Raw genomic sequence first — 54,703 nt, 5'->3', positions numbered from 1 at the left:
GTGTTACCGACACCCCTTCCTCGCGGTAGATGCGATAGAGCTTCTTGTGGTTCATGATCATGCCCTTGCGCTCCAACAGGATGCCGATCCGGCCCCTTTCGGGACATCACTTCGTGATGCCCTGCCGGGCAGCGGGATAGCCGAACCGACGTCGCTTGCCAGCGATCTGCTACATCTCCTTGCGGATCTCAGCGCTGTCGGGCGGGCGGTCTCGCCGGACAGCCTTGGGATCAACACCGACCAGCCGACAGGCCCGGCGCTGCGAGATGTCATGATCCCGCATCACCCGGAGCGCCGCGTCTCGCCGCTTGGTCGTTCGCCATTTTGCTCGAACCAATGGCGCATCAATGGCTCACCGTCAGCTCTTTCCCAGCAGGTCCTTCAGCACGACATTGTCCAGCATGGTATCAGCCAGCAGGCGCTTGAGCTTGGCGTTCTCATCCTCAAGCGCCTTCAGCCTGGCCGCCTCGGATACCTCCATGCCGCCGTATTTGGACTTCAGCTTGTAGAACGTCGCTGTGCCGAGGCCATGCCTGCGGCACACCTCAGCGGTCGACATTCCGTTCGGCACTACGATTGATCCACTGGATCAATCGCTTAACGCTTGAACCCTGTACCTTGATCATCCCGATCATCCGCGCCTCGGTGAAACGGCTCTTTCGCATCTGTCTGCTCCTTCAGAGGTGGCGCAGACCCTACATCACGGTGAGCGATTTCGCGGGGGGCAGGTGAGTAAGGGAAAAGCATTTTCCGTTGTTCTTGCGGGTGCAGTTGAACGCGCGGTTCGAATTCAGGAGGTCCGGAAACGTACTACCTGGTCCAATAGTCTCTGAGCAGCGGATCCTCAATATCCTGAATTCAAGGAGTGCGACGTGTTGTGGGTCTTCCCAACGAAGCTCCGCAAATTCGATATGACCCATAGACACGTCGCCCACGTTCGTCCCCTACTGCGAAACCCTCTTGCACCATAAGGCACTTCATCTGGCGGCGCTGGTCTCGTATGACATCGCGCAGTGCGGATGCCCTGACTTGAAACGGACCTGTCCATGTCCATCGCGAAAGATGCCCACCTCATTGGTGTCGATGGCGGCGGAAGCGGCTGCCGGGTATCGATCCGCGCGGCCAGCGGTGCCGAAATCGGGTCCGCAGAAGCCGGACCGGCGAACGCGACGACCGATCTTTTTCAATCCATCGCGAATGTCCTGTCCGCACTCCACGCCGCGTGCGCCATGGCGGGCCTGTCCGGCGAAGACCTTCGACGCTCGCATGTCCATGCGGGACTTGCGGGAGTGGTCTCGCCCGGCGTCGCGACCGCCGTCGCCCGCGGAATGATGAAGGACACGACTTTCGCGAGCTGCTCTGTCTCGGACGACCGCGAGATTCAGGCGCTTGGCGCGCTGGGAGGCAGCGACGGCTACCTGCTGGCGATCGGCACCGGCTCGATCGTGGCGCGGCTAAGGGATGGCCGACTGACGGGGCTGGGCGGCTGGGGCTTCGTTTTGTCCGATCAGGGCTCGGGCGGCGATCTGGGACGCCGGGCCCTGTCGCGCACGCTGCAGGCCCATGACGGGCTTGTCGAGCGGACGGCGCTGAGCGATGAACTGCTCGCCCGCTTCGATGGGCCCGCTGGCATCGCCGCTTGGGCGGCCCGCGCGACCCCCGCCGACTTTGCCAAGCTGGCCCCCGACATTACGCGTGCGGCGGGCAAGGCAGACCCGATGGCGTTAGATCTGATGATCGACGGCGCGGCCTATTTCGATCGTGCCCTTCGGGTCCTAGGCTTCACGCGCGGAGATCGGCTGTGTCTGACGGGCGGGCTTGGGCCGAACTACGAAAGCTGGCTTGTATCAGCCGCCGGGGCCGAGCTGACCCGCCCCCGCGGATCGGCGCTGGATGGCGCGATCCTGCTTGCGGCGAGACGGGGACGGTCGGGACGGTGAGCTTGCTTGCCCATATTGCGTCGGCCGTCCACGACGGCACGCGCCTTCACCAAGACGCCGCGCTGATCGTCGAGGACGGCGTCTGCGCGGGGATCGTGGCGGCCGCCGACATCCCCAAGGGCGCCCTGCGCGTGGTGAGCGATGGCATCATCTGTCCGGGCTTTGTCGATCTTCAGGTCAATGGCGGCGGCGGCCTGATGTTCAACGAGCGCCCGGATCCGGACGGGTTGCGGCAAATCGCACGCGCGCACGCGCGGCTCGGCACCAGTGCTTTCCTGCCGACGCTGATCACCGATACGCCCCAAAAGACAAGGGCCGCCGTCGCGGCCGTTCGCAGCTTGATCGCGGCTGGCGATACCATCGTTGCCGGACTGCACCTTGAAGGGCCGCACCTGTCGGTCGCCAGGAAGGGCGCGCATGATCCGACGTTGGTCCGCCAGATGGAGCTCGAGGATCTGACATATCTCTGCGAAGCGTCAGGGACTCTTCCCGCGCTGATGGTGACGCTGGCCCCGGAAAACGTCACGAACGAACAAATCGCCACGCTGAGCGGTGCTGGTGTCATCGTCTCGTTAGGCCACACCGATGCCGATTACGAAACCTGCATGACGGCCTTTCGCGCGGGCGCGCGCGGCGTCACGCACTTGTTCAACGCGATGAGCCCGCTCGGCCACCGGGCGCCCGGACTGGTCGGCGCAGCGCTGGATGCGCCGGGCGTGATGATGGGCCTGATCGCCGACGGCATCCATGTCCATCCCGCCGCGATGCGGGCCGCTTTAGCGGCGCGCGGTGACGGGCTCTTCCTGGTCAGTGACGCCATGGCGATCGCCGGAACCGACCTGAAAAGCTTCGCTTTGAACGGCCGCATCGTTACCCGTTCAAACGGTCGGCTCGCCCTGCCGGATGGCACGCTTGCCGGCGCGGACCTGATCATGCCCGACGCTATCGCGACCTGCATCCGCGACCTTGCCCTGACCTCGGAACAGGCAATCGTCATGGCTACATCGAGACCGGCAGAGTTGATGGGGTTCGCGACGGCGGGAAGACTGGTTGTGGGCGCACCCCTGCGTGCCGTCGTACTGCGGCATGATTTGGGATTTGCGACCGTGCTCGACGATGTCTCGCGCGAGGGATCGCCTGACTGACGCCCTATGGTCTGGGAAAAGTGCTGTGATCATAGTTGCCCGGACCTCCGGAAGCCCGACTCTGCGTAGCCGCGCCGCACGACGGTAGCGACGCTTGCGAGCAGCAGCAGCGGCGCAAAGGGCATGTCCAGATCCTTCGACACCGCGACAAGGGCAGGCGCTATATAGCCCAGCACGAGGCCCGCGCGCTCAAAGGGCAAGAAGCCGGTAGCGCGGGCCCGCTGCCAGACGATCAACAGTCCCGGCAGGGTGAAGACCCAATCGTAAGTGTAGCTGTGCGGCGTGACCAGAAGCGTACCCACGAAGATTACTGCAAGAACGAAGCGCGCGGCGGCTCGCAGCATGATCAGATGAACGATGATAGCGATTATGGTCAGGGCGCAGACAAGGTGAACGCTCAGCGCCACGCTTTCGGATATGCCCAACAGCAAAAGGCCCGCATAGGGGGACGCCATCCATGACAGCGCCAGATTCGAATTGGCCAGGTTGGTGTAGGCCTCCAACAGCGCCGAGGCGAAGAACGCCCGCCAGGCGCCCGTCCCGAAAATCGCCGCCGACAGACCGATCACAACGGCCAGGCTGACAAACCCGGCGACGATGGTGACCCATCGACGTCCCGCCAGCAGCAAGACCGGCCAGAGCAGGCAGAGATGCGGCTTTATGGACAGAAGGCCCAGCCAGGCGCCCGCCCGGGCTTGCCGCTTGGCCAGGCATCGACAGGCCAGCACCGCAAGGGCCGTCGTCAGGAAAGCGTTTTGCCCGTGGGCGACGTTGATCCAGACCGCGGGCGCGGCGAGCAAGATCACCAGATCGTCGAAATCCGCCAGCAAGGGCCGGATCGCGATCAGAAGCAGGACGAAGGTCACGCCCAGGAAGGTGATCTGGGCGACAGCGTAGGGCAGGGCGGGCAGCCAGAAGGTCAGCAGCAGGTAGCTCGGCGGATAGTAGAAGGGCGCCAGGCGCTCGGTCCGGGGAAAGGTTGCGCGCTGCCGGTCCAGAAGACTGGGACCATCGAATGCCGCTTCGAGATTACCGTCCAGCGCCAATTGGGCGGCGGCATAGAAGGTAAGGAAATCGGTCGGGCCGCCGAGCAGAAGTTCGATTAGTATCGGAACGATCAGCAGCACGACCACGACCGCGACGAAGAGCCAAAGCCAGATCCGCGACTTCCGCGAGAGAGGCTCGGGCCGCAGGTCGCCAGCTGCACCGGGCAGGTCGGTGGGATCCCGGGCCGTCATCGCGCCGCGTGATTCGTTGGGCCGACGTGCATCGCCCGGGGCGCTTCCACGCTTTCTTTGCGTCTTTGTCATAAGGTGTCTAACCGTCCCGCGGCCGTTTGGGACAGACTGTGCCCAAAGCCCCTATCACTCCACCACAACCATACGCGGCCCCGGTCCACGCAGCCACAATCTGTTGCGCGCGTATCAACATCTGCGGCACCGGCGCGCGCCCGTGCCGGAGGCCGCGCAAGGCGTCGGGCCAAGGCTGCGCCGCGCTAGGCGTCGGCCATTCCGCTCGGGGTCAGGCCGTGGGCCCCGGATCCGGTGAGCCCCGCCAGATCTTCGCTGGCGGCGCGTTCGAACCGGGTTGCCCCCTGTCGTCGCGCCAGGTCAGCCGCGTCCTGCAACAGCTCGGCCACCGTCGAGTCCGACGCGCCCATGGCGTGCAGGCAGGCGGCCCGATGGCGTCGCACCTCCGACAACAGGTAAAGATGGCGCGAGCGCTCGATCTCGGCCTCGCAGTCATCGACCAGCGCCAGGGCCTCGTCCAACCGGCCCGCGTCACGCAGCAGCGTGGCCCGCAGCAGCATCGCGCTGGGCACCCAAAGCGGGTATTGCCCGCCTTCGCCCTGCGCCTCGGCCATCTTGGTCAGCCCGTCCTCCAGCGCGCCGCGCCGCGCCTTCAGCCACCCATCCCACAGATCGGCGTAGAGCGGTGCAAGCTCGCCGCGTTCCACCACCTCGCGCAACTCCTCCAGCAGCGGCGGAACGGCGTCGAAATCGCCCATCTCGATCCGCGCGATGCACAGATGCACCAGCACCTGAAACAGCGTCGCCGAATTGTCGAGCGCGCGGGCGCGTTCCAGCGCGCGGACATGGTTCAGCTCGACCCGCTCGGGGCGGTCGCGCAGGGCCATCAGGATGGTCTGCTGCGCGAGCGTCGCGGCCAGCACGTCGAACGGATGGCCCGGCAGGATCGAATCGTGCGCGTCGGGCGCGTAGCCGTCCAGCACGCGGTCGAAATGGGCCTCGGCCGCGTCCAGCTCGCCTTCGAGCATGGCGACGTAGCCCAGGATCCGCTCGGGCATCCTGTAGGCGTTCGGCAGGCGCGAATTCTCGGTCGCGCGCTTCATCTGCAGCGCCGTGGTGCGGGCCGAGACCATGTCGGCGCGCACCAGCGCCGACATGCACCTGCTCCAGAGCAGCTGCAAAGCGGCCTCGCCGGGTTCGGACATCTCGAAGAGGCCCGCCAGCCGCGCCAGGTTCTGCTCGACCTGGTCCGACGCGAACCCCGTGGTGGCCGTCAGCGGCATGTTCAGACGGATGCGCAGCGCGGCTTCCTGTTGGTCGCGCGCGGCCGTGGCGGGCTGGCGTCCGATCAGCTCGAGCGCGGTCCGGAAATACGAAATCGCCGACGCCATGGCACCTTGCGCGATGCTCTGCTCGGCGGCGCGTTCCCAGTATTGCAGCGCGGTCTCCAGATCGCCGGCTTCGGAATAGTGATAGGCCAGCGTTTCGGGCTGCGCCTCGGTCAGCGCCTGGAACCGCGTCTCGATCGTCTCGGCCACCCGGCGGTGCAGCGCGATCCGCCGCGAGCGCAGCAGCGAGCCATAGGCCGTGTCGCGCAGCAGCGCGTGGCGGAACGCGTGATCCGACTGGCGCCCCTTCTCGATCAGGTTCGCGCCTTCGAGCTCGGCCAGGCCGGCCCGCACCTGGTCTTCCGATAGATCGGCGCAGGCGATCAGCAGGTCGGTGGAAAAGCGCCGCCCGATCAGCGCACCGATCTGGGCCACCGGCTTGCCCGCGTCCAGCCGGTCCAGGCGCGCCATCAGGGTGTCCTGCAGCGTGAAGGGCACGGCGCTTGCGTCGCCGTCGGGCTGTTCCAGCACCGCTTGCGTCAGTTCCTCGGTGAAGAACGGCACCCCGCCCGAGCGCTCGGCGATGGTCCGGCGCACGTCGTCGGGCAGGGCGTCGGCACCGGCCTGGGCGGCGATCAGCGCGTCGGTGGCGTCGGACGGCAACGGTCCCAGGGCGATTTTGCGCAGCGCGGGCGCCGCGGGCAGCCGACCCGCGTCGGGCCTTGCGGTCGCCACCAGCAGCAGCGGATGCTCTTTCGCGCGCTCGGCCAAGCGGTCCAGCACGTCCAGGGTCGCCGCGTCGGCCCATTGGATGTCCTCGACCGTCAGCAGGCGCGCGCGCTGGGCCGATGCTTCCAGAAGCGCGACGACCGCGTCGATGGTGGCGGCGTGGCGGTCCGCCGGATCCATGTCGGGCGCGTGCGGCCCGGCGCTCAGGCCCAACGCGCCGACCAGGTACGGCAGGCTTTCTGGCGTGGTGCCCGGAAGCTCGCCAAGCGCCGCGGCGGGATCGGCGGCGGACTCGACGCCGAACTCGGCGCTCAGCCATTCCGTCACCGGGTGCAGCGCTGCACCGTGACGATAGGGTGAGCAGTGCAGATCCACGATATCGCCATCCCGTTGCGCCGCGCCGCGCAGCTCGGCCAGAAGGCGGGACTTGCCGATCCCTGGCTCGCCCTGCACCACGACGGCGCCGCCCTGGCCGTGCAGCCCGTCCTGCCACAGCGACAGCAGTTCGGCCTGCTCGCGGTGCCGCCCGATCATCGCCCCGCGCGAGGGCAGCGCTTCGGTGCCTTCCGGATCAAGATGGGCCTCGCGGGTGACCTGCCAGATCGTTTCTTCGTCGGAAAAGCCCTTCACCGCCTGTCGGCCCAGGGGATGCAGCTCGAACGTGCCGCGCAAAAGCCGCCGTGTGGCATCCGATACGACCACCCCGCCCGGCGGGGCCAGGTTCTGCAGCCGTGCCGCAAGCGACAGCGTTGCGCCGGTCGCCAACTCGTCGTTGGCCACGAAGCCCGGGCGGGTTTCCTCGATCACGGTCAGGCCGCTGGCGATGCCGACGCGCACCTCGACGGGGCCGACCACGGAAGACAGGCTGCGCGCCCGCGTGATGATCTCGAGCCCGGCGCGCACGGCGCGGATCGCGGCGTCTTCCAGCGCGCGCGGGTAGCCGAAATGCGCCATCAGACCGTCACCCATGCGGTGCGCCACGAACCCGCTTTCGGTCTCGATCGCGGTGATGCAGGCCTGGCGGTAGGCGCGCAGGTGGGAACGCAGATCCTCGGGGTCCAGCCGCGACGCGATCTCGGTCGAGCCGACCATGTCGCAGAACAGAACCGTCAGGTTGCGCCGCTCGCCCACGACGTTGTCGGGCTGCGAAAGCTCGCTCTGCGCGGCCTTCATCAGGCGCCGCCGGGGACCCAGTCGCAGACCCAGACCTTCCAGGTCCGAATCCGACAGGATCGCAAGATCGTCCAGCGTCACTTGCTCGGCGGCAAGCACGTCGAAATACTCGGACAGATCGAGGGCATCCAGAAATGCCCGCAGTCGCTGTTCGGACATCTATGCTTCCCCCTTGGCACGGATTTTACCCGAGCGGGTGACCCCTTGACAAGATTGCTAAATTTTCCCCAACGGGTAAAGTCCCGCCGACGCACCGCGGCGAGCGGTCGCATCGGCCCCGAGCCCGGTGCGCGCTAGCGGCCGCTGAGCGCGCGCGTCTGCTCGATCAGCGCATCCAGCGCGGCCGTGTCGGTGGCGAAAAGCCGGGCCTCCTGCCGGGCCTGCCGGGCGATGTCGTCCAGCTTCGCCTCGGACGCGGGCAGGGCCTTCAGGAAGGCCGCCTTGGCGATTTCGAGGTCGGCATCGGTGGGGTCGGGCCGACAGAAGGCCGCGGACACGGTGTCGTCCGCGATGGCAAGCGATGCGGGCAGCGTCAGGATGCCGTCGCGCAGGTCTTCCTTGCCACCCCCGCCCAGTGCCGGCAGGCCACGCACGTCGGCCACGTCGTCGCAGCCGTGATAGAGCCGCCCCAGCAGCCCGCCATAGGTCCTGAGCTTGCCGGACCGGTCGCCCAGGCAGGCGCAGATCTCGAACATCGAGCCGGTATCCTCGCCCGCGATATGCCACCAATCCTCGTATCCCAACGGCTGTCGGCGCAACCGCCATTGCAGGCACTCGGCCACGCCCAGCCGCTTCAGAAGCTCCGAAAACAGCGAAATCCCCTGCAGGTCGTCGCCCAGCTGCAGGTAGCCCTCCGCCACGATGTAGCCCGACGTCATCAGCGCCGACAGCTCGCCGAACTTGGTGTGCATCGTCGCGCGGCCGCGCCTCTCGGGCGAGCGGTCGACGATATCGTCGATCACCAGCGACACGTTGTGGAAAAGCTCGATCACCAGCGCCGACTGGATCACCCGCTCCGGGATCGGTGCGGCGCCATACATCGCGCGGTGGCAGGCGAAGATGGTCAGCGGGCGGAAATACTTCGACCCGCTCATGAACTGCCACTCCAGCGCCTCGCGCATCTCGTCGTCGCAGCCCGCGACCCAGGCGGCGATGCGCTCGCGCAGTTCGGACATCTCGGCCGAAAAACCCAGCGCGTCGATGACCGATGCGCTGGTGCTGTCCAGGCTGGCCGTGTCGTTCACAGCTTGGCTTCCGCGCGGCGCTGGAAATCCTCGGCCGAGACCGGATCCGCGACGCCCTGTGCCACCGCTTCGCCCAGCTGCGCCAGCTCGTGGTCCAGCCGCCGCGCTTCCAGCATCGCGGTCTCGCCCACTTCGCGCAGGAAGCGCCGCAGGCTTTCGACCTCGGCCCGGGCCCTGTCGGGCGGCAGATCCTGGCCCGACAGATGGGCAGGGATGGCCTCGATCAGCGCCGATTGGTGCCGCGCGAAAAGCTCGGTCAGGCGCTGGGAATAGCGCAGCGCGCTGCCGGACGCGATCGAGCCTGCCTCGATCAAAGCGGCGGTCGAGCCGATCCGCGCCCCGTCCGCCGCCCCCGGTCCGCCCCCGGCGATCTGGGACATGATCCGCGCGTAGCCTTCCAGAAGGCCTGCCAGCGATCCGGCCAGCCCGCCGGTGCCGTCCTGTCGGCCTTCTTCCGCTGCAGGTCCGGATGAATCGGGGCCAGTGCTTGTCATTGCAGGGTCCTTTCGGTCGTTCAGGGGGCGCGGCGCTGCGTCCCGGCGGCGTCGAGGGTGTTCAGAAGCGTCATGCCGAAGAGCGACGCGTAGCCGCGCATCATCTGCAGCTGGCGGCGCTGGGCGTGGTAGGCGATCCACATGGCCCGCTCGGTCGCCGCACTGCGCGCGGTGTCGGGCGCGCGCAGGGCCTGCGCGAGCGCCTGCGCCACTTCGGCGCTTTCGCCCGCGGTGGCGCGCAGCGCCTGGCCGCTCACATCGGCACAGCTTGCAACCAGCGCCCCGTAACCGCGAGCCGCGGTGATCGCCATGCGTGTGGGATGCAAAGTCATGGACAGGCCCCGGCCCCCGCGTGTTAACCATTTGTATCGGCACCCTGACCCGCAAACGGTGGAAACGCAATGTATTTGGATGGAGAAGTCCCTTATCCGGTAGCGCCAAGTCCCCGGCCACACGTCATAATTGTGGGCGCGGGGGTCGCGGGCCTGTCGGCGGCGCACCGTCTTCTGGAACGCGGCCACGACGTGACCCTGCTGGAAGCGAACTCATATGTCGGCGGCAAGCTCGGCACCCATACGGACTGGGACGACCAGCGCCACAACAAGCACGGCTTTGAGGTCGATGCCCCTCTGACCGAAGATCCGGGCCCGTTCGGGCGCCGCCTCTGCGACACCTGCACCGACCCCTGCTGCCAGGACAAGCGGTTCGACGACCGCCACGAGCACTGCTACCACATGTACCTGAACTGGTATCACAACTTCTGGGGCCTGATGCGCGACATCGGCGCCGTCGACCGGTTCGTGCCGATCAGCGATATCTGCCACCAGCCCGCCGACCCCGACGCCCAGGCTTACCGGGTGGTCAATCCCGGATCGCCCTGGACCGCGCTCAGCAACCTCGGATGCGGCGTGAACACGCCCGTCGACATGTTCCTGCACGGCCAATCCATGCTGGATCTTCTGGCGTTGCCCGAACGCGCGGACCGGCGGCTCGACAAGATGAGCGTCGAGGCTTTCCTGCTCGACCATGGCTACACCACGCCCGCGTCGCGCAAATCCAGCCACCGCGTGCTGGCGAAGGCATTCGCCGCCTCGACGTCGATGGCGTCCGCGTCGACCTACCGGTCTTTCGTCAAATACGGCGCGCGGCTGCCCGATCCCACCATGTGGCTGCTGGACGGCGACACGTCCGAGGCGATCTTCACCCCGTGGCTGAAGACCCTCGCGGGTCTGGTCGGGCAGTTCGATGTCGAAGGCGAGATCTTTCGCGACCGGCCCGTCTTCAGCGACGCGATTGCGCATTTCGAGACGCTGGAGCGCAGCGCGGCCGAACGCGACGCGCTGCCCAGCCTGAAGATCATCCCGCTGTGCGAGCTGACGGGGATCGAGATCGACTTCGAGACCGGCGAATTCATGCTGCGCGTCGACAAGCTGGACCGCTCGCCCGGGCCGCAGCCCGGGTACGACCAAAAGCGCGATTTCTATCAGGGCGGGCTATGGCGCTTCGGCGGGCAGATCATCCTGACGGTGCCGCCGCGCCAGCTGGCCACCCTGGCCTATACCCGCGCGGGCTATGAAAAGGCCGACGCCCGGACCTGCCTGGCCGCGGCCGATCCGCACCTGGCCAATGCCACGCGGCTGCACAGCGCGCCGATCATGACGCTCGACGTGGTGTTTCGCGGCCCACTCGAGCGTCCGTTGCCGCGCGGAATCGTCAACCTGCTGAACTCGAAATACGAGATGAGCCTGTACGACAACACGCAGATGTGGCGCTCGGAGGCGGGAGAGGAGCCGCGCGAGCACATGATCAGCGTGTGTGCGTCGGACGCGCAGACGCTGATGCCCTATGTCGACAAGCCCGGCGGCATGAAGGTCATCATCGAGGAATTGCTGGCCGAGATGCGCCGCTACGTGCGCTTCGACCCCGAGGCCGACATCCTGCATTGCCGCACCCACCTGCAGACCAACGCGGGCGAAGAGCTGTTCATCAACGCGGTCGATACCTGGAATTCACGGCCCCGCACCACGACCGAGATCCCCGGCCTGACCATCGCGGGCGATTTCGTGCAAACGCCCATCGACGTGGTCACGATCGAGGCCGCGGCCATGAGCGGGCTGATGGCGGCCGAGGCCGTGCGGCGCAAGACCGGCGCGGGGCGGCCCGTGGACATCGTGGTGCCCGACACCGTGCCGTCGGCGATGATGTCGGCCGCGGCCACGGCGATGCGGCCCTTCGCCTATGCCGCCCGCGCGGCGTCCGGCGTCGACCAGGGCTGGCGTCAGGCCTTCGACGAGGTGTTTCCGGCGCCGTCGGACGACTGAGCGCCGATCCGCACCGGCTCGGCCAGCGTGCAGGTCAGCCGTTCGGTCCAACCGTTGGCCGCGGGTCGCCTGCGATCCAGACCCAGCCCGCGCAGCGTGTCGCACAGGCACGCCATCCCCCCGCGGCAGAGGCATCCCGCCTGCAGCCCCGCCGCGCGGTCGGCGGGCAGGGTCAGCCGCACGTCGCCGCGGACCTGGACGCCCTCGCCGGTGCCGCTGCGCATCAGCACGGATCGTGCCGGTGCGACCGCCGCCGCCGGGGGGCCGTGCGGGGCGACCATCGAATGGATCAGCCCCGGCACCCGGTCGCTGCGCCCGCGCCCCAGCCGCGGGAAGGCCAGCTGCAACGTGCCGCTGGACCGAACCGCGCGCGATTGCAGCGCGCCCTGTCCGAACCGGACCCGGTCGGCCCCATAGGCCACCTGGAAGCGCGAGCGCGGTTCGGCGCTGGCATTGTCGTGCAGATCCTTGCGGATGCCCCAGATCTGCCGCGCCGCGCCCAACGAATAGGGATGCGTCACGATCAGCCGCAGGAACAGCTGTCCGGGACCGGGGAAGCGGGCGGCGCGCGGCGACACGGTCAGGCTCAGCCCGATTTCCTGCACGACCCCGAAATCCGAGGCGCGGTAATCCGATGCCACCAGCGACACCAGCACCCCGCCATCGCCCACCGCTACCGGCGCGAAGGCATCCAGCACCTCGGGCGGCTGGTGGCCGGTCTCGCAGGCCTCCGCCAGCAGGCGCCGGGCTGCGTCCAGCGGCACGAACCACGCGGCCCAGGCCTGCGACGCGTCCAGAACCCGCGCGGGCAACAGGAAGGGCGCGCCGGTCGTCGGCGCGAACTCGGGCACCGGCGCATCCACGTCGACGCCCGAGCGCGCGGTCAGCTCGCGCCACTGCGCCTCGGCCAGATTGGGGTCGACATCGACCCGGGTGATCGTCGCCACCGGATCGGTGCCCGCCAGGGCGCGCGCCAGGCGGTCCTGGGACGGGGCCTGCGCCTCGTCGAAATGCGCGGCGGCCGTGGCGGCTGCCGACGACGGCACGGCCAGCATGTCGACCGCCAGTTGCCCGGCCTCGCGCGCGGCCATCCGGGCCAGCGCCCTGGGGCTTTCCGCACCCAGGATGCCCCTGGCCACAGCGTCGGCCAGGCGCACACCGGCGGTGCCCGACAAGGCCAGGGGGCGCTTCACCATCTCGCAACCGAAGCCCGCCCAGGCGCAGTAAAGCCGCCAGGCATCGTCGGCGGTGATGTGGGGCTGCTGCAACGGGTGGCCTGGCTCGGTGCTCATGGGTCGTCTCCCTCTCTCTGGGGCGCGCACCGTGGCTCCGGGTCGCGCGCGTCAATCCCGCAGCGGCGCGTCGGTCAGCGCCTCGCGGTTGCGGCGCATCAGCAGGGTTTTCGTGGCGTCCGCGAACCCCGCGATGACCGCAAGCTTGATCTCGCTTCGCTTGCGAAGAAGCGCCTGCAGGCGCCGCGCGTCGAACGCCAGCACCCGGCAAGGCTCGTTCGTGATGACGGTCGCTGTCGCGGGCAGACCTGTCAACAGGGTCAATTCACCGATCAGGCAATCGTCGCAGGTGCCGACCTGCTTGCCGCCCATCACCACCCGCGCCGTGCCGCGGGCCAGGTAGTAGAATTGCGGAACCCGTTCGCCTTCGCGGGTCAGGACCTCGTCGGCGCCGATATCGCGCCACGTTCCCAGCTTCAGAAGCGGGCGCACATGCTCGGGCCGCAGATCGGGCAGGTGGGCCTTGATGAAGGCGCGTTCTTCGGGGGTCGAGCGCAACATCATCGCGTTCACCGCGATGCGCGAGATGCCGAGCACGCTGATCGCGATATAGAAGACCTGCATGAAGAAGACCGCCGGGTTGGGCGGGGCGACCGCGCTGATGGCAACGCAGCTGGCGGCGACAAGGACCAGCGACGCATAGGCGTAGCTCTGGCCGCGCAGGAATCCCATCTGCATCAGCCCGTAGGCGCTGATGTAGATCACCGCGCCGATCACGCCGATCGTTGGCGCAAGACCGGATATCGAAGGATCGGGGCCAAGGATCATGGCGCTTTTCTAGGGGGTTAGACACCGCGCGTGCAAGCCGCTTGTCGGATGCGCGACGCTCGACAAGGCCCGCGCACCTGCGTAGGCAGGACGTGTCCTCGAGCAGTGCCGACGCCCGGGACCAGTGCGTTTCGTGATGGGGCTTGCAGATGACCGAGATCGACGGACCCGGCCCGGATGCACAGCACGCCTCGGCGTGCCGCGACCGCCTTCTGACGCGCCTCGGCGACGACGCGACACCGGTGAAGCTGTCGGCCGGCGAAATCCTGTTCGAGCAGGGCGACCCCGCCGACGCGATCTTCGCCCTGCAGGACGGTCTTCTGGATATCAGCGCGCTGGCCGAAGACGGGCGCAAGCTGGTGCTGAACGTTCTGTCGCCCGGCGCGGTGTTCGGCGAAGTGGCCGTCTTCGAGCGGGGCACGCGCAGCGCGACCGTCTCGGCGCGCCAGCCCAGCCGCCTTGTCCGTGTCGGGCGCGACGTGCTGCTGTCGCGGATGCGTTCGGATCCCGACCTGGCGCTTGCCATGGTGCAACTGGCGGTCAGCAGGCTCAGCTGGGTCAGCTCCCAGCTCGAGCTTCAGGCGTTTCAACCGCTGCCCATAAGACTGGCCCGCCGCATCGCCTGGCTTCTGACCAGCGTCGGCGACGGCACCGTTCTGCCCATGTCCCAGGCCGAGCTGGCCGACCACGTGGGCGCCACGCGCGAGGCCGTGTCGAAGGTGCTGACCGGGTGGCGGCGCGACGGCATCGTCAAGCTGGGGCGCGGCAAGCTGGTCGTCCAGGACCCCGATGCGCTGCAGGACATCTATCTCGACGTCTCGCTCTAGCGGCGTCTCCTCTGCGCCGCCGCGGCAGAGAAAAGCATAAAACCTTCCGTTACGTGATCCAGTTCACAGACCGCGGCCGCCCCGTGATGCATGCTTACGGCATTAAAGATATCGCCCGTTTCGGGCAACGCGACGAACGAGTGGGGAAATCGCCATGCACGGCACGGGCGTAGACAGGACCGAGAATAGGACTGATCGCCCGACTGGTTTCCGCAGGTGCGTGGTGATGAGGGGCCATATTTCGGCCTTGGTTTTAGCGAGTTGGGATGTCTTTTTTTCCGGCACTCAATTTTCAACCGATGTTCTGAGCGGACCCCAATTCCAACGGGGTTTCGCTTCGGAGTAACCGCTTTCATGACGAAAACATTTTTAGCCACGGTCGCGTCCCCCGAGTAATCGGACCAGGACGCGGCCGTTTATTACACGGATCGCGCGGCCCGCTCCGCGCGATCCCGCCCTTGGCCGCCAGATCCGACACGGGATCATCGGCCGACGGGCGGCACGGATCACCTTGGGGGAGGGCGTGATGCTGAGATCGTGGAAAGAGCGCGCGTGCCAGACCGGATGTTTCGAAGTCATCGGCATCGCCCTGGTCGCCCCGGTCTATACCGCGATCTTCGGGGCAAGCCTGGGCCACGGCGTCCAGGTCATCGCGCTCTTGTCGGTGGTCATCGTGCTCTGGTCGCCGCTGCACAACACGCTGTTCGATCTTGCCGACTGGCGCATGACGGGCCGGACCGCGTGCCAAAGGCCGAAATCCCTGCGGCTGGTCCACGCCATGTCGCACGAGGCCAGCGCCGTGCTTCTGACCTGTCCGATCCTGGTCTGGTTCGGCCACGGATTGGCCGAAGCGCTTGCGGTCAATCTGGGTCTGACCATCGCCTACACCGCCTATGGCTACGTCTTCCACCTGGTCTATGACCGCCTGCGTCCCGTCAGGCTCGACCCGGCGCCACGCGGCAACGGGGTGGTGCTTCCCGGCGCGTATCTGAAGCTGCCCCTGGTGCTCTGAGCCGCGCGGCGCCGGACCAAAGCGGTCGGCGCACGAGTTTGACGTTTTCCCGACGCGGGCCCGCGGCTAGTCTGTCGCGACCGGACGCGGGGGACATCCATGAAGACGCAGGTCGCGATCATCGGCGGCGGGCCGTCGGGGCTGCTGTTGTCGCAGCTGCTCGGCACGCGCGGGATCGACAGCGTCGTGCTGGAACGCAGGACCAAGGCCCATGTCCTGTCGCGCATCCGCGCGGGGGTGCTGGAACGCGGTCTGGTGGCGCTCCTGGAAGAAGCCGGATGCGCGGACCGCCTGCACGCCGAGGGGATGCCCCACGACGGCACGCTGATTTCCTACGGGGACGAGATCTTTCGCATCGACTTCGCCGCGCTGACCGGCACGGCGGTCAAGGTCTACGGCCAGACGGAAGTGACGCGCGATCTCTACGCCGCGCGCGAGCGGGCGGGCGGACAGATCGTCTTCAGTGTCGAGGACGTGCAGATCCACGGTGCCGATACCGAAACCCCTAATGTCACCTACTCCACAGACGACACGCAGCAGCGCATCGACTGCGACTTCATCGCGGGCTGCGACGGGTTTCACGGCGTCAGCCGCCGGTCGATCCCGCCCGGCGCGCGGCGCGAATTCGAAAAGGTCTATCCCTTCGGCTGGCTCGGCATCATGTCGGAAACGCCGCCCGTCAACGACGAACTGATCTACGCCAATTCCGAGCGCGGCTTCGCGCTTTGCTCCATGCGCAACGATACCCTGTCGCGCTACTACATCCAGTGCGCGCTGTCCGACAGCCCCGATGACTGGACCGACGCCGCCTTTTGGGACGAGCTGAAGCGCCGCATCCCGACCGCGCAGGCCGACCGGCTGGTCACTGGGCCGTCGATCGAGAAATCCATCGCCCCGCTGCGGTCCTTCGTGACCGAACCCATGCGCTTCGGGCGGCTGTTTCTGTGCGGCGACGCCGCCCATATCGTGCCGCCCACCGGCGCGAAGGGCCTGAACCTGGCCGCGTCGGATGTGCACTATCTCTACACCGCCTTGCGCCGGTTCTACGGGACCGGCAGCCCCGACGGGCTGGACGGCTACTCGGACCGCGCGCTGGCCCGGGTCTGGAAGGCCGAGCGATTCTCGTGGTGGTTCTCGTCGCTGCTGCACCGCTACCCGGACCAGACCGCGTTCGACCACCGCATCCAGGTGGCCGAGCTGGAGTTCTTGCGCTCAAACGCCGCCGCGCAGCAGGCCATGGCCGAGAATTACGTGGGCCTGCCTTATTGATCGGCCCCGCACCCGGCCTGCCGTCAAGGAAAGTGGACAGGACTGTTGCAATCACTGCGGCGTGAGATACCCTGCCGCCACGATCACCGGCCGACAGAGCCGGGGCGTCCAGGGAGAGACCGGCACACCACCCGAAAGCGGGTGATCCCGTGCCTTGCGCCATCATCGACGCTTCTGTCCCGGAACGATTGAAACGCGGCCCCGTCTCGGGGTGCCCTTGGGTGGAGTACGCCATGACGCTGAAACTCGACAACGTCTCGAAGCGCGTCGGTGGCCATGTGCATATCCACCCCACCGACCTGACGCTCGAGCCGGGCACCATGAACGTCCTGCTCGGCCCCACCTCGGCGGGCAAGACCACGCTGATGCGGCTGATGGCCGGGCTCGACAAGCCCACGCAGGGGCGCATCCTGTGGCAGGGCGACGACGTGACCGACCAGCGCGTGCAGGACCGCAAGGTGGCGATGGTCTATCAGCAGTTCATCAACTACCCGACCATGTCCGTCTACGACAACATCGCGTCCCCCATGCGCCTGAGCGGCGCGAAAAAGGACGAAATCGACACCCGCGTGCGCGAAACCGCCGAGCTGATGCAGCTGACCCCGCAGCTCGACCGCAAGCCCTTGGAGCTGTCGGGCGGCCAGCAGCAACGCTGCGCGCTGGCCCGCGCGCTGGTGAAGAATGCAGGGCTGGTGCTGCTGGACGAGCCGCTGGCCAACCTGGACTACAAGCTGCGCGAGGAATTGCGCGCCGAGATCCCGAAGATCTTCGAGCAATCGGGCAGCATCTTCGTCTATGCCACCACCGAGCCCGAAGAGGCGCTGCTGCTGGGCGGCAATTGCGCGACGCTCTGGCAGGGCCGCGTGACCCAGTTCGGCCCCACGCCGTCGGTCTATCGCAAGCCCGCCGACACCACGACGGCGCGGGTCTTCTCGGACCCGCCGATGAACTTCCTGGATATCGAGAAGACCGGCGACACCCTGCGGCTGGGCGACGGCTCGGAACGGCCCGCCAGCCTGCTGGGCGGCGACGTGGCCGACGGCACCTATACCGCGGGCTTCCGTCCCAACCACTTGGAATTGCACGGAAACGGCGACAGCATGGCGTTCGACGCCACGCTCAGCGTGACCGAGATCACCGGGTCGGAGACGTTCATCCACATGACCCATCACGGCGCCAATTGGGTCGGGCTTGTCCACGGGGTCCACAGCCTGACGCCGGGCGAACAGGTCACCGTTCATTTGCACCCGCGCCACATCTACCTCTTCGACACATCCGGCGCGCTCGTGCGGCCCGCCCCCTATGCGGAGGCCGCGTGATGGCCAAGATCACCCTTCAATCGCTGGCCCACACCTATGTCCAGGACCCCAAGGGCCCCGAGGATTTCGCCCTGCAAGAGCTGAACCACGACTGGAACGACGGCGAGGCCTACGCGCTGCTCGGGCCCTCGGGTTGTGGCAAGTCCACGCTGCTGAACATCATCTCGGGCCTGCTGGTGCCGTCCCACGGCCGGGTGCTCTTCGACGGGCAGGACGTGACCGACCTGCCCACCGCCGACCGCAACATCGCGCAGGTGTTCCAGTTTCCGGTGGTCTACGACACGATGACGGTGCGCGAAAACCTGGCCTTTCCCCTGCGCAACCGCGGCCTGCCGCCCTCGGACGTGCAGGACCGGGTCGAACGCGTGGGCCGCATGATCGACATGACCGACGTTCTGGACCGCCGCGCCGCGGGTCTGACGGCGGATGCCAAGCAGAAGATTTCGCTGGGCCGCGGCATGGTGCGCGACGACGTGAACGCGCTGCTCTTCGACGAGCCTTTGACCGTGATCGACCCCCACATGAAGTGGGAGCTTCGGACCCAGCTGAAGAAGCTGCACCACGATTTCGGCCACACAATGATCTACGTCACCCACGACCAGACCGAGGCGCTGACCTTCGCCGACAAGGTCGTCGTCATGTATGACGGACGCGTGGTGCAGATGGGCACGCCGGTCGAGCTCTTCGAGCGGCCCGCCCACACCTTCGTCGGCTACTTCATCGGCTCGCCCGGCATGAACGTGTTCGACGCCAAGATCGACGGCACCAAGGCGCAGATCGCGGGCACGCGGTTCGACCTGAAGACCGGCTACAAGCTGAAGGGCGGCGCCACCAAGATCGGCGTGCGCCCCGAAAACATCCGCCTCGGCGATCACGGACTGCCCGCCCGCGTGAAGCGCGTGGAAGACGTGGGCCGCCACAAGATCGTGCGGCTGGACATGGACGGGCTCGAAGTCGCGGCCGTCGCGGGCGAGGGCGCGACCATCCCCGATGGCGGCACCCACGTGCAGTTCGTCGAGGGCGGCGTGAACGTCTATGAAAACGACTGGCGCGTGGCGGCCGAGAACGAGCAGCCTCTGACCCACGACAAGAAGGACGCGGCATAATGAAGACCGACAACCAACGCGCGTGGCTTCTGGTCCTTCCGGTCCTGGTGCTGGTGGCCTTCTCCGCGGTGATCCCGCTGATGACGGTGGTCAACTACTCGGTGCAGGACACGTTCGGCAACAACCAGTTCTTCTGGGCGGGGCTGGAATGGTTCCGCGACCAGCTGCATTCCGAACGCATGTGGGACGCCCTGTGGCGCCAGCTGGCGTTTTCCGGGATCATCCTGGCGATCGAGGTGCCTTTGGGCGTCTTCGTGGCGCTGAACATGCCCAAGAAGGGCGTGTGGGCGTCGGTCGTGCTGGTGCTCATGTCGCTGCCGCTGCTGATCCCGTGGAACGTGGTGGGCACTATCTGGCAAATCTTCGGACGCTCGGATATCGGCCTGCTGGGCTACACGCTCGACCAGCTCGGGGTCGACTACAACTATACCCAAGGCTTCTATTCCGCCTGGGCAACCGTGATCGCCATGGACGTGTGGCACTGGACCTCGCTGGTGGCGCTGCTGGCCTATGCCGGGCTGCAATCCATCCCCGATGCCTATTACCAGGCCGCGCGCATCGACCAGGCCAGCCGCTGGGCCGTGTTCCGCTATATCGAGCTGCCGAAGATGCGCGGCGTGCTGACCATCGCGATCCTGCTGCGCTTCATGGACAGCTTCAAGATCTACACGGAACCCTTTGTTTTGACTGGCGGAGGTCCCGGAAACTCGACCACGTTCCTCAGCATCGACCTGGTGAAGATGGCGCTGGGCCAGTTCGACCTGGGCCCCGCGGCGGCGTTCAGCCTGATGTATTTCCTGGTGATCATGGTGATCTCTTACGTCTTCTACATCGTCATGACGAACCTCGATAAGGAGGATGGCCAATGACCGATCAGACCGCATCCGCCCCCGGTGCCGCCGATCACCTGCCCGGCGACGTGAAGGTCGCCGACGCCAATGCCCGCGCCAAGCCGGGCACCCGCGTCAACGGCTCGACGGTGGTGATGGTGCTCTACCTGCTGTTCCTGCTGCTGCCGATCTACTGGCTCATCAACATGAGCCTGAAGACCAATGCCGAGATCCTGGGCGGCTTCTCGCTTTATCCGCGCAACCTGACCTTCTCGAATTACGAGACCATCCTGACCGACCCGTCCTGGTACATGGGCTACGTCAACTCGATGATCTACGTGGTGATGAACACGGTGATCTCGATCTCGGTGGCGCTGCCCGCGGCCTACGCGTTCAGCCGCTACAACTTCATGGGCGACAAGCACCTGTTCTTCTGGCTGCTCACGAACCGCATGGCACCGCCCGCGGTCTTCGCGCTGCCGTTCTTCCAGCTCTACTCGTCCGTGGGCCTCTTCGACACCCACATCGCCGTTGCGCTGGCGCATTGCCTGTTCAACGTGCCGCTGGCGGTCTGGATCCTGGAAGGCTTCATGCGCGGAGTCCCGAAAGAAATCGACGAGACCGCCTATATCGACGGCTACAGCTTCGGCGGCTTCTTCGTGAAGATCTTCATGCCGCTGATCGCTTCGGGCATCGGCGTCACCGCGTTCTTCTGCTTCATGTTCTCATGGGTGGAACTGCTGCTCAGCCGCACGCTGACCTCGGTCGACGCCAAGCCCATCGCCGCCACCATGACGCGCACGGTTTCGGCCTCGGGCCTCGACTGGGGCGTGCTCGCGGCGGCGGGTGTCCTGACGATCGTGCCCGGCGCGCTCGTGATCTTCTTCGTCCGCAACTACATCGCCAAGGGCTTCGCCCTGGGAAGGGTCTGATGAGCACCTCGGATACGGATCAGAAAGTCAGCCACGGCCATACCGGCTTCTTCGCCACGCTGGTGGCGCTGTGGCTGGTCGTCGGCGCGGTCATCCTCTATTTCGCCATGGCCGCCAGCGGCGAGGATCAGGCGATCCAGTGGACCCAAAGCCTGAACCCCGGCGGCTGGATGGCCTGGGTTCTGCCCACGGCTTTGTTCTTCTGGATCGTCGCGGGCATCCTGGTGGTCTTCACCATCCTGGCGATCCGCTATCCCGAGACGCCGAAGCTGGGTGTCCTGGGCATCGAAACGACGCGGGGGGACAGGCTGTTCATCTCGCTGCTGATTGCGGGGTTCGTGAACCTTGCATGGCTGGGGCTCGATCTGGGCCCCCAATACCTGGCGCTGGTCGTCAGTTTCGTCATCGCGGGCGGGGTCTTTCGCTACGCATGACGCCAACGGTAAGAAAACTCAAAGGGAGACTAGAATGAATCGTTCACTCAGATCGACGACAGCCTGCGCCATGGCGCTTGGCCTGTTGTCCAGCCCCGCGCTTGCGGGCATGGAGGAAGCGCAAGCGTTCCTCGACAACGAAATTGCCGGCATGTCGGTGCTGTCCCGCGAAGAGCAGGAAGCCGAGATGCAGTTCTTCGTGGATGCGGCGGCCGAATTCCAGGGCATGGACATCAACGTGGTGTCGGAAACGATCACCACCCATGTCTTCGAAAGCCAGGTGCTGGCGCCGGCGTTTTCGGCAATCACCGGCATCAACGTCACCCACGACCTGATCGGCGAAGGCGACGTGGTCGAGAAGCTCCAGACGCAGATGCAGTCGGGCCAGAACGTCTATGACGCCTATGTCAACGACAGCGACCTGATCGGCACCCACTGGCGTTACGGGCAGGCCCGCAGCCTTACCGAGTGGATGGAAGGGGAGGGAGCGGATGTAACCTCTCCGACACTCGACCTTGACGATTTCATTGGGCTGAAATTCACGACTGGTCCCGATGGCGACCTTTACCAGTTGCCCGACCAGCAATTCGCCAACCTCTACTGGTTCCGCTACGACTGGTTCAACGACGAGAAGAACAAGGCCGATTTCCAGGAACAGTTCGGCTACGAGCTGGGCGTCCCGGTGAACTGGTCCGCCTACGAGGACATCGCCGAGTTCTTCACCGGCCGCGACCTCAGCCACATGGGCGTCGAGGGCGAAGTTTTCGGCAACATGGACTACGGCAAGAAGGACCCGTCGCTGGGCTGGCGCTACACCGACGCGTGGATGTCCATGGCCGGCATGGGCGACGTTGGCACTCCGAACGGTCTACCTGTCGACGAATGGGGCATCCGGGTGAATGAGGACTCACAACCGGTCGGAGCTTGTGTTGATCGCGGCGGCGCCGCGAACTCGCCAGCGGCCGTCTACGCTGTCGACAAGGCGATTGAGTGGCTAACGAAATATTCGCCTCCGTCTGCCATGGGTATGACTTTCTCGGAAGCAGGACCCGTACCGGCTCAGGGTCAGATCGCGCAGCAGATGTTCATGTATACGACCTTCGTGCCGCCTTTGGTCGAGTCTGACACGGTCATGAATGACGACGGGACACCGAAATGGCGTTTGGCACCTTCCCCGCATGGAGTGTACTGGGAAGAGGGCATGAAAGTGGGCTATCAAGACGTCGGCTCATGGACAATCTTGGAATCCACTCCGGTTGACCGTGCAAAGGCGGCGTGGCTCTACGCGCAGTTCGTGACGTCAAAGACGGTGGATCTGAAGAAATCGGATGTTGGTCTGACTTTTATTCGTGAATCGACCATTAACTCGGACCACTTCTCGGAACGCGCGCCAAAACTCGGCGGGCTCGTGGAATTCTATCGTAGCCCTGCTCGGGTGGAATGGTCCCCAACCGGTACAAACGTCCCGGACTATCCCAAGCTCGCGCAATTGTGGTGGCAGAATATCGGCGACGCCATGTCGGGTGCAAAGTCGACCCAAGAGGCTTTGGATAAGCTCTGCGCCGATATGGAAGATGTCATGAGCCGCCTCGAGCGTGCCGGCATCCAGGGCGACCTGGGTCCGGTCATGAACGAGCCGCAGGATCCGTCCTACTGGCTGGAACAGCCCGGCGCGCCGAAGCCGAAGCTGGAAAACGAGGACGAAGAGCCCCAGACCATCAGTTACGACGAGCTGGTGCAATCCTGGCAGTAAGCGATCCTCGCTGACATGACGGGGGCGTCCGCGGATCGCGGGCGCCCCTTTTTCGTGGGGCTTGCATCGGGCCGTCCGCCCCGCTCAGATGGCCCCGAAGGGGGACAATAATGAAACTGCTCGACGGACGGACCGCCATCATCACCGGCGCGGCCTCGCAACGCGGGCTCGGGCGCGCGACGGCCGAGCTTTTCGCGGCCCACGGCGCGCGGGTCGCGGTGCTCGACCTGGACCTGGGCGCGGCGGAAGCGGCGGCCGCGGCCTTGGGCGGCGGGCACATGGGCCTCGCCTGCGACGTGACCGACAAGGACCAGTGCGACGCGGCCGTGGCGCGGGTTCTGGACGCCTGGGGCCGCATCGACGTGCTGGTGAACAACGCGGGCATCACCCAGCCGCTGAGGATCCTGGAAATCGCGCCCGAGAATTACGACGCAGTGCTCGACGTGAACCTGCGCGGCACGCTCTACATGACGCAGGCCTGCATTCCCGCGATGCGCGATGCGGGGTCGGGCAGCGTCGTCAACATGAGCTCGGTGTCCGCCCAGCGCGGCGGCGGCATCTTCGGCGGGCCGCATTACTCGGCCGCCAAGGCGGGCATCCTCGGCCTGACCAAGGCCATGGCGCGCGAACTGGCCCCAGACGGCGTGCGCGTCAACGCGATCTGCCCGGGCTTCATCGACACCGACATCACCGCCGGAAAGCTCAGCGACGACCAGCGCGCGCAGGTGCTCGCGGGCATCCCCATGGGCCGCGCGGGCCGCGCGTCGGACGTGGCGGGCTGCGCGCTGTTCCTGGCATCGGACCTGTCGGCCTATTGCACGGGCACGGAAGTGGACGTGAATGGCGGATCGCTGATCCACTGACCGGCCGTTCCGCTCGCCGCAAATGCGGCGCCGGGATATTTGGAAGAACAAAGATGGGGCAGGGGCGCGCCTTGTGGGCGTCAGGCGGGTCGCAGGTCGAGGATCTCGCGGGCTTGCTTCGTCGTCGCCACGGGCCGGTCGTATTTGGCGCAAAGCTCCACCGTGAGGCGGACCAGCGCGGCGTTCGACGGCGCGAGCGTGGTCTTGTCGAGCCGGATGTTGTCTTCCAGCCCGGTGCGCGCGTGGCCGCCCGACGCGATCGCCCAGTCGTTCAACGTGATCTGGTGCCGTCCGACCCCGGCCGCGCACCACGGCGCGTCGTCGCCGAACAGCCGTTTCGTGGTGTGGATGTAGAAGTCGAACACCTCGCGGTCCACGGGCATGGCGTTCTTCACGCCCATGACGAACTGCACGTAGGGCGTGCCCTTGAGCCTGCCGTCATCGGCCATTATGCGGGCCTGGAAAATGTGCGACAGATCAAAGGCTTCGATCTCGGGCTTGATGTCGTTTTCGATCATCTCGGACGCCAGCCAGTCCACCAGATCGGGCGGGTTGTCATAGACACGGGTGGGGAAATTGTTCGACCCCACACAAAGCGACGCCATGTCGGGCCGAAGCGGCAGCATCCCCCCGCGCGCCTTGCCCGCGCCCGAGCGCCCGCCGGTCGAGACCTGGAAGATCATGCCGGGGCAATGCCGCTCCACCCCCTCTTTCAGCTCGGCGTAGCGGTCCGGGTCGGACGACGGCGCGCCGTCGTCGGTGCGCACGTGGGCATGGCAGATCGTGGCGCCGGCCTCGAACGCCGCGTGGGTGGAGTCGACCTGTTCGGACACCGAGATCGGCACCGCCGGGTTGTCGGATTTCTGCGGGACCGAGCCGGTGATGGCGACACAGATGATGCAGGGCTTCGACATGGGCAGGGTCCGGTATTGTTGGGTCGGGTCCCACATTGGCCGGGCGTGGGGCGATTTACCAGCGCCGATCCGGGCCTATCCCCGCATCCGGTCCGAGCCGGGATCGTAGAACGGTTTCAGGGACGCCTCGGCCCGCACCCGGCGGCCCGCGATCTCGACCTCGTAAGTCGACGCCAGCAGCTCTGCCGCCGTCTCGCCCCTGCAGGGTACGTAGCCCATGCCCAGCGCCGCGCCCAGGTGGTGGCCATAGGCGCCCGAGGTGATCTGCCCCACGATGGCGCGATCGCGCAGGATCGGCTCGGCGTGAAACAGCATGGGCGCGGGGTCGGCCAGCCGGAACTGCACCAGCCGCCGCTCCAACCCGGCATCTCGCTTGCGCAGCACCGCGTCGCGGCCGATGAAATCGGGCTTGGCGGTCTTCACGGCAAAGCCCAGCCCCGCCTCAATCACGTGATCCTCGCTGGTGATGTCGTGGCCGAAATGGCGGAAGCCCTTTTCCATCCGCAGGCTGTCCACGGCATGCAGGCCCACGTGTTTCAGCCCCAGGCCGGCGCCCGCGTCGCACAGCACGTCGAACGCGTGGGCGGCCATATCCGCGGATATATACAGCTCCCACCCCAGCTCGCCCACGTAGCTGACGCGGTGCGCGCGGGCCAGCCCCAGGCCCAGCTCGACCTGCCGCACGGCGCCGAAAGGGAAGGCGTCGTTCGAGAAATCGTCGGGCGAAATCAGCGCCATCAGTTCGCGCGCGCGGGGGCCCATGACGGCCAGCGCCGCTTCGGCGCTGGTCATGTCGGTCAGGGTCACCCGGGCGTCGCCCACGAGGCGGCGCAGGCGGGTCTGGTCGGCCAGCGGCGTGGCGGCGGGGGTGACCACCAGGAACTGGTCCTCGGCCAGGCGTGCGACGGTCACGTCGGCCTCGATCCCGCCGCGGGTGTTGAGCATCTGGGTATAGACCAGCCGTCCCGGGGGCACCGCCACGTCGTTGCCGCAGGCGCGGTTCAGGAAGGCTTCGGCATCGGGGCCGGTGACGGCGATCTTGCCGAAGCTGGACATATCGTAAAGGCCCACGCCGTGCCGGATCGCCGCGTGCTCGGCGGCGGCGTTGTCGTGCCAGTTCTGCCGCCCCCAACCGTGGCGATAGGTACGCTCTTGCCCGGGGTCGGCGAACCAGTTCGCGCGTTCCCAGCCCGCCAGCTCGCCGAAGACCGCGCCCAGCTTGGCCTGCTGCGCGTGCACCGGCGAGCGCCGCACCCCGCGCGCGGTGGCCTTCTGGCGATAGGGGTAGTGGTCGGCGTAGAGCAGCCCCAGCGCCTCGGTCGCGCGGTCCATCAGGTAGCGGCGGTTGCCCTGGAAGGGCTGCATCCGCGCGATGTCCACGTCGCCCAGGTCGAAGGGCTTTTCGCCGCTGTCCATCCACGCGGCCAGCGCCATGCCCGCGCCCCCCGCCGACTGGATGCCGATGGAGTTGAACCCCGCAGCCACCCAGACATTGTCCATCTCGGGCGCGAGGCCCAGCAGGTACGAATCGTCCGGCGTGAAGCTTTCGGGACCGTTAAAGAAGCTCTGGATCCCGGCCTCGGCCAGCATCGGCATCCGGGCGCAGGCGGTGTCGAGGATGCCCTCGAAGTGGTCGAAATCCTCCGGCAGCTGGTCGAACTCGAAATCGGCCGGGATGCCGTCCATGCCCCAGGGCTTGGCTACGGGCTCGAACGCGCCCAGCAGGATCTTGCCCGCGTCTTCCTTGTAGTACGCGCATTCGTCGGGCACCCGCAGCACCGGCAATTGGCCGAGGCCGGGGATCGCGTCCGTCACCACGTAGAAATGCTCGCAGGCCTGCAGGGGCACGTTGACGCCCGCCATCCGGCCCAACGCGCGGCCCCACATGCCCGCGCAGTTCACCACCGCGTCGGCGGCGATATGGCCGGTCGCATCGCCCGCGCGCCAATCGACGCCGGTGACGCGCAGCCCGTTGCGGGGCATCGCCGTGACCTCGACATTCTCGAAGATGGCGGCGCCGCGTTGCTTCGCGCCGCGTGCCAGCGCCAGCGCGATGTTGGACGGATCGCCCTGTCCGTCCTTGGGCAGCCAGACGCCCGCCTTGACGCCGTCGAGGTTCAGATGCGGGTAGCGCGCGCCGATCTCGTCCGGGGTAATCGGCTCGACCTCGACCCCGTAGAGCCGCGCCATGGAGGCCTGGCGCAGGATCTCTTCGCGCCGGTCCTCGGTCAGGGCCACGGTGATCGAGCCGCAGCGGCGAAAGCCGGTGGCGATGCCGGTCTCTGCTTCCAGCGCGCCGTAAAGCTCCTGGCTGTATTTCGCCAGCCGGGTCATGTTCTGGCTGGCCCGCAGCTGCGCGATCAGCCCAGCCGCGTGCCAGGTGGTGCCGCTGGTCACGCGCTTACGCTCGAGCAGCACGATGTCCCGCCAGCCGATCTTGGCCAGGTGATAGGCGACCGAGCAGCCGATGACGCCGCCGCCGACGATCACCACGCGGGCGTGTTTCGGGGGCAGGGCACTCATGCGCGCAGTCTGTCGTTGGCGGGGTCCCACAGGCAGGGGCTAGGCTGCACGACGCCGCGCGCGGTCTGGCCGTAGACCGACACGTTAAGCCCGGTGCCGGGGCCTGTGGCGTCGCGCGTCACCATCGCCAGCACGATGGCTTGGCCGGTGCGGTGGCCATACCCGGCCGAGGTCACTTCGCCCACGATCCGGTCGCCCAGCCAGACCGGCGCGTTCGCGGGCGCGTCCATGTCGAGCCCGTCCACGACCAGCGACACGAGCCTGCGCGCAGGGTCGGGCAGGGTGGCCTTGGCGGGGTCGAGGAAGCGGTCCAGCCCCAGTTCGCGCGCGCCGTATTGGTCCGAGATCTCGGATTTCCACGCGAGATAGCCCTTTTCCAGCCGCATGGACTCGAGCGCGTACATCCCGAAGGGCGTGGCCCCCGCGTCCCGCAGGGCGCCGTATATGTCGCCGATCGCGTCCATGGGGGCGTGGATTTCCCAGCCCAGCTCGCCCGCGAAGCAGACCCGCAGCAGCCGGGCGTCGTGGCCTGCCACGCGGGCGGGCTGGTGGCTGAGCCAGGGCAGCGACAAATCGGCGTCGGTCAGCGCCGACAGCACGTCCCGGCTGCGCGCGCCGCAGACGATCAGGGTCGAGATGTCGCGGCTTCGGTCCGAGACCGTCACGCTGCCGTTCTTGGGCAAGACGGCGCGCAACAGGTCGCGGTCGTGCCATTTGGCCGCCGCGCCCGAGATCAGGGTGAAGCCGTCGCCGTCGCGCAGGACGCTGAATTCCGACAAGACGCAGCCGTCCCGATCCAGCGCGTAGCCCAGCGACACGCGTCCCGGGCCCGGCAACCGGCTGGCCAGCAGCGCATCCAGCCACGCCTCGGCGCCGTCGCCGCTGACGTGGAAGCGCGAGAACCCCGGCAGGTCCAGCACGCCGCAACCTTCACTGGCGGCGCGCACCTCGTCGGCCACGCGGTCGAACCATGGGCCCTGCCGCGACCAGGTCTGGGTCGCCGCCGCGCTGGTGTCATCGCCGGGTTGGGCGAACCATGTGGCGCGCTCCCACCCCGCGAAGGCGCCCATCTGTGCGCCGCCCGCGCGCAGGGCGTCGTGGGCGGGCGACAGCTTGCGGTCACGGCCCGCGGGCCAGTGGTGGTGCGGGAAATGCATGGCGTATTCGTGGCCGTAAACCTCCATCGCCTTGTCGCGGGCGTAGTCGGGATCGGTGAACTCGGTGAAGCGCCGCGGGTCCAGCGACCAGCAGTCCCAGCCGGGCTTTCCCTTCACGATCCAGTCCGCAAGGATCTGCCCCGCGCCGCCGCCCTGTGCGATGCCGAAGGTGAAGGCGCAGGCCTCGAACGCGTTCTCGACCCCCGGCATCGGCCCCAGCAGGGGCAGGCCATCGGGCGCGTAGGGGATCGGGCCGTTGATGACCCGCCGGATGCCGACCGTGCCCAGCAGCGGCACGCGGGCCATGGCGTCCGCGATATAGGGTTCGAGCCGGTCCAGGTCGTCGGCGAAGAGCTGGAAGCTGAAATCCTCGGGCAGGGGATCGTCGCCGCCCTGCCAATGGGCGCGGCAGGCGCGCTCGTAGGGGCCCAGATTGAAGCCGTGTTTTTCCTGCCGCAGGTAGTAGCTGGTGTCGGGGTCGCGTAGCAGCGGCAGCTTGCCGCCATGGGCCTGCGACCAGGCGCGCAGCTCGGGGATCTCGTCGGTCAGCAGGTACTGGTGCGCCATCACCGCCATGGGAACGGGGCGGCCGCCGAAGGGCACGAACCAATCGCCCACGCGGCCCGCGTAGTAGCCCGCGGCGTTCACCACGATGTCGCAGCGCGTCCGGCCCTGCTGGTGCTCGACGATCCACGCGCGGCCCTCGCGGCGCACGCCGGTCGCGGCACAGAACCGGGCGATGCGCTGGCCCGTATCGCGCGCGCCCTTGGCCAGCGCCTGGGTCAGTCCCGCCGGGTCGATATCGCCGTCGTGGGGATCCCAGAGGCTTCCCGCCAGGTCGTGGGTTTCGAGGAAGGGATAGCGTTTCACGGTCTCGTCCACCGACAGAAGCTCGAGCGGGAGGCCGCTGTGAAGGCCCAGCTCGCGGACCCGCGCGAATTCGGCCATGCGGCGGTCGTCATGGGCCAGCCGGATCGAGCCGGTGACGTTGTAGGTCAGGGGCGCGTCCACGCGTTCGGCCAGCCCCCGATAAAGCTCCATCGACCGGCGCTGCATTTCCAGCACCGCGAAATCGGTGGAAAAGCTGGGCACGTTGCCCGCCGCGTGCCAGGTGCTGCCCGCGGTCAGCTCGTTACGCTCCAGCAGCAGGCAATCGGGCCAGCCCGCGAGACCCAGGTGATAGAGGATCGACGTGCCCACCACGCCGCCGCCGATGACGACGACGCGGGCCTCTGCGGGTAGGTCGGACATGGGCACCTTCGCGTGGGATGACGGGCCCAGAAGACCGCGGGCCATGACCGATTGTTAGGTCCAGTGTTACGCGACGGCCAGTCCAATCGCGCCGCCTTGCGCCACCGGTCGACTTGGCCGACAGTCGCCCGCAGGTCACCCGAAGGAGCGCGCGCATGTATCTTGGCATCGATCTGGGCACGTCGGGGGTGAAGACGATCCTGCTGGATGGCGCAGACCGCGTCACCGGACAGGCCAGCGCACCGCTGCAGGTGTCGCGGCCCCACCCGAACTGGAGCGAGCAGGACCCGGCCGACTGGATCGCTGCGACAGAGGCCACTTTGGACCAGCTGGCCGACGCGCACGACCTGGGGGGCGTCGCGGGGATCGGGCTGTCGGGGCAGATGCACGGCGCGACCTGCATCGACGCCACGGACGCGGTGATGCGCCCCTGCATCCTTTGGAATGACACACGCGCCCATGCCGAGGCCGCGCGCATGGACGCCGACGGCCCGTTCCGCGAGATCACCGGCAACATCGTGTTTCCCGGCTTCACGGCCCCCAAGATCGCGTGGATGCGCGCGCACGAGCCCGAGCTTTTCGACCGGATCGACTGCGTGCTGTTGCCCAAGGACTACCTGCGGCTGTGGCTGACCGGCGCGCGCGTGGCCGAGATGTCGGACGCGGCGGGGACGAGCTGGCTGGACATGGCCGCGCGCGACTGGTCGGACGACTGCCTTGCGGCCACGGGTCTGGGCCGCGACCGGATGCCGTCGCTGGTCGAAGGATCGCAGCCCTCGGGCGGGTTGCGGGCGACGTTGGCGTCGCGCTGGGGGATGCGCGCCGACATCCCCGTGGCGGGCGGCGCGGGCGACAACGCGGCGACCGCCGTGGGGCTTGGCGTGCTGTCCGAAGGGCAGGGCTTCGTGTCGCTTGGCACGTCGGGCGTGCTGTTCGCGGCCACCGATGGCTACCGCCCCAACGCCGAAAGCGCGGTGCACACCTTCTGCCACGCGCTGCCCGACACCTGGCACCAGATGGGCGTGATCCTGTCGGCGGCCTCGGCGCTCGATTGGTTGGCGGGGGTGCTGGGCGCGGCGCCGGGCGCGCTCATCGACGAGCTGGGCGACACGCCGCAGCCCCCCGGCCGCGTCACCTTCCTGCCGTATCTGTCGGGCGAGCGGACGCCGCATAACGACGCCACCCTGACGGGCAGCTTCGACGGTCTGACCCACGCCACCGGGCGCGCCGACCTGACCCGCGCCGTGCTGGAAGGGGTCACCCTGGCGCTGGGCGAAAACCTGGCAGCCCTTCAGCAGGCGGGCACGTCGCTGGCGCGGGTCACGGCGGCCGGGGGCGGGTCGCGGGCGCGCTACTGGCTGAAGCTCATCGCGGCCACGCTGGATTTGGAGGTGCAGGTGCCCGCCGCGGGCGAACACGGTGCTGCGCTGGGGGCCGCACGGCTGGGGGCCATGGCGGCAGGCGATGCGGGCGATGCCTTCCGCGCCGCGCCGACGATGGCCGAGACGATTTCGCCGGATCGCGAGCTTGGCGACGCCATGCGCGCGCGGTCGGACCGGTTCAGCGCGCTGCGCGACGCGCACCGGCCGGGGGCCTAGATCGCGGGACCCGTCCCCGGTGCGGCCCGGCTTCAAAAATTGCCAGAAATGCGATACAAGGATGACGCCCCCAGTGGAGTCCCTGATATGACCGATTATCCCGTGGATCTGAGTATCGCGCCCGAGGTCGAGGCGTTCTTCGACGAGGCCACCAACACCATCAGCTACGTCGTGCGTGATCCCGCCAGCACGTCTTGCGCGGTGGTCGATTCGGTGATGGATATCGACTACGCCGCCGGTCGCATCACCTATGGCCATGCCGACGCCATGATCGACTTCATCAAGCAGCGCGGGCTGACGCTGGAATGGATCATCGAGACCCATGTCCACGCCGATCACCTGTCCGCCGCGCCCTACATCCAGGGCAAGCTGGGCGGCAAGATCGGGATCGGGTCGAAGATCATGGTCGTGCAGGACACCTTCGGCAAGATCTTCAACGAAGGCACCGAGTTCCAACGCGACGGCTCGCAATTCGACCGGCTGTTCGAGGATGGCGACACCTACCACGTGGGCAAGATGCAGGCCTTCGCCATGGCCACGCCCGGCCACACGCCCGCCTGCATGGTCCACGTCATGGGCAACGCGGCCTTCGTGGGCGACACGCTGTTCATGCCCGACGGCGGCTCGGCCCGCACGGATTTCCCGGGCGGCGATGCGGGCGAGCTATACGACAGCATCCAGAAGGTGCTGGCGCTGCCCGACGACATGCGGCTCTTCATGTGCCACGATTACGGGCCGAACGGCCGCGACATCCAGTGGGAGACCACGGTGGGCGACGAAAAGGCCCACAACATCCACGTGGGCGGCGGCAAGACGAAAGCGGATTTCGTCAAGTTCCGCACCGAGCGCGACGCGACGCTGGCCATGCCGAAGCTGATCATCCCGTCGCTGCAGGTGAACATGCGCGCGGGCGAGGTGCCGCGCGACAAGGACGGCAATCCCATGCTGAAGGTGCCCGTCAACGGTCTTTGATCCGGGGGCGGGGGCCCACCCCCTTTCCTTCCGCGCCGTGCCGGGGTTCACTGCGGCACGGCAGCAGACAGGATCCCATGGCCCGCATCGTCTTCGACCTCGACGGCACGCTGATCGACAGCGCGCCCGACATCCATGCCATCGCCAACGCGACGCTGGCCGGTATCGGCGCCGCGCCGATCACCCTGGCCGAGGCACGCAGCTTCATCGGCAACGGCGTGCCAACCTTCGTGGCCCGCATGCGCGCGGCGCGCGGCATCCCCGACAGCAAGCAAGAGGCGCTGACGCAGGTCTTCCTGGACCGCTATGACGGCGCGCATGGGCTGACGCGGATCTACCCCGGCGCCGAGCGCGCGCTGGACCGGCTGAGGGGGGACGGCCACGCGCTGGGGATCTGCACCAACAAGCCCGAGCGTCCGTGCCGCGCCGTGCTCGATCACCTGGACCTGGCCCGCCATTTCGACGTGATCCTGGGCGGCGACACGCTGGATCGGCGCAAACCCGACCCCGCCCCGCTGCGCGCCGCCTTTGACGCGCTGCCGCATGGCCCTTGTCTTTACGTGGGCGACAGCGACGTCGATGCCGAGACCGCCCTGCGCGCCGACGTGCCGTTCGTGCTTTTCACCGAAGGCTACCGCAAGAGCGCGATCGCCGAGCTGCCCCATGCGGTGGCGTTCGACGACTGGTCCGCGATGCCCGGCCACGTGGCGGATCTGCTGGCGCAAGGGGCATCCACCGGGTGACCGAGCCCGCACCGCCATGCTGCACCAACGCCCCCTAAGTATGGTTCATGCGTCCCGGGCCATGCGACGCACGCCAGGCTCTACCGCCTTCGTGACGTGTCCTGAGCGCCCCGGCGATCGGCGAGCGCCCTGCATCCGGCGCGAATTAATGCGAAAAGTGGCAGCCCGTAGGGCTACATAACCCTTCGTCATACTGTCTCGCGCTGTTGCAGAAAGTCATTTCTTAGCATATACTTGAGAGGTGTTTGGGGCCTCACCTGTCCCAGTCGATTTCACCCTGTCCCATCAATTGTCCCATCATTTCTCATGCCGACTGATGGGACAAATGATGGGACAAAAGTTAGACCTGCGGGGTCGGAAGAATGGGACGTCTGTCGGTCAAGCGCGTCGCTGCAACCCGCAAGCCGGGGATGTACGGTGATGGCAATGGTCTCTACCTCCGGGTAGGGCCGACCGGCGCGAAATCCTGGATCCTGAGGACCCTCGTTCACGGCCGACGGCGCGATCTGGGGCTAGGCAGCTTGGCCTGGATGAGCCTCGCCGAAGCCCGCGAAGAGGCACGGAAGTTACGGACCGAGGCCCGGTCGGGGCGCGACCCGGACCTGCTGAGAAAGCGCGAAGAGCTGAGCTTCGAGGAGGCCGCGAAGCGTCACCACGCATCGCTCTCCCGCACCCTCAAGAGCGACCGTCACGCGGAGCTCTGGTTGCGCTCGCTCGAGCTCTACGCCTTTCCCAGGATCGGCAAGCGTCCGATCCAGTCGATAACCTCTGCCGATGTCCTGAGCATCCTGAACCCGATCTGGGCGAAAAAGCATGACACCGCGCGCCGGGTGAAACAGCGCATCGCCGCCGTCTTCGACTGGGCGAAAGGGGCGGGGCATTATCCCCACGAAAACCCGGTGGCGGGGCTGAAGAAGGCGCTGCCTGCCGTGAAGCGGAAGGCCGAGCACATGGCGGCGCTGCCCTGGCGCGAATTGCCCGCCTTCATGGCGCAGCTTGCGGCGCGCGAGGCGGTCTCTGCCCGCTGTCTCGAGTTCCTGATCCTGACCGCGCTCCGCAGCGGCGAGGTCCGGGGCGCGGAATGGTCCGAGTTCGATCTCGACGCAGGTATCTGGCTGGTGCCCGACGCGCGAATGAAACGGGGGCTGACCCATCGCGTGCCGCTCTCACCCGAGGCGCGGACCGTCCTTGAGAAGGTCCGCGGCCTCGATCCGGTCTACGTCTTTCCCAGCCCGAAGCGCGGCAAGGACCACAAGGCGCAGCCCCTTTCCGTCATGGCCTTCAAGCCGCTCTTCGGCCGCATGGGTGCGGACGGGTTCACGGTGCACGGCTTCCGCTCCACCTTTCGCGACTGGTGCAGTGAGAGCGCCCATGCTGATCGCGAGGTGGCCGAGGCCGCGCTGTCCCATGCCACCGGCAACGAGGTCGAGCGGGCCTATGCGCGCTCCGATCTCTTCGACCGGCGCCGGGCGCTGATGGACGCCTGGGGGCGCTTCGCAACCGGCAAGAGCGGCGAGGTTGTGGAGCTCGTTCGGTAAGACCTAGTGTGCTTTCTCACTTCCCGGCCTTCTCCTTCGCATCCATCTCGAACGCGGCGCGTCCCCAGTCGCGCCAGACCTTCCGCGCGTGGTCGCCTTGCTCGCCGTCCAGCCGGTCGGCCATCCACAGAAGCGCGCCGAAGATCAGGGTCCGGTCGTCGCCCGTGATCTCGACGATGCCCGCTTTCTTCATCAGCCCGCCGAGCTCGATCAGCTGCCGGGTGCGCTTGCGCCGGTCCATCTGCCAACCGCGCCGGTCATGCCGCGCCCGGGCCGCCTGATGGCGGTTGGCTGCTGCCCGGTTTCGCCTCTGCACGGCTTCGGTCACCGCCATCCGGTGAAGCAGATCGCCGCGCCTTGCCCCGAAACATCGCCGCCCCGCGTTTCGCCCAGGCCTCCCGTTTCGCCGCATCCGTCGTCTCGGCCAGGACAATCAACGCGCCTGCCAGTTCCTCGGGCGCCAGCGCATCGGCCCCCGTTGCGATCACCAGCTCGCCCAGCTGCTGCACCTTGCGCGTCTTGAGCTCCCGCGCCTTGTCCTCGAGCACCTTCAGCTCCGCGTCGAAATCCCGTGGTTTGCGCATGTCATCCTCCTCAAACCGTTGATGCGATGAGGATACCTGCACCCGGCCCGAAAGGCTCCAAGGTCGCCGGGACAGCGCGGGACGGCCCGGTCCCGGCCGAGATTTTTTCGAGGGAGGGCGCGCTTATACGTCGTTCCGACGTCGCAGCGCCCGTGGCACAGATCGCCCCATCATGGCGATCTATCACCTCCATATGAAGGTCATCGGACGGTCCTCCGGGGCAAGCGCGGTCGCAGCCGCCGCCTACCGCTCGGCCTCGCGGCTGCGCGACGACCGGATCGAGCGCAACCACGACTTCACCGCCAAGCGCGGCGTCGTGCATTCCGAGGTGCTGTTGCCCGGCGGCGCGCCCGATGCTCTGTCCGACCGGGAACGGCTATGGAACACGGTCGAGGCCTGCGAGCTCCGCCGCGACGCGCAACTCGCGCGCGAGTTGGAGTTCGCCCTTCCAAAGGAAATGACAGAGGCGCAGGCGATCGCGCTGGCGCGCGAGTTCGTGCAGTCCGAGTTCGTCGACCGGGGCATGATCGCCGATCTCAACGTGCATTGGGACCGGACCGCCGATGGCCTGCCCAAACCCCACGCCCATGTCATGCTGACGATGCGGTCCGTGGGCGAGGACGGCTTCGGCCCGAAGGTGCGGGAGTGGAACCGCACCGACCTCCTCGAACGCTGGCGCGAACGCTGGGCGGGCTTCGCCAATGCGCGGCTCGCCGACCTCGACATCGACGCGCAGATCGATCATCGGAGCCTCGAGGCGCAGGGCATCGCGCTGGAACCGCAGGACAAGATCGGTGCGCCCGCGCAACGGATCCTGGGCGAGGGCGGCGAGGCCGACCGCGCCGAGATGCACCGCGCCATCGCGCGCGAGAACGGCACCCGGATCATCGCAGACCCAAGCCTCGCGCTCGACGCGATCACCCGGCAGCAGGCGACCTTCACCCGGCGTGACATGGCCGCCTTCGCACATCGCCACAGCGACGGGCCGGGCCAGTTCGACGCGGTGCTGGGGGCCATGCGCCGCGCGCCGGACCTCGTGGCGCTCGGTCAGGACGGACGCGGCGACGAGCGCTTCACCACACGCGACATGCTGAAGGTCGAACAGCGCCTGCACCGCGCGGCTATGGCGATGGCGGAGCGAGAGCGTCATGCAATCGACGCCCGCAATCGCGAAGCAGCCCTGGCGCGCGCCGAGGCGCGTGGTCTGATCCTGTCGGCCGAGCAGGCCGAGGCGCTGGCGCATGTCACCGACGGGCGCGACCTCGGGATCGTCATCGGCCACGCCGGGACGGGGAAGAGCGCAATGCTGGGCGTGGCGCGCGAAGCCTGGGAGACGGCGGGCTACCGGGTCCGCGGCGCGGCGCTCTCGGGGATCGCGGCCGAGAACCTCGAGGGCGGGTCGGGGATCGGGTCCCGCACCATCGCGAGCCTGGAACAGGGTTGGGCGCAGGGGCGCGATGCCCTCACCCCGCGCGACATCCTCGTTATCGACGAGGCTGGCATGGTCGGCACCCGGCAGCTCGAGCGGGTCCTGTCGCAGGCGTCCGATGCCGGGGCCAAGGTGGTGCTGGTCGGCGATCCGCAGCAGCTGCAATCGATCGAGGCGGGGGCGGCCTTCCGGTCGCTGCACGACCGCCATGGCGGCGCGCGGATCGGCGAGGTGCGCCGCCAACGCGAGGACTGGCAGCGGGAGGCAACCCGCGATCTGGCGACGGGCCGGACCGCGGCGGCGCTCGCGGCTTACGAGACCCACGGCCATGTCCATGCGGCTTCGACCCGTGAGGATGCGCGGGAGGCCCTGATCCACGGCTGGGACTGCGACCGGCAGGCCGACCCCGAGGCCAGCCGCATCATCCTGACCCACACCAATGACGAGGTCCGCGCGCTGAACCTCGCCGCGCGGGTGCGGATGCGGGCGGTGGGCGATCTGGGCGCGGAGGTCCGGCTGACCGTCGAGCGCGGCGAAAGGGACTTCGCCACGGCCGACCGCGTCATGTTCCTCCAGAACGACCGCGGGTTGGGCGTGAAGAACGGCACGCTGGGAACCATCACGGAGCTCGACCGCCAGGCGATTACGGTGCGCACCGATGAAGGTCGCGCCGTCCGCTTCGACCTGAAGGACTACGACCGGATCGACCACGGCTACGCGGCCACGATCCACAAGGCGCAGGGCATGACGGTGGACCGCGCCCATGTGCTGGCCACGCCCGGGCTGGACGCCCATGGCAGCTACGTGGCCCTTACCCGGCACCGCGACGGGGTGGAGCTGCACTACGGCCGCGACGACTTTGCCAGCCCCGAGCGGCTGGCCCGCACTCTCGGTCGCGAGCGAGCGAAAGACATGGCACTCGACCATGCTGGGACTGACCCTGCCGAGGGGTTTGCCGTGCGCCGCGGCATCGACTTCGGACATCACGCGCCCGAGCCGCCAGATGTGCGCCCGCAGCCGGACGATCTGGCCGAGGCGCGCGAGGCCGCGCTCCGCCCGGCCCGTGCCCGCGCGCTGATCCGCCATGCCGAGGCCATCCACGACGTCTTCGAGACGCTGGCTCGAGGCGACAAGGCCTGCCCGGAGCAGGTGCGTACCCTCAACCGCGCCCGCGACGCCTTCGAGGCCCTGCGCCCCGGTCTCTGGCGCGATGCCGAGGCCGCCTACCTGAAGGATCCGACCCTCGCGCGGGACGCCGCCAAGCGCCAGCTCGGTCGCGCCGTCCGCGCTCTGCAGCTCGAGACCGAACTGCGTACCGACCCTCGAGCCCGCGCAAACCGCTTCGTGGAGCGCTGGCAGCAGCTCGACCGCCGGAGCGGGGAGCAATACCGCGCGGGCGATTACACGGGCTACCACGCCTCCCGGAAGGCCATGAGCGACATGGCCCGCAGCCTGCAACGCGATCCGCAGCTGGAATCCCTCCTCGCGAACCGCAAGCGCGACCTCGGCATCTCCAGCGACATGGGACGGCGACTCGGCGAGGCGCTCGCCTTCAGCCACGGTCTCGAGCTCGGCCGCAGCCGCGGCCTGGATCTCTGACACCCGTCCGATTTGCCGCCGTCAATACACGCTGACCCTACGCCGACCCAGGCGCTCTTGCCCTCCCATCCCGGCCCGGCCTGACTGGACCAGAACCCCTCACGCGACCCCAGCAGGAGCCAGCACAGCCATGCCCGACCCCGACCGAATCATCCGCCTCCGCACCGTCCTCGCCCGGACAGGCCTGTCTCGCTCCACCCTCTATCGCAAGATCGCCGAGGGCACCTTCCCCGCCCAGCTCCGCATCTCCGTCCACGGCGCGGGCTGGCGCGAGTCCGAGATCGACCGCTGGGTCGCCGACCCGGTCGGATGGCGGCCGGAAGGGGAGGGGCGGTGACATCAAGGGACCATCTCGCGTTCCGGCCGCCGAATTCTGATCGGAAGAGAATCTTGTGCGCCAGAAATTATGACACTATATACCGTAAATATTTCTGTTGGAGTGCTGCAATGCAGATCACGAATTTTACCGAAGCCGGACAATTCGAGCCGCGACGCATCGCAGCCGCGCTGCGCACCTCCGCCGAGGAGGTGGCCATGACGGTCGGGCTGGGCAAGGACGCTTTGCACCGTCGGACCCGGATCGGTTCGGACAAGACCCAGCGTCGCCTGCGGGAACTGGTGGAGATCCTGAACAAGGTCGAACCGCGCTTCGGCTCGGCGCTCATCGCCTATGCCTGGTATCGGTCGGAACCCCTTGCCGGGTTCGATGGGCGCACCGCGATGCAACTGGTGCAGGACGGCAAGGCGCAACAGGTGCTCGAATACATCGACGCGGTGGACGCGGGCGTCTTCGCCTGATGGCGTTGACCGGCGATGCCTATCGTGGACCGCTCTACCGTGCTCTGAACCCCGTATATGCCCGCATGCCTCTGTCCGGGCGCGGGGCGGAACTATATGGGGGGCGTTTCAACCCCAAGGGCACACCCGCGCTTTATTCCGCGCTCGACCCGGTCACGGCGCTGCGCGAGGCCAACCAGGTGGGCAGTCTGCAGCCGACGATCCTCGTCTCCTACCGGGCTGATATCGCGCCCGTGTTCGACACGCGGGAGGCCGGACAGCTCTCTGCCTTCGGAATGACCCATGAGGCTCTGGCCGATCCCGGCTGGCGTCTTGCCATGCTGGAGGGGCGGCGGGTGCCAACCCAGGATTTCGCCCGCGACCTGATCGCCGCGGGCTTTGCGGGCCTACTTGTTCGCAGCTTCGCGAAGGGCGCGAGGGACGCTGACTTAAACCTGGTACTTTGGAACTGGAGCAGCGAACGGTATTCGCTCGACGTGATCGATGACGAGGGACGGTTGGACAAGATGTGACGGTCGGAGTGCGAAGAAAATGACGCCGAGCACAACGACAGAATCCGTTTTCACTACGATGGAAGGGTCGGAAGAAAAAATGACCGGAGGCGACGGAAAGCCTTTCTTGCCAATGAGCTGATGTCAGGACTTCGTTGCGATCGGCCCGTTGCGGACCTGTTTGCGAGTCGCCCACGCCGCGGTGCCGCGTCCCGAAAGCAGACGTTGTTGACGGCGCGCAGCATCGGTCTGCCCGCGGAGGTCGGTTCTGCGAACGAAGCTGCGGTTCGCGTCACCAATTCTATTGTCCGCTTCGGCAATGCCAATGCCAATGCCAATGATGTCCTCGCCAATGTGCAACCGGCTCAAAAAGAAAAGATCATGGCGATGACAAAATCCCCAAGCACGTCCCTCTACACCTCATTGAGATCCGACGGGATGACGAAAATCCAGGCTGGATTAAAGAGGGGCGGCGCGATGTGCTGCCTTGTATTCGTGAATTTGAAGAATCTGACATCTCTGACAGCGCATTTTCTCGTGCCCGAATCTTTCGGAACCAATCGCGCGGGTTGTCAGCATGATGTCGCCCTAGTAGCGCTGTCGGACAAATTGGAATTGATCCGACAGCGCCTTTCAGCAGGCGTAGCATGTCCGGTTCGTCATCTTCGTCTAGGTGCTTTCGTAGCTACATAAGGATAACAACCGGTCCGAAAATCCGCGACCGGCTTTCAGCTTGGCGGGACGACTGCTCTATATGTGCTGCCACTCTTCCGGAACCCAAGCGTAGGCCCCGTCTTTTTCTTCGACATGGCCGATACCGGGGAACGGCAAATGGGTGCCCGCAACGGCCATCTTGTCGGCAACCACCATATCCAGGACACGGCGGCGCGTCTCGGCGGCCTGCGCGCTATCTGCGTCGAAGGCGATACCGGCATCGGGGTGGCGGAACTGCAGCGACGCGACAGCTGTGCTGTCTCCCCATATGAGCAACTGATCAGAGCCATCCGACACCCGGATCCCGCTGTGTCCAGGCGTATGCCCCGGCATGGCCAAAGTCGTGAGACCGCCACCGAGATCGGTATTGTCGCCAAACATTTCAGTCCGCTGGGTGTAGGCTTCGCTGACAGCACGTGCCAGTGCGAAGAAACCTTGCGACGATTCCGGCGCACCCGACGCGATCGTCTCGTCCGTCCAGAAGGCATGATCGGTTTCGCTGACATGCAACGATGCATTCGGGAAGACCGCGCCATTATCTCCCATCAATCCCCCGATGTGATCCGGGTGCATGTGGGTCAACACAACGCGCGTCACGTCTTCAGGTGCAACGCCAAGCGTTTCCAGCGATGTGCGCAACCGGCCTGCCGTTGGTCCAAAGGCACCGCCCGCACCAGCATCGATCAAGCTGACCTGGTCCCCTTGTCGAATGACGTGCGTACTGATTGCCAGCGGGATCGGATCCGCGGGGTCAAGATAGGCCGCCTTCATTCCTTCCTCGATTTGCTCGTCCCCGAGGTTCGTCACAGAGTTCTGATCGAGCTCGAAATACCCGTCCAGCAATGTCGTCACGCGCAGATTGCCGACCATACGATCATAGAAGGTTGGAAGTGGTGCCATTGAATGGGCCGCGGCTTGCAAGGGGTGTGGGCGTCCGGCGGCAAGAAAGGCGGCCCCAGCCGCGGCGCCGAGAATCAATCCACGGCGCGAAAGATCGAAAGAAGTCATGAGTTATTCCCTGTTTCAAATGCAGAACTTCAATTCTGCGTATTGTATGATTTCAATCAAATAGGTCCAAATTTCAGATGACCACCCACCGAAAGTATGGACAGACCAACGGCGCTCGGACGAACAGCGGACCTCTTCCGGATTTGCGGCACACCACAACTTGGGCTAGAAGCGGACTTGCGGCAGTGCGGCATCAAACCCCAAGCCGCGCGACCGGCGACGTCGCTGACGTCACTGCGGACCCTCTACATACAGCCGGGCGCCCAGTTGCAGCTTCTGCTGGCCAGACTTCCGCTACGGGCGCACGGTCCGGCACAAATCGATCTCGGTATCTTCGGCTCGGTCTGGTGGGTTCAAGTTCGGAAGAGGTTTCGTCAGAAATAACGCTTTTCACAGTAAAAAGATCACGAGTGGCCCTGAGCAGTTCGAGTATTGCTTCTGCAAAATTTGACGAATCAGCTAAAAGTTGATAAAAAATTACTGATTACACTGCTAAGTTGAGCACGTCCGACGATTTTCATAATGCATAACGATTTTGGAGATTGGTCATGCCCTCTTCGGGAAAGCGCTTTTTTCTCAGCGTATTGATCTCTATTCCCTCGCTCGCAGTGACTCCGGCCTTCGCGCAACCGACATCGCAAGATTTGGGCACCCCGTCGCGTCAGACCATCGAATTCGCAGGCCCTGATGTCATAGATCGTGCGCTGAGCCGCGCTCGGCCGCCAGGTCATGCAACCATCGGACCCAGTGGCATCGATGTCCCGCCACCGCCGACTGGGGCGCTGATCCCGGAGGATCCGGGCGCGTCGCAGATCAGCGTCATCCTTCGCTCATCGGGGCAAGTCGATCAGACGGTGACCGGGCGGCGCCAGTTGTCTCTGAGCATGAACCCCACCGCATCCGGCGGCGATGCCCAGTTGGATCTGGACATCACGGCGAGGCCTTTCGAACACACGCATCGCGTGTCCGGGCGCTGGCAGCATCAGTTCCCTGTGCGTTTGCTGATTAACGCACAGGACTCTCCTATGTGGCCTTGGAAGGCGGCTTATAGCGAGGTTCCGCAGGTTCGTGATATCGCTCGAGCCATCGTTCTCCTGACTGACGAGTGCGGCCATTACATCCGAACGGAGACGTCGGCCACCGGAAGCTTCAGCTTCGACTGGACCCCGGCGGGCTGTGAACTGGGTCAAATCACGGTCTATTCCGTTACCGACACGGACAAGGTTGGAGTCGGGCGATGGAACAACGGTCCGATTGCCAGCGCAAGTGAACTGACCAACCTGAGCGCGGACTACAGAGCCTACAGTTATTCCAGGACCTTCGACATCGACGACGCCCAAGATGGTCTGAATCTCGGCACGATCACCGTGCCGCAGAGCTCTGACGCCGCGCGCGGTTTCTTCATCATGAACAATATGCGGGACGCGCTCGCATACTACAATGCCATGCCGGGAGTCGCGAAATCCGAACTGCCGAAGATAAATGTTGAGCATACCGAGGGATTGAAACCCGCGAACGTATCCTGCAATGAAGCCGGTTGGGGCGATCTTTTGGGATTCAACTTCTACTCTTTTGGGATCGACCCGGGATTCATACACATCCCATGGGATTGCGCCGACTTCGGTTTCGACTCGCACGCGCATGTTCATGAAACAGTGCATTACTTCCACCGCCATTTCCTGCGTGAGAACCCCAGTTACAATCAGTTCGGAGAGGGCATGTCGAATGCACATGCGGCATTGATCCTGGGATCGGGGTGGATGTCGACCGCCGGTCCGGGTCTATTGGAAAACCTGGATGTGAATTCACGCCAGGCCTGCTGGGACGGTCAATCCTGGGCGAGCCGTATCGATACATTCGACGATCACGCGGACTGCTTGGAGTCTGGCGACACGCCGGGCTTCCCTCAGGCAGCCGCTTGGGATCCAAACCTGGCAAATCAGGGCTGGTTGCCGCGCATCGTTTACGATCTGTCGACCGCCGCTGGAGATGAAGATCTGACCCGATTCATCGTGGCGGGCCAGTCGCCCGGCGGATGTGGCGGGGCGTGTGAGTTCGGGCAGTTCGATACAGTTTCCGGCAACACGCAGGCGCTTGATGATGTCCTGATCCAATACTTGGGAGGCGATGCCGCAAACGGTGAGAATCCAAACTATGTCGATCGCGGTTTGGACGGGTTGGATCTGACCGATCTATTGGATGGGTTCATCTGCCGCGGGCACGCCACTTCATCGGAGGTCGAGGCGATTGCCGCAACGGCCATGGGCTTGGACTACGACGGTTCGGGCGCGCCGAGCGACTGCGCACATCCAAGCGACTAGCCACGAGGAACTCTAGCCAAATCACTTTCGGGCGCACTAGGAGCGGCTAAGCTGGGTTATGGTGACGCGGCCTGATCGGGCGGCGTGGTTCGGTGGGCTTGGGCGACTCCGTGGGTCGACTTGGCGAATTAAGGATTTTGGCAGTTGGTCCGCCGCTTATAGGTCCCACGCATGGGCGCGCGTCCAGCTCTTAAGCTCATATTCCGGTTGATGATCCGCGCCGCTGAACTGCTCGGAGAGCGGACATGAAATGGGTGATCATGAGTGAACGCGAGGTGAACCGCGTCGAGGTGTCGAGCCGAATGATCCAAGATCGGATGACGGTTTGAAGCGTTCCTCGGACTTCGGCTGAGATATCTGTGGCATCCGATGTCAAAGTCCCGAGACGTGAGGGCAAATGCGCCCAACAGCGATCGGCGAGACCTATAAGACCGTGTCATCGATGTTGTAGGCGGAGGATCCCGCCGACCTCGGCCCCATCTGTCAGCCAGTTTCCGCCAGCTATCTGCAATAGGAACTTTGGCGCTGCGGTGAGAAGCCCGAAAGCGCGACCCTTCGCCGTGACCCGCAACTGTGTCGTTCGTGATTTGAGCTGGCGCATCAACCGACCGCAGGGTCCGACATGCCGCATGGTGCGGCAGGTCCCGGGCAGACCCGGTATCCAGGATATGACGAAGGAGGCCAAGCATGGCACAGGCAAGCGCACTCGAACTTCTGATGCTCGATCTGGTGAACGAAGAGCGGACATCCCGCGGGCTCGATCCGCTGCGAATCGACAATGACCTGAACCAGTCGGCAGAGGATCACAGCGAATGGATGCTCGACACCGACACGTTCAGCCACACCGGGGTTGGATACTCGTCAGCTACCGATCGCATCAGCGATGCGGGATACGATCTGGAGGGGAACTGGCGAACAGCCGAGAATATCGGGTGGCAAAGCGAACGCGGCGATCCGGGTCTGGAAGACGACGTGGCGGATATTCACGCAAGTCTCATGAACAGTCCGCGTCACCGGGACAACATCCTTGACCCGGACCTAGAGGAAATCGGCATCGGCATCGAACAGGGAGACTTCACGACCGGCAGAGGAACGTTCGACGGCGTTGTGGTCACGCAAAATTTCGGCACCACCCAGGCCGAAGCGCTGGAAGATGTGCAGGTGCTGGCGGTATCGATGGAATCCGAGGCAGGTGGTCCGGACTTGGCATCCGGCGATCCGGTCACGACCGATGCTGAGAGTGACGTGAAGCCCGGCGGCTTCGACGGCGATGATAGCCTGCGGGGTTCAAGGGACGACGACATGATTTCGGGCTGGGCGGGGAACGATTCGATCCTCGGGGCCGCGGGGAATGACATTCTCGACGGGGAAGCCGGGTTGGATGCACTTCTTGGCGACAACGACAATGCCAACCTGATCGGCGATGAAGGCGACGAAACCCTGGTGGGCGAAAGCGATGATTTGCTGTTCGCCGAAACCAGACGGGAGGATCCGAATGCCGATGAGGGGACCGATACGTTGATTGCCGGTGAGGGCGTCATCGTGACGCTTGATGGCGGCCCGGGTGTCGACAGGATGGTCGGGTCCGACGCAAGCGCCGACCAGTTCGAGTTCTTCGAGCTGTCCAGTGGAAACACGCAAGACACCATGAACGTCTTCGAGAACTTCCAGAGCGGGCGAGATCTCGTCGATATTCGCGGCTACCTCGGGTTCGATTTCATCGGCGACGACGCATTTTCGGCCGCAGGCGGCGGATTCGGCATCGGAGGGTTCCCGTTCGCCGGTGACGTTCTCGAGATCGACGAAGACGGTGATGGCACAGGCGACGTCATGATCGAGTTCGTTGGCGTGGGCATCCTTGGCGACTGCGACTTCCTCATGGCCTGACCCGGGACGCCTGGGAAAGACGGGGCGACCTGACGAGACCCTCGTTGCGCTGTGCGCTCAGGATCCTGCCTGCGGCGAGCGACCCCAAGACGGCCCGGTCGCTTGCCGATCATAGCGATGAATTTGGATTCGCCTACGCCTTTAGAGGGCTCTCAGCAGACCTTCGCAGTGACGGGGTCATGGCCACCGAAGACCCCACGATTGTGTCCGTCTCATCTGGCGGCCGACGGCTCGGCAGAGCAGGCCGCGGATCTGGCCCACAACCGGGATCGGCCTCCATACCTCAATCAAGCGCAAGCTCGCCGCCCGGCTGGTGCATCCCGAGGTCGACGTTCAACGCTGCACTGACGAGATGCCGTCAGGGGCGGTCACATCATCGGTCACGGGCTGGACGGAAGGACCGCGTGTCGGATTTCGGCAGCGCGCGGCGCATCATCCGGGCGTGGTCGCTGCCGCGGTATTGTTGTCTTCTCTGCATTCCATGACACGGTCGGACACATCCGCTTCCACGGTCACCGTGCAGTCCGGATCGAAGCAGTTTCCGCCACGCGGTGTGACCACCTGAATCGTCCGCGTCGCCCCGGCAAGAAGGCCGGGAACCGAACGTTCGACCACGACGCTTTGCCTGGGATCGAGCGTGGCGCGCGACTGGAAAGCGCCGCTGGCCGCGTCGCCGATGTTCCGGAGCGTGTAGTCTACCCGCGTGACGCAGGAGCCCCCACCCTGAGGGCAGGACACGCGCGGCCGACCGATATCGGTAACTGTCAGGTCTGGACAGGTGGTTTCGGGCGGCTCTTTCCTTTCGATCACGAACTCCTTGATCGGGACCACTTCAAGGGTCGTCGACAACGCCGGCGCGCCCCGGCAGCCTCCCACAGGTCGGTCGCAGCCTTGCTTGCAGCCGTGATGGCCAGCGTCGCCACATGGTGGCGCAGCAATGACATCACGACTGGTATAAACACCAGTCACGTTCAAGCGCGTGGCGGTTTCCAGCGCGATGTAACCCTCGATATAGGGTGTCGGGAACCCGTTGGGATACAACCTGCGCGCCACGTCTTCGCAATCCGTTTTGAGCGCATGACCTGGCTGCAGGACATCGGTGGCGATCGGCTTCACTTCGCCCTGACGCTGCTCACGCGGGGGATAGCTCAGGGACAGGAACTTCTTGATCCGCGCCGGATCGTCCGAGACGTTGAGCACGTTGATGGTGGTCGCGTAGTGGCCTTTGACCAGTCGGCCGTCGCTGGGCGCCTCGGGCTGCGTGCCGCAAATGAATTTTGCCGCATAGCGGTATCGCGTCGGTTCTGCATCGTCACAGATCCCGTTGCCATTGTCGTCGGAACATACGCCCGTGTCGATATCGATCGCATCGTCGACGCCATTGCCGTTGAGGTCCGGCACCTTGCCGGTGAACTGGATGAATATCCGGTTGGACACCGGCCCCGTGACCATTGTTCCGGTCGCCTTGTCGAAATACTGCGCCTCCGGGTCGGTGACCGTGGCTTCGACATAGACACGCGCCGACGGGAAGAGACCCAGAACCGGTCCTTCGTCGCAATACGGCAGATCGAGGAAGGCGTGGTCCGGGATCGGAGGCACATCCGGCAGCGAGCCGCATTCGGGATCGGCCTGCCGGAATTCGTCAAGCGCCCGGGGTTCGGCGAGGTTGGCAACAGGAAGCTCCGCAGCGCCTTGAACTTCCACGTTCGCTCCTTGGCGATCCGCCCAGGGCACCAATGCGCGCCCGTCGACACCGATCATCGCGCCGGTCGATGTCATCTCGTTGATCGCCAAGGTGCGCGGCAGATGCCGGATCCGCACATCCGAAATGACCAGCGGCCCGTTTTCGGGGTCCGGAACGGACAGGGTAAGGTGATAGTCACCGGTTTCGGGATTGAAGGAACTGTCCGGCGTGTATCCCACCACCCGCGGATGCAATTGCATTGGCGTGCCACCAGACAGAAGCGTCACGTCGTTCACGATGTAATTTTCGGTCAATCCGACCCCGACATGGAACGCCTCGCCTGCCGGGATTTCGCCGGCATCGCCGTTGTTCCAGCCTTGCGGGTCCGTGAAGGTGATGTTGTAGCGGTCGTAGGTGTTGCCCTGGAAATTGCCGGTCCCCGCTGCGGCGATCTCGGCGTCACCCCAGGGACTGAGCCCGCCATCGTAGACAGACCCGACCTCCGGCGTGTCCGCAGCCTGGTCAATGAAGACGGTGATGCGCAGGCCATCGGCTGTCGAACTGTTGGGATTGATGAAATCCCAGTTGCTCAGCGTCTGTTCGTAAAGACCAAGGGCACCCGCCAGCGCCTCGTAGCTGGTGTCGCTGAAATGCCTGTCTTCGATCCGGTCGGCCGCGGGCGGTGTATCCATGATGTGGTTTTCGAGTGCATCCTCGCCCGTTCGCGGATTGGCGGACGAATGACCCGGATTGCCGAGGGTCGAGCTGTGTCCCGGTTCATGCGACGTCGTCCCGGCAATGGCATTGGCCCAGCGATCAATCGTTCCGTCGCCGGGTGTCAGAAGACCGTCGAAGTTGCCGCCGACCACCGCACCGTCTGCGAAAGTCCCGGCAAACACCCGCGCCATGCTACTGTTGCAGCACACCCCGAAAAAGCCGCCTCCGGAATCGCTGCCGATGCCGACCACGAAATAGCTGTCGTCGGTCGGCACCGGATTGGTCGTGCCATTGGCGCTGGTTGTCTGAACCACCCTCACATCGAATTCGCAGTAGTCGGTCCTGACCCGTTGCGTGATCGCATTGCGATACTGCGCCGTGCTTCCCAGACCGGGATCAAGATCGTTGGCGTCGAACGGGGCAAGTGGCGAGGTGACTTCGCCGAACATGGGCGACGGAAAGTCGCTGTCGGACGATGTTGGATAGTAGAGATAGAGGACCAGCCCGTCGCCACTCCGATCGGCCTGGCAATCCACAGTCGCGGCCTGCGCCGTCATGCAGGTCGCTGCAAGAAATAGAGCAAAAAGAAATGCTGAGCATAGATGACAAAGTCTGGAGTAAGCCACTTTTCAATCCTCTCAGGTCTGAACTTAGATCAGTCCCCCGTGCCGATGACGCGTTCGGCTATGCCGACAAGATGTTCCGCCAGCCAGGAACTGCCTCGATAGCGGTCCCGCGCGTCGTCCGAGCAAATCCGCTCGATCTTGCCGGGCGCTTGCGGTCGGTAGCATTCGTAAAATCCCGCCACGCCCTTATCAAAAATCTCCGCATCAATGCGGTAGGCTGAATATGCTCCACCCGGAACAGTGCTGCGAACGAGATCTGTCGGCGGGCGTGCCATTGCCCTCACGAAGACAAATCCCTCGTCACGGATTAACTCACCTTCGCCCATCCTTCCGATAGGTCTGACCGACCCGTCTTTGGCTGGCGCGGCAAACAGGACGATCGATTGTCCCTCCGCAAAACTGCCGGAACGCGTGTCCGGTGGGTAAGTGTCGAACCGGACAACTTCGAGCGATGGAGGCGCATCCATCGTCCGGTAGTCTTCCACCGACTCCAGTCTATAGCTTTCGTCCTTTGCGCCCCGGACGACGCCGCGCACCGCGACTTCGTTGCCAGTAAGCAACTGAAAAAGCGTCAAATGTCCGTAGTCAGATACAGCTGGAGTCGCGGTCGCCGAGATGACCAAAGCCACAAACGCCAATACTTTTCGCGAGTAGGTCATGGTGGCATACAACTTATCATAGAATCCTCGATACGTCAGCTACAGCAGCCGCGCAGCTAGCCAGCTAGCTTCTCAGGACAGCGATATATTGCAGCGGCCGTCATCTGTTAGCCAACGATAGGCAGATTTGTCCAAGGACCTGATCTTTGCTCGTTCGGCTTTGCAGCGCCGTGCATGAACGGTCGATTTATCGGTTGCGCTTCGGCGTAAGTTACTTCCGCCATGTAGCGCCACTTTTGCTGTAAATGCGGGCAGCGAAGAACGGGCAGGTCCGGTATGGGATCGAAGCAGCCCTGCGGCAGCGCGGCGGTCGACAGATCATCCAGGCGGATCTTTCGACGTTCACGGCCCTTAGCGGACCTTGGGCCGTCGTCCGGCATGCTGCGGTGCGGCCCGTCAAACCTACCGTTCGCTGCACCAGCAAGATCTCAATGCTGGCGGATGTCCAAACAGCGGACCTTCCAGCCATTCGACTTCCTTGAACGATTGGCTGGTTTCCGCCTTTCGCGACACAGCGAAGATCGCCTACGGTGGCGACTGCTCGCTCGCTGCAGACGCAAACCCGATCTGCCCTTGAGCGTGATCAAGGGAGGATCGTTCCTCTGCTCATCTGATTTCTGTGGCTAATACCGGCCTGCCGCGCGGCATGCGCAGGATACAGACCTCGGGACAGACCGCGTGGGTTTCGCACGGTTTCGCGTGATCGAATTGGACAAATGAGTGGTTAGGCGGCATGTTTAACAACAAAACTGTACCGGGCGGAGCTATGAAACGCACTGCATGGGTCATATTGGCTCTGACATTCCTCGGTGCTTGCCGGGAAGAGAGAGCGGCGCCAGAGCCGGTCGTACGCGGTTTGAAAGTTCACGAGGTGGCCGAGGTCGAACGTGTCCAGACGCGGCGATTTCCATCGGTGCTGGAACCCTCTGACCTGACCGTCCTGTCCTTCGAGATTGGCGGGCGCATGGCCGAATTCGACCTGGATGTTGGCCAGCGCCTGGCTGAGGGCGACATGGTGGCGCAGCTCGATCCCGAGGCGCTGCGACTGCAAGTCGAGGCAGCCGAGGCCGCTGTGGCGCAGGCCGAGGCGTCGGCGCGCAACACCGCCGAGACATTGGCGCGGCAGCAGGAGTTGTTGCAACGCGGCACAACCACACGGGTTGCGGTGGACGATGCAAAGGCGCAGGCCGATTCCGCTGCGGCCGCGTTGTTACAGGCGCAGAAGTCGCTCGAATCCGCCGAGGAAAACTTGGGAAAGGCCGAGTTGCGCGCGCCTTTCGAAGGGATTGTCAATTCGGTTGACGCCACGGCTTTCGCGACCATCGGTGCCGGTACGCCGATTGCGACGATCTATTCGCCCGATGGGTTCGAGGTGTCGTTCTCGGTCAGCTTCGACGCGGCGACCGAACTTGTCGTCGGCAAACCGGCCACTATCCGCCTGGCGGACCGGCCCGACGTGACGCTTCCCGCTGTGGTAAGCGAGATCGGCTCGCGCGCAGACACGGTGTCGAGCTTTCCCATCGTGCTGCGGCTGGAGGACACCCATCCGCTGCTGAAAGCAGGCATGGCGGTCGAGGCGGCCATCGACTTTCCGCTGCCCGCGCGCGAGGGCTACCCGATCCCGATCGCCGCGCTGATCAAGGACGGGCAAAGCGGTAGTCCCGGCGACGCCCAGACCCCGGCGCAGGCGGGCGTCTATGTCTACGAGGCCGGCAGCTCGACCGTGACGCGCCGGATGGTGACGGTGGGCGGCATCCGCGAGAACATGGTGGTCGTCATCGACGGGCTGGCGCCGGGCGATCTGGTGGCCTCGGCGGGCGTAACGTTCCTTAAGGAGGGACAAGAGGTCAAGCTCCTCGGGTCCGAAGGCTAGGCCGGTGGACGGCCTCGCTCGGTTCGGGATCGAGAAATCCCGCTTCACCCTTTTGATCATGGTCGGGCTGATCGCCATCGGCGCGCTGGCTTATCTGGCGCTACCCAAGCGCGAGAACCCGGCGATCACAATCCGCACTGTTATCGTCGTGGCACAATTCCCCGGCATGTCACCCGAACGCGTCGAGGACCTGATCGCGGTGCCGCTGGAGCGCGCGGCGCGCGAGATCGGCGAGGTCGACGAGATCGCCACGCTGATCACCACCGGGCGGGCGCAGCTGAACGTCGCGGTGGACGACGGCGTGCCCGCCGATGAATTGGACCGCGTCTTCTCGGACATCCGCACGCAGATGGAGGACAGCGCGGGCGACCTGCCCGAGGGAACGATCGGCCCCTTCGTCAACACCAACTATGGCGATGTGGCGGTGGCGACCATCGCGGTGACCGGCGACGGGTTTTCCTATGCCGAGATCGAGGATGCGGCCGAGGCGCTGCAGACCGGGCTGTACGCCGTCGACGGGATCACGAAGGTCAGCCTGTCGGGCGACCAGGAAGAGCGGATCTGGCTTGAAATCGACAGCCGCCGCCTGGCCGCCGTGGGCATCCAACTGCCGCAGCTTCTGGGTGACCTGGACGACCAGAACGTCATTCTGCCGGCGGGCCGGATCGATGCCGACGGCACCAATATCGTGCTGGAAGCCAACGGCAATCTCGGCTCGCTGGAGGACATCGGCGGGGTGCTGACCCAGCTGCCCACCGGCGATATCGTCCGGCTGCGCGACCTGATGACGGTGCGGCGCGGCTATGTCGATCCGCCGCGGCAGCCGGTGTTCTTCAATGGCGAACCTGCGGTTCTGGTCAGCGTCGAGATGTCGGACGACCGCGACATCCAGAAACTGGGCCGCACGCTGCGCGCCGAGATCGCGCGGCTGGAACAGACGCAGCCCATTGGCATCTCGTACAATCTGTCAACCTTCCAGGAGACCAACGTCACCCAGTCGATCAACGGCGCGCTGACGAATGTCGGCCAGACCTTCGCCGTGGTGCTGGTGGTGATGTTCGTTTTCCTCGGCCTGCGCCCGGCGCTGGTGATCGCCAGCATCGTGCCCTTCACGGTGAACTTCGCGCTCTTGGGCATGTCGCAATGGGGGATCGACCTGGAACAGATTTCCATCGCCGCGGTGATCATTTCGCTGGGGCTACTGGTCGATAACGGCCTTGTGGTGGTCGAGGATATCGACCGGCGGATCAAGGAGGGCGCGGTGCCCAGCGATGCGGCCATCGCCGCAGGGGGCCAGTTCTTCGTGCCTCTCGCCGTGGCCTCGATCACAACGGTTTCCGCCTTTCTGCCGATGCTGATCCTCGATGGCACGACCGGCGAGTTCGCGTTTTCGCTGGGCGCGGTGGTGGCGCTGATGCTCGCAGGCTCATGGCTGACGGCGCATTACATCCTGCCGTTTCTCGCCGCCGCCCTGCTCAGGCCCAAACCGCAGAAGGAGGCGCGCGAAGGCGTGCTGGAGCGTGCCTATGGCGGCCTGATCCGGCGTATCCTGCGGTTTGGCATCCCGGTGGTTGCGCTTTGCTATCTGGTCGTGGCCTTCGGCATCACCAGCTTCGGCCAGTTGAAATCCGAGATGTTCCCGCTGTCAGAACGCGCCGAATTTCTGGTGTATGTCGATCTGCCCAAAGGCAGCTCGATCACCGCCACCCGCGATGAGGCGCTGGCCATCGACGCGTGGCTGCGCAACGCCGAGGCCAACCCCGAGGTCGCCAACACCACGCTGTTCGTGGGCCATGGCGGCCCGCGCTTCTACCTCGCGCTGTCGCCCGCCGACAGCGACCCGGCCAGCGCCTTCTTCGTTGTCAACACCCGTGATTTCGAAGGCGCGGTGGTCGCCGCCGAACGCACCCGCCGCCACCTGATCGCCAACCACCCCGCCGTGCGTGGCCGGGTCACGCGGCTGTCGATGGGCGGCAGCGAGTCGGGCATCGTCGAGGTGCAAATCACCGGACCCGATGCCGACACTCTGTTGTCGGCGGCCACCGAGGTCGAGGCCGCGTTCGACAGCGTGCCGGGGCTGGTGCTGAATTCCAACGACTGGGGCAACAAGAGTCTGACGGTCGGAATCGACATCCTGCAGGAGCGCGCACGCGAGCTTGGCGTGACCTCCAGCGACATCTCGAACGTCATGCAGACCTATTTCTCGGGTGCTGAGTATTCGGTTTTCCGCGACGGTACCGACCAGATCCCCATCGTCGTGCGCGCCGAAGAGGTCTTCCGGGACAGTCTGGAGGATCTGGCGAATCTGACAATCCCCACCGATACCGGCCTGATCTCACTCGACCAGGTCGCGCGGTTCCAGCCCCGTCTGACGCTGTCGCAACTGCGCCGCGAGAATCAGGTGCGCCAGATCACCATCTCGGGCAAATCCAGCACGCTGGCCGCGGCCGAGGTCGAGGCGTTGATTGCGCCCACGCTGGACGGGCTGAACCTGGGTCCGGCCTACGAGGTCGTCATTGGCGGCGAAAGCGCCGACGCGGCCGAGGCGAATGCCGATCTGGTGGCCGGCATGCCCTATGCGCTGCTGGTGATGATCGCGGCGCTGATGTTCCAGTTCAACTCGGTGCGCCGGGTGGCGATCACCTTCCTGACGATCCCGCTGATCCTGGCGGGTGCACCACTGGCTCTGCTGATCACCGGGCAGCCCCTGTCATTCTTCGCCATTCTCGGGCTGATCTCGCTGATGGGGATCATCATCAACAACGCCATCGTGCTGATCGACCAGATCGACATCGAACGGCGCGACAGGCCCCTCGACGACGCAATCGTCGCTGCCGCAATGAAGCGCCTGAACCCGGTCTTGTTGACGTCGCTGACGACTATCCTCGGCCTGATCCCCATGGCGCTGGCGGGCGGGGCGCTGTTCGAGCCGATGGCCGCGCTGATGATCGGCGGGCTTGTCCTGGCATCGCCGCTGACGCTGTTGTTCGTGCCGCCGCTCTACCGCCTGTTCTTCCTGCGCGCCGCACGGGCGCAAGCGGCCTGAGCGCGTGGGGGTCTAGCGCCGATGCCGGTCGCGGTGCAAATCCTGGCGGGTAGCGCGATGATCCTGATCTGCGCCGCGATCCATATTTTGGCGGCGGGCTTCGCGATCCGGACTCTGCGCCGCGCGCAGCCGTTTCGTGACAGCGCGACCATGCGTGCCGCGGCCCTGTCAACAAGCCTTCTGTTCCTGCTGTTGCTCTTCGCCCATACCGTACAGATCTACCTCTGGGCGCTGGCGTTCTGGGTCTTTGGCGCGCTGACCGGCTATGAGGCTCCTATCTACTTTGCTCTGGTGACCTACAGCACGCTCGGCTACGGCGACATCACCCTAGCACCTGAATTCCGAATCTTCGGCGCTATGGCCTCGGTCTGCGGTGTCTTGATGTTTGGTCTGACCACGGCGTTCTTGGTTGGCGTGTTCGCTAGAATTCTGACTGAGTAACCCAAAACACACTTGAGGACTCGCGTACTACGTCGGCTGTCAGCAACAAAGCGCACATTCTTTGACCTTCCCCCGCGGTTAGGGCCGGTTTGATCTGGAAT

General features: G+C 65.8%; 42 protein-coding genes and 1 pseudogene. 27 read left to right on the top strand and 16 right to left on the bottom strand.

The features are described 5' to 3' along the window. Positions 1-665, bottom strand: a pseudogene (locus ILP92_RS16270) (transposase); the annotation flags it as partial. A 381-nt stretch (positions 666-1,046) separates the two neighbouring features. Between ILP92_RS16270 and ILP92_RS16265 the strand changes: the two are divergent. Next, a complete protein-coding gene (locus tag ILP92_RS16265; RefSeq protein ID WP_198917478.1) occupies positions 1,047-1,940 on the top strand; it encodes a glucosamine kinase nucleotide-binding domain-containing protein in 894 nt (297 codons plus the stop codon). Beyond that, the gene (gene nagA, locus ILP92_RS16260) at positions 1,937-3,085 is read left to right on the top strand and encodes an N-acetylglucosamine-6-phosphate deacetylase (protein WP_198917477.1); all 1,149 of its coding nucleotides are present in this window, start codon (positions 1,937-1,939) and stop codon (positions 3,083-3,085) included. The genes ILP92_RS16265 and nagA overlap by 4 nt, the downstream gene beginning before the upstream one ends. Positions 3,086-3,114: 29 nt before the next feature. Here nagA and ILP92_RS16255 read toward each other — a convergent pair whose 3' ends face one another. The 5 genes from ILP92_RS16255 to ILP92_RS16235 all read right to left on the bottom strand — a co-directional run bounded on the left by ILP92_RS16255 (position 3,115) and on the right by ILP92_RS16235 (position 9,635). After that, positions 3,115-4,323 carry a glycosyltransferase family 87 protein gene (locus ILP92_RS16255; protein WP_198917476.1) on the bottom strand — a complete coding sequence of 403 codons (1,209 nt, stop codon included), beginning with the start codon at positions 4,321-4,323 and terminating at the stop codon, positions 3,115-3,117. 257 nt (positions 4,324-4,580) lie between these two features. Then, a complete protein-coding gene (locus ILP92_RS16250; RefSeq protein ID WP_198917475.1) occupies positions 4,581-7,724 on the bottom strand; it encodes an AAA family ATPase in 3,144 nt (1,047 codons plus the stop codon). 134 nt (positions 7,725-7,858) lie between these two features. Then, complete coding sequence (locus tag ILP92_RS16245) at positions 7,859-8,809, bottom strand: polyprenyl synthetase family protein (protein WP_198917474.1); 951 nt, start codon at positions 8,807-8,809, stop codon at positions 7,859-7,861. Continuing rightward, complete coding sequence (locus tag ILP92_RS16240; protein ID WP_198917473.1) at positions 8,806-9,303, bottom strand: hypothetical protein; 498 nt, start codon at positions 9,301-9,303, stop codon at positions 8,806-8,808. Before ILP92_RS16240 ends, ILP92_RS16245 begins: the two co-directional genes overlap by 4 nt. A gap of 20 nt (positions 9,304-9,323) precedes the next feature. Then, positions 9,324-9,635 (bottom strand): hypothetical protein, encoded by a 312-nt coding sequence (locus ILP92_RS16235; protein WP_198917472.1) that lies wholly within the window; start codon positions 9,633-9,635, stop codon positions 9,324-9,326. 132 nt (positions 9,636-9,767) lie between these two features. Here ILP92_RS16235 and ILP92_RS16230 point away from each other — a divergent pair, with 132 nt between their 5' ends. Next, complete coding sequence (locus ILP92_RS16230; RefSeq protein WP_368667911.1) at positions 9,768-11,624, top strand: FAD-dependent oxidoreductase; 1,857 nt, start codon at positions 9,768-9,770, stop codon at positions 11,622-11,624. On the opposite strand, the gene ILP92_RS16225 is transcribed toward ILP92_RS16230, so the two are convergent. After that, entirely contained in the window at positions 11,582-12,916 is a 1,335-nt protein-coding gene (locus ILP92_RS16225; RefSeq protein WP_198917470.1) for a hypothetical protein, read from the bottom strand. The genes ILP92_RS16230 and ILP92_RS16225 overlap by 43 nt on opposite strands. Before the next feature lie 51 nt (positions 12,917-12,967). Further along, on the bottom strand, positions 12,968-13,684 hold the full coding sequence (locus ILP92_RS16220; RefSeq protein ID WP_198917469.1) for a Crp/Fnr family transcriptional regulator: 717 nt from the start codon (positions 13,682-13,684) through the stop codon (positions 12,968-12,970). Between the two features lie 149 nt (positions 13,685-13,833). Between ILP92_RS16220 and ILP92_RS16215 the strand changes: the two genes are divergently transcribed. From ILP92_RS16215 to ILP92_RS16170, 10 genes are all read left to right on the top strand, one after another. Next, positions 13,834-14,511, top strand: a complete 678-nt coding sequence (locus ILP92_RS16215; RefSeq protein WP_198917468.1) for a Crp/Fnr family transcriptional regulator — start codon at positions 13,834-13,836, stop codon at positions 14,509-14,511. Positions 14,512-15,037: 526 nt separating this feature from the next. Continuing rightward, positions 15,038-15,523: a PACE efflux transporter gene (locus ILP92_RS16210; RefSeq protein ID WP_198917467.1), complete on the top strand. Its 486-nt coding sequence runs from the start codon at positions 15,038-15,040 to the stop codon at positions 15,521-15,523. 99 nt (positions 15,524-15,622) lie between these two features. Beyond that, a complete protein-coding gene (gene pobA / locus ILP92_RS16205; protein ID WP_198917466.1) occupies positions 15,623-16,792 on the top strand; it encodes a 4-hydroxybenzoate 3-monooxygenase in 1,170 nt (389 codons plus the stop codon). Positions 16,793-17,025: 233 nt separating this feature from the next. Further along, complete coding sequence (locus ILP92_RS16200; RefSeq protein ID WP_198917465.1) at positions 17,026-18,111, top strand: ABC transporter ATP-binding protein; 1,086 nt, start codon at positions 17,026-17,028, stop codon at positions 18,109-18,111. Next, positions 18,111-19,217 (top strand): ABC transporter ATP-binding protein, encoded by a 1,107-nt coding sequence (locus ILP92_RS16195; RefSeq protein ID WP_198917464.1) that lies wholly within the window; start codon positions 18,111-18,113, stop codon positions 19,215-19,217. The genes ILP92_RS16200 and ILP92_RS16195 overlap by 1 nt, the downstream gene beginning before the upstream one ends. Beyond that, positions 19,214-20,086 carry a carbohydrate ABC transporter permease gene (locus ILP92_RS16190; RefSeq protein WP_198917480.1) on the top strand — a complete coding sequence of 291 codons (873 nt, stop codon included), beginning with the start codon at positions 19,214-19,216 and terminating at the stop codon, positions 20,084-20,086. Before ILP92_RS16195 ends, ILP92_RS16190 begins: the two co-directional genes overlap by 4 nt. Continuing rightward, a complete protein-coding gene (locus ILP92_RS16185; RefSeq protein ID WP_198917463.1) occupies positions 20,083-20,979 on the top strand; it encodes a carbohydrate ABC transporter permease in 897 nt (298 codons plus the stop codon). Before ILP92_RS16190 ends, ILP92_RS16185 begins: the two co-directional genes overlap by 4 nt. Further along, the gene (locus ILP92_RS16180) at positions 20,979-21,413 is read left to right on the top strand and encodes a DUF2160 domain-containing protein (protein WP_235971509.1); all 435 of its coding nucleotides are present in this window, start codon (positions 20,979-20,981) and stop codon (positions 21,411-21,413) included. Before ILP92_RS16185 ends, ILP92_RS16180 begins: the two co-directional genes overlap by 1 nt. Positions 21,414-21,447: 34 nt before the next feature. Beyond that, the gene (locus tag ILP92_RS16175) at positions 21,448-23,166 is read left to right on the top strand and encodes an ABC transporter substrate-binding protein (RefSeq protein WP_198917462.1); all 1,719 of its coding nucleotides are present in this window, start codon (positions 21,448-21,450) and stop codon (positions 23,164-23,166) included. Positions 23,167-23,276: 110 nt separating this feature from the next. Next, the gene (locus ILP92_RS16170; protein ID WP_198917461.1) at positions 23,277-24,029 is read left to right on the top strand and encodes an SDR family NAD(P)-dependent oxidoreductase; all 753 of its coding nucleotides are present in this window, start codon (positions 23,277-23,279) and stop codon (positions 24,027-24,029) included. An 80-nt stretch (positions 24,030-24,109) separates the two neighbouring features. Here the strand turns inward: ILP92_RS16170 and ILP92_RS16165 are convergent, their stop codons facing one another. From ILP92_RS16165 to ILP92_RS16155, 3 genes are all read right to left on the bottom strand, one after another. Then, positions 24,110-24,943: a 3-oxoadipate:acetyl-CoA acetyltransferase gene (locus ILP92_RS16165; RefSeq protein WP_198917460.1), complete on the bottom strand. Its 834-nt coding sequence runs from the start codon at positions 24,941-24,943 to the stop codon at positions 24,110-24,112. A 75-nt stretch (positions 24,944-25,018) separates the two neighbouring features. Continuing rightward, positions 25,019-27,466 carry a GcvT family protein gene (locus ILP92_RS16160; RefSeq protein WP_198917459.1) on the bottom strand — a complete coding sequence of 816 codons (2,448 nt, stop codon included), beginning with the start codon at positions 27,464-27,466 and terminating at the stop codon, positions 25,019-25,021. After that, positions 27,463-29,874: a GcvT family protein gene (locus ILP92_RS16155; RefSeq protein ID WP_198917458.1), complete on the bottom strand. Its 2,412-nt coding sequence runs from the start codon at positions 29,872-29,874 to the stop codon at positions 27,463-27,465. Before ILP92_RS16155 ends, ILP92_RS16160 begins: the two co-directional genes overlap by 4 nt. 155 nt (positions 29,875-30,029) lie before the next feature. Here ILP92_RS16155 and xylB point away from each other — a divergent pair, with 155 nt between their 5' ends. From xylB to ILP92_RS16135, 4 genes are all read left to right on the top strand, one after another. Then, positions 30,030-31,472 carry a xylulokinase gene (gene xylB / locus ILP92_RS16150; RefSeq protein ID WP_198917457.1) on the top strand — a complete coding sequence of 481 codons (1,443 nt, stop codon included), beginning with the start codon at positions 30,030-30,032 and terminating at the stop codon, positions 31,470-31,472. A gap of 87 nt (positions 31,473-31,559) precedes the next feature. Beyond that, complete coding sequence (locus tag ILP92_RS16145; protein ID WP_198917456.1) at positions 31,560-32,444, top strand: MBL fold metallo-hydrolase; 885 nt, start codon at positions 31,560-31,562, stop codon at positions 32,442-32,444. A gap of 77 nt (positions 32,445-32,521) precedes the next feature. Next, complete coding sequence (gene gph / locus ILP92_RS16140) at positions 32,522-33,187, top strand: phosphoglycolate phosphatase (RefSeq protein WP_198917455.1); 666 nt, start codon at positions 32,522-32,524, stop codon at positions 33,185-33,187. Between the two features lie 362 nt (positions 33,188-33,549). Next, positions 33,550-34,725 carry a tyrosine-type recombinase/integrase gene (locus ILP92_RS16135; RefSeq protein WP_198917454.1) on the top strand — a complete coding sequence of 392 codons (1,176 nt, stop codon included), beginning with the start codon at positions 33,550-33,552 and terminating at the stop codon, positions 34,723-34,725. Positions 34,726-34,741: 16 nt separating this feature from the next. Here ILP92_RS16135 and ILP92_RS16130 read toward each other — a convergent pair whose 3' ends face one another. Together ILP92_RS16130 and ILP92_RS16125 are read right to left on the bottom strand one after the other, a co-directional pair. Further along, positions 34,742-34,966, bottom strand: coding sequence for a conjugal transfer protein TraD (locus ILP92_RS16130; protein WP_235971507.1), 225 nt, complete (start codon positions 34,964-34,966; stop codon positions 34,742-34,744). A 16-nt stretch (positions 34,967-34,982) separates the two neighbouring features. Next, positions 34,983-35,309 (bottom strand): conjugal transfer protein TraD, encoded by a 327-nt coding sequence (locus tag ILP92_RS16125; RefSeq protein ID WP_198917452.1) that lies wholly within the window; start codon positions 35,307-35,309, stop codon positions 34,983-34,985. Between the two features lie 172 nt (positions 35,310-35,481). Between ILP92_RS16125 and traA the strand changes: the two genes are divergently transcribed. From traA to ILP92_RS16100, 5 genes are all read left to right on the top strand, one after another. Continuing rightward, a complete protein-coding gene (gene traA / locus ILP92_RS16120; RefSeq protein ID WP_198917451.1) occupies positions 35,482-38,337 on the top strand; it encodes a Ti-type conjugative transfer relaxase TraA in 2,856 nt (951 codons plus the stop codon). A gap of 130 nt (positions 38,338-38,467) precedes the next feature. Then, positions 38,468-38,674, top strand: a complete 207-nt coding sequence (locus ILP92_RS16115) for a helix-turn-helix transcriptional regulator (protein ID WP_198917450.1) — start codon at positions 38,468-38,470, stop codon at positions 38,672-38,674. Between the two features lie 110 nt (positions 38,675-38,784). Beyond that, entirely contained in the window at positions 38,785-39,135 is a 351-nt protein-coding gene (locus ILP92_RS16110; protein WP_198917449.1) for an MbcA/ParS/Xre antitoxin family protein, read from the top strand. Then, positions 39,135-39,647 (top strand): RES family NAD+ phosphorylase, encoded by a 513-nt coding sequence (locus ILP92_RS16105; RefSeq protein ID WP_198917448.1) that lies wholly within the window; start codon positions 39,135-39,137, stop codon positions 39,645-39,647. The genes ILP92_RS16110 and ILP92_RS16105 overlap by 1 nt, the downstream gene beginning before the upstream one ends. Positions 39,648-39,854: 207 nt before the next feature. After that, the gene (locus ILP92_RS16100) at positions 39,855-40,319 is read left to right on the top strand and encodes a hypothetical protein (RefSeq protein ID WP_198917447.1); all 465 of its coding nucleotides are present in this window, start codon (positions 39,855-39,857) and stop codon (positions 40,317-40,319) included. Between the two features lie 57 nt (positions 40,320-40,376). Here the strand turns inward: ILP92_RS16100 and ILP92_RS16095 are convergent, their stop codons facing one another. Continuing rightward, a complete protein-coding gene (locus tag ILP92_RS16095) occupies positions 40,377-41,348 on the bottom strand; it encodes an MBL fold metallo-hydrolase (RefSeq protein WP_198917446.1) in 972 nt (323 codons plus the stop codon). A 548-nt stretch (positions 41,349-41,896) separates the two neighbouring features. Here ILP92_RS16095 and ILP92_RS16090 point away from each other — a divergent pair. Next, positions 41,897-43,669: a hypothetical protein gene (locus tag ILP92_RS16090; RefSeq protein ID WP_198917445.1), complete on the top strand. Its 1,773-nt coding sequence runs from the start codon at positions 41,897-41,899 to the stop codon at positions 43,667-43,669. A 687-nt stretch (positions 43,670-44,356) separates the two neighbouring features. Continuing rightward, positions 44,357-45,556: a CAP domain-containing protein gene (locus ILP92_RS16085; RefSeq protein WP_198917444.1), complete on the top strand. Its 1,200-nt coding sequence runs from the start codon at positions 44,357-44,359 to the stop codon at positions 45,554-45,556. A gap of 432 nt (positions 45,557-45,988) precedes the next feature. Here ILP92_RS16085 and ILP92_RS16080 read toward each other — a convergent pair whose 3' ends face one another. Beyond that, complete coding sequence (locus tag ILP92_RS16080; RefSeq protein ID WP_198917443.1) at positions 45,989-48,514, bottom strand: CARDB domain-containing protein; 2,526 nt, start codon at positions 48,512-48,514, stop codon at positions 45,989-45,991. Positions 48,515-48,612: 98 nt separating this feature from the next. Then, complete coding sequence (locus tag ILP92_RS16075) at positions 48,613-49,254, bottom strand: hypothetical protein (RefSeq protein ID WP_198917442.1); 642 nt, start codon at positions 49,252-49,254, stop codon at positions 48,613-48,615. A 721-nt stretch (positions 49,255-49,975) separates the two neighbouring features. On the opposite strand from ILP92_RS16075, the gene ILP92_RS16070 reads away from it, so the two are divergent. Genes ILP92_RS16070 through ILP92_RS16060 form a run of 3 tightly spaced genes read left to right on the top strand, consistent with a single transcriptional unit; the run spans position 49,976 to position 54,602 of the window. Beyond that, a complete protein-coding gene (locus tag ILP92_RS16070) occupies positions 49,976-51,115 on the top strand; it encodes an efflux RND transporter periplasmic adaptor subunit (protein ID WP_198917441.1) in 1,140 nt (379 codons plus the stop codon). Positions 51,116-51,119: 4 nt separating this feature from the next. Next, a complete protein-coding gene (locus tag ILP92_RS16065) occupies positions 51,120-54,161 on the top strand; it encodes an efflux RND transporter permease subunit (RefSeq protein ID WP_198917440.1) in 3,042 nt (1,013 codons plus the stop codon). 21 nt (positions 54,162-54,182) lie between these two features. Further along, positions 54,183-54,602: an ion channel gene (locus ILP92_RS16060; RefSeq protein ID WP_198917439.1), complete on the top strand. Its 420-nt coding sequence runs from the start codon at positions 54,183-54,185 to the stop codon at positions 54,600-54,602. Positions 54,603-54,703: the final 101 nt, after the last annotated feature.

The organism is Palleronia pontilimi, from assembly GCF_016412875.1.
GTDB lineage: Bacteria > Pseudomonadota > Alphaproteobacteria > Rhodobacterales > Rhodobacteraceae > Palleronia > Palleronia pontilimi.
The sequence above is the reverse complement of the archived record's forward strand: the minus strand, read 5'-3'. Positions and strand labels throughout refer to the sequence as shown.

Coding starts and splice junctions, on each gene's coding strand:
- ILP92_RS16265 (WP_198917478.1), top strand. CDS start 1,047: ATGTCCATCGCGAAAGATGCCCACCTCATTGGTGTCGATGGCGGCGGA.
- ILP92_RS16255 (WP_198917476.1), bottom strand. CDS start 4,323: ATGACGGCCCGGGATCCCACCGACCTGCCCGGTGCAGCTGGCGACCTG.
- ILP92_RS16250 (WP_198917475.1), bottom strand. CDS start 7,724: ATGTCCGAACAGCGACTGCGGGCATTTCTGGATGCCCTCGATCTGTCC.
- ILP92_RS16240 (WP_198917473.1), bottom strand. CDS start 9,303: ATGACAAGCACTGGCCCCGATTCATCCGGACCTGCAGCGGAAGAAGGC.
- ILP92_RS16235 (WP_198917472.1), bottom strand. CDS start 9,635: ATGACTTTGCATCCCACACGCATGGCGATCACCGCGGCTCGCGGTTAC.
- ILP92_RS16225 (WP_198917470.1), bottom strand. CDS start 12,916: ATGAGCACCGAGCCAGGCCACCCGTTGCAGCAGCCCCACATCACCGCC.
- ILP92_RS16220 (WP_198917469.1), bottom strand. CDS start 13,684: ATGATCCTTGGCCCCGATCCTTCGATATCCGGTCTTGCGCCAACGATC.
- ILP92_RS16215 (WP_198917468.1), top strand. CDS start 13,834: ATGACCGAGATCGACGGACCCGGCCCGGATGCACAGCACGCCTCGGCG.
- ILP92_RS16210 (WP_198917467.1), top strand. CDS start 15,038: ATGCTGAGATCGTGGAAAGAGCGCGCGTGCCAGACCGGATGTTTCGAA.
- pobA (WP_198917466.1), top strand. CDS start 15,623: ATGAAGACGCAGGTCGCGATCATCGGCGGCGGGCCGTCGGGGCTGCTG.
- ILP92_RS16200 (WP_198917465.1), top strand. CDS start 17,026: ATGACGCTGAAACTCGACAACGTCTCGAAGCGCGTCGGTGGCCATGTG.
- ILP92_RS16195 (WP_198917464.1), top strand. CDS start 18,111: ATGGCCAAGATCACCCTTCAATCGCTGGCCCACACCTATGTCCAGGAC.
- ILP92_RS16185 (WP_198917463.1), top strand. CDS start 20,083: ATGACCGATCAGACCGCATCCGCCCCCGGTGCCGCCGATCACCTGCCC.
- ILP92_RS16180 (WP_235971509.1), top strand. CDS start 20,979: ATGAGCACCTCGGATACGGATCAGAAAGTCAGCCACGGCCATACCGGC.
- ILP92_RS16175 (WP_198917462.1), top strand. CDS start 21,448: ATGAATCGTTCACTCAGATCGACGACAGCCTGCGCCATGGCGCTTGGC.
- ILP92_RS16170 (WP_198917461.1), top strand. CDS start 23,277: ATGAAACTGCTCGACGGACGGACCGCCATCATCACCGGCGCGGCCTCG.
- ILP92_RS16165 (WP_198917460.1), bottom strand. CDS start 24,943: ATGTCGAAGCCCTGCATCATCTGTGTCGCCATCACCGGCTCGGTCCCG.
- ILP92_RS16160 (WP_198917459.1), bottom strand. CDS start 27,466: ATGAGTGCCCTGCCCCCGAAACACGCCCGCGTGGTGATCGTCGGCGGC.
- ILP92_RS16155 (WP_198917458.1), bottom strand. CDS start 29,874: ATGTCCGACCTACCCGCAGAGGCCCGCGTCGTCGTCATCGGCGGCGGC.
- xylB (WP_198917457.1), top strand. CDS start 30,030: ATGTATCTTGGCATCGATCTGGGCACGTCGGGGGTGAAGACGATCCTG.
- ILP92_RS16145 (WP_198917456.1), top strand. CDS start 31,560: ATGACCGATTATCCCGTGGATCTGAGTATCGCGCCCGAGGTCGAGGCG.
- gph (WP_198917455.1), top strand. CDS start 32,522: ATGGCCCGCATCGTCTTCGACCTCGACGGCACGCTGATCGACAGCGCG.
- ILP92_RS16135 (WP_198917454.1), top strand. CDS start 33,550: ATGGGACGTCTGTCGGTCAAGCGCGTCGCTGCAACCCGCAAGCCGGGG.
- ILP92_RS16130 (WP_235971507.1), bottom strand. CDS start 34,966: ATGGACCGGCGCAAGCGCACCCGGCAGCTGATCGAGCTCGGCGGGCTG.
- ILP92_RS16125 (WP_198917452.1), bottom strand. CDS start 35,309: ATGCGCAAACCACGGGATTTCGACGCGGAGCTGAAGGTGCTCGAGGAC.
- traA (WP_198917451.1), top strand. CDS start 35,482: ATGGCGATCTATCACCTCCATATGAAGGTCATCGGACGGTCCTCCGGG.
- ILP92_RS16115 (WP_198917450.1), top strand. CDS start 38,468: ATGCCCGACCCCGACCGAATCATCCGCCTCCGCACCGTCCTCGCCCGG.
- ILP92_RS16110 (WP_198917449.1), top strand. CDS start 38,785: ATGCAGATCACGAATTTTACCGAAGCCGGACAATTCGAGCCGCGACGC.
- ILP92_RS16105 (WP_198917448.1), top strand. CDS start 39,135: ATGGCGTTGACCGGCGATGCCTATCGTGGACCGCTCTACCGTGCTCTG.
- ILP92_RS16095 (WP_198917446.1), bottom strand. CDS start 41,348: ATGACTTCTTTCGATCTTTCGCGCCGTGGATTGATTCTCGGCGCCGCG.
- ILP92_RS16090 (WP_198917445.1), top strand. CDS start 41,897: ATGCCCTCTTCGGGAAAGCGCTTTTTTCTCAGCGTATTGATCTCTATT.
- ILP92_RS16085 (WP_198917444.1), top strand. CDS start 44,357: ATGGCACAGGCAAGCGCACTCGAACTTCTGATGCTCGATCTGGTGAAC.
- ILP92_RS16080 (WP_198917443.1), bottom strand. CDS start 48,514: ATGACGGCGCAGGCCGCGACTGTGGATTGCCAGGCCGATCGGAGTGGC.
- ILP92_RS16070 (WP_198917441.1), top strand. CDS start 49,976: ATGTTTAACAACAAAACTGTACCGGGCGGAGCTATGAAACGCACTGCA.
- ILP92_RS16060 (WP_198917439.1), top strand. CDS start 54,183: ATGCCGGTCGCGGTGCAAATCCTGGCGGGTAGCGCGATGATCCTGATC.